This is a genomic window from Streptomyces galbus (assembly GCF_005280195.1).
GTDB lineage: Bacteria > Actinomycetota > Actinomycetes > Streptomycetales > Streptomycetaceae > Streptomyces > Streptomyces galbus.
Map to the genome: position 1 here is coordinate 216967 of NZ_SZPR01000010.1, position 57671 is coordinate 274637.

The following is a 57671-nucleotide window of genomic DNA, read 5'->3' on the forward strand; positions in this document are numbered from 1 at the left end:
CCACCCCCGTCGGCCCCGAACAACTCGCCGAACTGCGCACCCTGAACGAGATCGTGGGCTTCGTCCTGGAACTCGGCGGCACGAGCCCGGCGGACGCGGCGCAGGAGCCGGCGACCACCACCGCGCCGGCCGCCCCCACCGCCACCTCCGGGGACGTCACCGCCGCCCTCCTCGACATCGTCGCCCAGAAGACCGGCTACCCGGCCGACATGCTCGACCTCGCCATGGACGTCGAAGCCGACCTCGGCATCGACTCCATCAAGCGCGTCGAGATCATGGGCGTCCTCCAGGAACAGTTCCCCAGCCCCACCCCCGTCGGCCCCGAACAGCTCGCCGAACTGCGCACCCTCGGCGACATCGCCGACTTCGTCACCGGCCTCACCGGCACCCCGGCCCCCGCACCGAGCACCCCGAGCACCCCCGCACCGGCCGCCACGGCGACCACCACGGCCTCCCCCGCGGACGTCACCGCCGCCCTCCTCGACATCGTCGCCCAGAAGACCGGCTACCCGGCCGACATGCTCGACCTCGCCATGGACGTCGAAGCCGACCTCGGCATCGACTCCATCAAGCGCGTCGAGATCATGGGCGTCCTCCAGGAACAGTTCCCCAGCCCCACCCCCGTCGGCCCCGAACAACTCGCCGAACTGCGCACCCTCGGCGACATCGCCGACTTCGTCACCGGCCTCACCGGCACCCCGGCCCCCGCACCGAACACCCCGAGCACCCCGAGCACCCCCGCACCGGCCGCCCCCGCCGAGCCCTCCCCCGCGACCACCGCGCCGATCGGCCGCGGTCACGCCGGTCTGGTCGAGCTGCCCCTCCCCGACCGTCTCGTGGACGCCTACCCGCAGGGCGCGACCGCGCTCGTCGTGGACGACGGCAGCGAGGTCGCCGAGGCCACGGCGGCCCGCCTCGCCGCGGCCGGCTGGCAAGTGCGGGCGCTGCGGCTGCCGGGTGTCCCGCAGCGCTTCGCGGGCGCCACGGACCTGCCGCTCACCGGCTGGGGCGCGACCGAACTGTCCTCCCGGCTGGAAGAGTTGGGTGACGAGAAGGTCCACCTCGCCGTCGTGTTCGCCGCCGCGGACGGCCTGCCGTGGGCCGAGGGCGTACGCCGGCTCGCGCACACGCTGCTGGTCGCCAAGCACCTGGTCGCTCCGCTGACGTCCGCCGCGCGGGCCGGTCACCGGGCCGCGTTCGTCACGGTCACCCGGCTCGACGGCTCGTTCGGCCTGAGCGGGGTCGCCGAGGACGCCGCGCCCGCCGGTGGCGTCGGCGGTCTGGTCAAGACCCTCGCCGTGGAGGCCCCGGAGCTGTTCTGCCGCGCGGTCGACCTGGCCCCCGGGCTCGGTGCCGCCGAGGCGGCGGAGCTGGTCCTGCAGGAGGCGCAGGACGCGGCCCCGGCCCCGGTGCAGGTGGGCCGGGACGGCGGCCGCCGGGTCGCCCTCACCCCCGCCGGCGACGCGCCCGCCGCGACCGGCGCCGCCCTCACCGCCGACGACCTGCTCGTGGTGACCGGCGGCGGGCGCGGCATCACCGCCCGCTGCGCCGTCGCCCTCGCCCGGGCCCACCGCCCCGGCCTGCTGCTCCTCGGCCGTACCGCGCTGGGCGAGGAGCCCGCGTGGGCGCACGGCCTGACGGACGCGGCCGCGCTGAAGGCCGCCGCCGTGGCGCACCTGAAGGCGTCGGGCGAGAAGCCCACCCCGAAGCGCGTCGAGCAGCTCTACGGCGCGGTCGTCGGCGAGCGCGAGGTGCGCCGGACGCTGGCCGACATCCGGGCCGCCGGCAGCGAGGTCGAGTACCTGGCCGTGGACATCACGGACGCCTCCGCGACGGCCGCCGCCCTCGCCCCCTACCGGGAGCGGATCACCGGTCTGGTGCACGGCGCCGGGGTCCTCGCCGACCAGCTCATCGCCGCGAAGAAGGCCGCCGAGATCGAGCGGGTGTTCTCCGTGAAGCTGGGCGGTCTGCGCTCCGTGGTCGCCGCGCTGGAGGCCCGACGGCTGCGCCACGTGGTGCTGTTCTCCTCGGTGGCCGGGTTCTTCGGCAACCGGGGCCAGTCCGACTACGCCATGGCCAACGAGGTGCTCAACGCCTGGGCCGCGTCCTTCAAGGGCCGCCACCCCGAGGCGCACGTCTCCTCGCTCAACTGGGGCGCCTGGGACTCCGGCATGGTGTCGCCGCAGATCAAGGCGGTGTTCGAGGAGCGGGGCATCGCACTCATCCCCGAGGACACCGGAACCCGGCTGTTCGCCGAGCAGTTCGACCCGGAGCGGTCCGGCGACGTGGTGACCGTCCTCGGCCCGACCACGCCCCTGTCGGTGCGCGAGGACGCCGCGCCCGCGGCCCCGGCCGTGCTGGAGCGGGACCTGCACGCCCTGGCGGCCGATCCGCTGGTCGCCGACCACGTCATCGGCGACGCCCCGGTGCTGCCCGCCGCGGCGGCCCTGGGCTGGGCGGCTGGCGCCGTCGAGCGGCTGACCGGCCGGACCGTCGCGCGGGTGCGGGACTTCACCGTCCACAAGGGCGTCGTCTTCGACGGCGGTCTGGAGGGCGCCCGGTTCCGGCTGGCGGTCGACCCGACGCCGGACGGCGCCGAGGCCGACGTGCGGATCGTCTCCGAGGGCGCCGACGGCACCGTACGGCCGCACTACGCGGCGCGGGTGCAGTGGGGTGCCGCCGCCGGGGGGACCGTACGGGTCTCCGGGCTGCCGGCGCTCGGCGGTGGCCGTGACGCGCGGGGGCTGTACGAGGACGGCACGCTGTTCCACGGTCCGTCGCTGCGCGGGCTGCGCCGGGTGCTGGAGTCGGCCGAGGCGCGCCTGGTCGTGGAGTGCGAGCTGGCCGAACACCGGCCGCAGGGCGGGGCGCTGGCGTCCGAGCGGTACGCGCCCGGCACCGCCGACCTGCTGCTGCAGGCCGCGCTGGTGTGGATGCGCCGGCACCGGGACACGGCGAGCCTGCCGATGGGCGTGGCGGACGTCGAGCTGTTCGAGGCGCTGCCGGACGGCGAGCCGTTCCTGGTGGTGGCGGAGCCGGTGTCGGTGAACGGCACGGGCGCCACGCTCACCGTGACGGCCTGCGCGGCCGACGGGCGGGTGCTGGCCCGGTTCTCCGGCGTGTCCCTCGTGTCCACCCCGCAGCTGGCCGCGAAGTTCGCGGGCCGCTGAGACGACTCGCGAGTGAGCCGAACGGGGCTCCCCGGTGCCGGGGGCGCGGGTGCACGGGTCTGCTGGGCCCGGCACGAGCGGCCCCCGGCACCGGCCGGGGCGCCCCCGCGGGCGAACGAGCACAAGAAGCGAGGAGACAGCTCCCCATGAGCAAGTTCGCGATCGTCGGGATCTCCTGCCTGTTCCCCGGGGCGGACACTCCCGACGCGTTCTGGAGCAACCTGCGCGACGGCGTCGACAGCCGCCGGGAGGGCGGTCCGGACGTCTTCGGTCCGGCGCCCGACCCGCGGGACGCGGACCCCGCGCACACCATCACCTGCGTGCGGGGCGGTTTCGTCACCGGGTTCGACTTCGACCCCACCGGGTTCCTGCTGGACGCCGGTGACCTCGCCGGCCTGGACCGGGTCTTCCACTGGTCGCTGCACGTGGCCCGCGAGGCGCTGCGCGACAGCGGGCACGCCGGCCGCCCGTGCCTGGCGGCCCGCACCGGCCTGGTGATCGGCGACTACTCCTTCCCGACGCCCGCGTCCGCGCGGATCAGCCTGCCGCTGGTCCACGAGGCGGTCCTGGACGGCCTCAGGCGTGCCGGGCACCCGGCGCCCGCCCCGGCGCCGCTGCTCGACCCGTCGGCGGTGCACCCGGCCGACGCCCGGGTCAGCGGCGCACCGGCCCGCGTCACGGCCGCCGCCCTGGGCCTGGGCGGCCCCCGCTACGCGCTGGACGCCGCCTGCTCCTCCGCGCTGTACGCGCTGAAGCTGGCCTGCGACCACCTGGCGGCCGGTCAGGCCGACCTGATGCTGGCGGGCGGGGTGTGCGCGCCCGACCCGACCCTGATCCACCTGTCGTTCTCCGACCTGCACGCCTACCCGGACAACGACGTCAGCCAGCCCTTCGACGCCCGCTCGACCGGCATCCTCACCGGACAGGGCGCCGGCATGGTCGCGGTACGGCGGCTGGCGGACGCGCTCGCGGACGGCGACCGGATCTACGCGGTCGTGGACGGCATCGGACTGTCCAACGACGGCGCCGGCCGCCACCTGCTGGTGCCGAACCCTTCGGGACAGCTCGGCTCGTACGAACTGGCCTACGCACAGGCCGGGTTCGGGCCGGAGGAGGTCGACTACCTGGAGTGCCACGCCACCGGTACGCCGATCGGCGACGGCACCGAGGCGGAGTCGGTCGCGTCCTGGTTCGGGCCGCGCGGCGGGGTGCCGCCGCTGGGCTCGGTGAAGGGCAACCTCGGGCACCTGCTGACCGTGGCGGGCCTGAGCAGCCTGCTGAAGGTGATCCTGTCGATGGCGCACGGGCAGGTGCCACCGACGATCGGCGTCGAGGAGCCGCTCGCGGCGGACCTGCCGCTGGTGCGGGCCGCGCGTCCCTGGCCCGAGGAGCGGCCGGGGCCGCGGCGCGCCGCGGTGTCGGCCTTCGGCTTCGGCGGCACCAACGCGCACGTGGTGCTCTCCCAGCAGGCTTCTCCGCAGGCTTCTCCGCAGCCGTCCCGGCAGCCCTCTGAGCAGTCCTCCTCGCAGGGCGACGCGGCCGGGGCGGAGTCCGTCGCGCCGCCCGCGCTGGACGTGGTCGGCGTGGGCGCGCACTTCGGCACCCTCGACTCGGCCGCCGCCTTCGAACGCGCCCTGTACGACGGCTCGGACGCGTTCCGGACGCTGCCCGAGCACCGCTGGCGGGGCCTGGAGGACACGGCCGGCGGCACCCTGGAGCGGGCCGGCCTGGACCGCGCGCGGCTGCCGGAGGGCGCGTTCGTGGACCGGGTCGACGTGGACCCGGCGGACCACCGCATCCCGCCCGCCGACCTGCGCAACTACAACCTCCAGCACGCCCTGATGTCCAAGGTCGCCGACGAGGCGCTGCGCGACGCGGGCTACGACCGGAGCGTGCCGGCCGGGCAGAAGGCGCCCGAGCCGCGGCGGGTCGCGGTCGTGGTGGCCATGGAGATCGAGCCGAGCGCGCACCTGCACCTCGCCCGGCACGGCCTGGGCGACTTCCTGCGCCGCGCCTACGCCGAGGCCGGTCTCGAACTGACCGACGAGCAGCGGGCCGCGCTGGCCGCGGCCACGCGCGACGCGGTGCACGAGCCGATCGTCGCCAACGAGGTGCTCAGCTACATCGGCAACATCATGGCGAGCCGCATCTCCTCGCTGTGGAACCTGACCGGGCCGTCGTTCACGGTGTCCTCCGACGGCGCGGGCACCGCCGAGGCGCTGGAGATCGCCCGGCTGCTGCTGCTGGACGAGACGGTGGAGGCGGTGCTGGTCGGCGCCGTCGACCTGGCGGGCTCCCCCGAGCACCTGCTGCTGCGCGGCGCCGCCCCGGTCGCGGGCGCGGGCCTCAGCTTCGGCGAGGGGCAGCGGGGCCGCCGGATCGGCGAGGGCGCGGGCGCGGTCGTCGTCACCCGCGCGGGCGAGGCGAAGCGGCCGGTGTACGCGCGGATCGACTCCGTCGCCGTACGGCACTGCGCCCCCGTCGACGGCGTGCTGCCGGAGGCGGACGCGGCGACGCTCGCGGAGGCGGCCGGGCAGGCCCTGGCCGGGGCCGGGATCGGTCCGGGGCACGTCGGCTACCTGGAGGCCCACGCGGGCGGTACGGCGGCGCAGGACGCGGCCGAACTGGCCGGTCTCGCCCGGGTGTACCCGGCCGGGTCCGGGGCGGTCGCGCTGGGCAGCGCCAAGGCGCAGGTCGGCGACGCCCAGGCCGCGTCGGCGATGGCCGGGCTGCTGCGGGCGGTGCTGTGCCTGCACCACGGCTACCTGCCGGGCGTACCCGGCTGGCGGCGGCCGGACCCGGACCTGGCCGGGCACTTCGCCGACTCCGCCTTCCACGTGCCGGACGCCTCCCGGCCCTGGCTGCGCGGCGGCAACGACGAGCGGCGGTACGCGGCGGTCAGCGTGATCGGCTCCGACGGCGCCCACGGCCACGTGGTGCTGTCCGCCGAGCACACCCGCGGCGACCTCGTGGCGTCCGACTGGCGGCGGGCCGGCGCCCCGGTGCTGCTGGCGCTCGGCGCGGCGGACGTCGACGGGCTGCTCGCCGAGGTCGCCGGGCACCAGGAGCTGCTGGAGCGCGGCGCCGACCCCTACCGGCTGGCCCGGGCGGCGGCCGAGCGGCTGCCGGGCAGCGCGCTGCGGGTGGTGCTCGTCGGCCGGGACGCACGACAGCTCGGTGAGCAACTGGAGCTGGCGACCCGTCACCTGGCCGACGCGTACGCCCGGGGCGAGGAGTGGACGACCCCGGCGGGCAGTTGCTTCGCCCCGCGGCCGATCGGGCCGCAGGGGAAGGTGGCGCTCGTCTACCCGGGTGCCTTCAACTCCTACCCGGGGCTGGGGCAGGACCTGTTCCGGGCGTTCCCGTCGCTGCTCACCCGGTTCGAGGCGGAGGCCACCGACCCCGACCGGATGTTCCGCGCGGCGCAGCTCTACCCGCGCTCGCAAGAGGCGTTGGACCGACGGGCGTTGATGGCGCTGGAGGGTGAACTGGGCGAGGACGTCCCGTTCATGCTCGCCACCGGCACCACGTTCGCCATCCTCTACACCGACCTGGTGCGGGAGCTGCTGGGCGTGCCGGCGCACGGCGCGTTCGGGTACAGCCTGGGCGAGTCGAGCATGCTGTTCGCGACCGGCGGCTGGCTGCGCTCGGCGCGCCGCGACGACCGGATCAGCGCCACCGAGCTGTTCCGCGACCGGCTGACCGGCCCGCGCCGCACGGTGCGCGAGCTGTGGGACCTGCCGGAGGACACCCCGGACGCGGCGGTGTGGGGCAGCTTCGTGCTGCTGGAGTCCGCGGACCGGATCACCGGGGCGCTCGCCCGCTACGACCGGGTGTTCCTCACCCACGTCAACACGCCCACCGAGGCGGTCGTCGCCGGCGACCCGGCCCAGTGCCGGGCGCTGATCGAGGAGCTGGGCTGCCCGTCGGCCCGCTCGCCCGTCGGGTCGGTCATGCACTGCCCGGTGGTGGACGGGGAGCTGGCGGGCCTCGCCGAGCTCAACGACCACCCGACGGGTTCGACGGGCGGCCTGGAGCTGCTCAGCGCCTACGACTACGACACCGTGGGCACCCTGGACCGCGCCGAGGTGGCCCGCCGCATCGCGCACACCCTGCGCGGCACGATCGACTTCCCGCGCCTGGTGCGCACCGCCCACGACCGGGGCTTTCGCTACTTCGTCGAGGTGGGCCCGGGCGCGACCTGCACCCGCTGGGTGCGCGACACCCTCGGGGACGCCGAGCACGTCGCGGTCGCCGTGGACCGGCGCGGGGTGCCGGCCGCGCGGTCCGTGGCCCAGCTCGCGGCCCGGCTCACGGCGCACGGGCTGCCGGTCGACCTGGCCGGGCTGCTCGGCCCGGACCCGGTGGCCCGGAAGGCCCGGCCGGCCCTGCTGCGGGTGCCGGTGGGCGGGGGCGCCTCGATCCCGGCCGGGGTCGCCGCGCGGGCCGCCGCCGCGCCGGCCGCGGTGTCCGCCCCGGCCGCCCGTACGGCACCCGCGCCCGCGAGCGCCGCAGTCGACGTCAAGGACGCACGGCCCGCTCCCGGCGCGGCCGTTCCGCTGGAGGTAACCGACCCGATGCCCGCCGATCCGACCCTCGACGACGCCGAGGTCATCACCTTCGACGGTGAGCCGATCGCGTTCCTGCCCTGGACACCGGAGCCGCGGCAGCCGCAGCAGCCCGGGGGGCCGCGCGGCCCGCTGGAGCCGGGCGCGGCCGCCGGTCCGCCGTCCGCCGTCACCGCCGTGTCCCCCGCTCCGCCCGCATCCCCCGCCGTCGTCCCTCCCCGTCCCGCGGCGACCGCACCTGCCGCCGCGGCCGGGACGCCGGGCAGCGCCCGGCCGCCGCGCCCCGCGGGGTCCGGCGGCACCGCCGCCGCGGACCTGGTGCACGAGCTGCGCCGGCAGATGGTCGCCACCCACTCGGTGGTGATGGAGACCCAGCGCGTCCTGCAGGAGCACACGCTGGCCCGCACGGAAGCGCTGCTCGACCCGCGCGCGAGGGCGTCCGCGCCCGCCGTGGCGCCGGCCCCGCGCCCCCTCCCCGCCGCCGGGCCCGGGCCGCTCCCGTCCGCCGCGCCGCAGCCCGCGCTGCCCGCCGCCGCTCCCCCGGACGCGTCGGCGGCCCCGGCGGCCCCGGCGGCACCGGCCGCGCCAGCGGGCCCCGACGCCCCCACGGGTCCGGCGCCCGCCGGCCCCGCCCGCACCCCGGGTGTCATCTGGGACGAGGAGCAGCTCCTCGCCTTCGCCACCGGCCGGATCGCCGACGTCTTCGGGCCCGGGTTCGCGCCGGTCGACGGCTACGCCAAGCGCGTCCGGCTGCCCGCGCCGCCGTACCACTTCGTCACCCGCGTCACCGCCCTGGAGGCCGAGACCGGGGTGTACGAGCCGTCGTTCATCCGCACCGAGTACGACGTCCCCGAGGACGCCTGGTACGCCGTCGACGGCGGGGTGCCGCCGGCCGTCGCCATCGAGGCCGGGCAGTGCGACCTGCTGCTCATCAGCTACCTGGGCATCGACTTCCGCAACCGGGGCGAGCGGGTCTACCGGCTGCTGGACAGCAAGCTGGTCTTCCACGGCGACCTGCCGCGCACCGGCCAGACCCTGCGCTACGACATCTCCATCAACCGGTTCGTCCGCCAGGGCGACACCACCCTCTTCTTCTTCAGCTACCTCTGCTACGCCGACGGCGAGCTGATCCTCGAACTCAAGGACGCCTGCGCCGGGTTCTTCTCCGAGGCCGAACTCGCCACCCCGCTCGGGGTGGTCGTCACCGAGAAGGAGCGGCAGCGGCGGGCGGCGCTGACGAAGACCTGGTTCAAGCCGCTGGCGTACACCGACAACAACCACCTGACGGCGGCCGACCTGGAACTGCTGGCCGACGGGCGCCCCGGGGACGTCTTCGGCCCGCACCACGCGCAGGACCCCGGCCTGAACCCGGCGCTGCGGCTGCCGGACGCGCGGCTGCGGATGGTCGACGAGATCCTGATCGACCGCACCGGCGGCCCGCGCGGCATCGGCGCGATCACCGCGTACAAGCGGCTGGAGCCGGACGCCTGGTACTTCGAGTGCCACTTCCCGGACGACCCGGTGCTGGCCGGTTCGATGGTCGCCGAGGGCGCGGTGCAGACCCTCCAGGCGTACCTGCTGCACCAGGGCATGCACCTGGTGCTGCCCGACGCCCGCTTCCAGACGATCATCGGGCTGGAGACGGAGGTGCAGGTGCGCGGCCAGATCACGCCGGCGCACTCCGAGATCCGCTACGAGATCGAGGTCATGGAGCTGACGCTGCTGCCGCGTCCGTCCGTGATCGCCGACATCCTGGTGTACCTGGGTGACAAGCCGGTCATCCGGATGCGCAACTTCGGCATCCAGATCCGGGAGAAGGAGGGCACCCCCTACCGGCCGCCGCTCGGCGGTGTCCCGGAGTTCCTGGGGCGGTGCAACCGCTCCGGCGAGCCCGCGATGATCAACGAGCTGCACCTCGCGCACGCCGCCAAGGGCGACCTGGGCACCGCGATGGGCCCGGAGTTCGACGTGTACCGCGACAGCCGGGCGCCCTACATCCCCAACGGGGACTTCCAGTTCGTCGACCGCATCATGCGCCTGGACGGCACGCGCGGCGACCTGAAGCCCGGCTCCGAGATGGTCACCGAGTACGACTCGCCGGCCGACGCCTGGTACTACGCCGAGAACTCCCACCCGCACATGCCGAACTGCGTGTACATGGAGACCTCGCTCCAGGCGGCGATCCTGCTCGGCTACTACCTGGGCGCCACCCTGAAGCAGCCGGAGACCGAGTACTCCATCCGCAACCTCGACGGCCGGGCGACCCTGGTCAAGGACGTCGACCTGCGCGGCAAGACGATCCGCCACCACTCCACGCTGCTGATGACCAGCGCCGTGTCGGGGGCCGTCCTGCAGAACTTCCGCTACGAACTGTCCGCCGACGGCGAGGTGTTCTACACCGGCGAGTCCCTCTTCGGCTACTTCAGCGAGGCGGCCCTCGCCAACCAGGTCGGCCTGGACAACGGCACGTACGTGGCGCCCTGGATCGAGCAGGCGGCACCCGCCGACGTCCGCCGGATCGAGCTGCCCGCCGACGCACCCCAGTTCAGCGGCGAGCTGCGGCTGCCCGGCGGTCACTTCCACCTCGTCGACCACGTCGACCTCGTCGAGGACGGCGGCCGGCACGGCAAGGGCTACCTGCACGGCTTCCGCAGCATCCGCCCCGACGAGTGGTACTTCGACTGCCACTTCCACCGCGACCCGGTGATGCCCGGCTCGCTCGGCGTGGAGGCGATCCTGCAGGCGCTGCGCCTGTACGTGCTGGAGCGGGGCCTGGCCGAGGGCATCGAGCGGCCGCGGTTCGCGCTCGCCACGAACGTGCCGATGAGCTGGAAGTACCGCGGCCAGATCCTGCGCCACGACGGCGAACTCCGCTTCGACGTGCACGTCAAGGAGGTCCGGCGGGACGGCGAGCGGCTGGTCGTCATCGCCGACGCCGACCTGTGGAAGCCGGGCCTGCGCATCTACGAGCTGACCGACGTGGCCATCGAGGTCCGTCCCGACGACACCCGCGACCAGGCCTGATCGGGCCCGAGGAGACGACTCCCGTCATGCAGACCCAGACCACTCCCCTGCGGTGGCACGGAGAGAGCGGCCCGCACACCGACCCGGCGGGCATCTACCAGGTGCTGGCCGACCTCGACCGGCCCTGCTTCGTCGTGCGCACCCCGTCCGGCGTCGGCGCGGTGTCCGGCGGCGGGCCCACCACGGGCGCGGGCGTGCCGCTGCTCGCGGCGGCCCCGGCGCTGCCGGCCCGCACGCTCGGCTCGCCCGCCTTCCTGGCCGCGCACGGTGTCGGCCACGCCTACATGGCGGGCGCGATGGCCGGCGGCATCGCCTCCGCCGACCTGGTGATCGCGCTGGCCCGGGAGGGCTTCCTGGCCTCGTTCGGCGCGGCCGGGCTGCTGCCCGAGACCATCGAGAAGGCCCTGGTGCGCTTCGCGGCCGAGATCCCGGGGCTGCCGTACGCGGTGAACCTCATCCACAGTCCCAGCGAGGAGCGCCTGGAGCGCGAGGCCGTGGAGCTGTTCCTGCGCCACGGGGTGCGCTGCGTGGAGGCGTCGGCGTTCATGAACCTCAGCCCGCACGTGGTGCGGTACCGGCTGAGCGGGCTGCGCCGGGACCCGTCCGGCGCGGTCGTCGCCGAGCACCGGCTGATCGCCAAGGTGTCCCGGCCGGAGACCGCCGAGCGGTTCATGCGGCCGGCGCCGGCCACGCTGGTCAGCTCGCTCCTCGACCAGGGGCTGATCACCGCCGACCAGGCGGACCTCGCCAAGTACGTGCCGATGGCCGACGACATCACCGTGGAGGGCGACTCGGGCGGCCACACCGACCGCCGGCCGCTGACCGCGCTGCTGCCGACGATCCTGCGGCTGCGCGACACGGTGCAGCGCGAGCACCGCTACCCGGTGCCCATCCGGGTGGGCGCGGCGGGCGGCCTGGGCTGCCCCACGTCGGTGGCGGGCGCGTTCGCGATGGGCGCCGCGTACGTGGTGACCGGTTCGGTCAACCAGTCGTGCGTGGAGTCCGGCGCGTCGAAGGCGACGAAGGCGCTCCTCGCGGACGCCGGCATCGCCGACTGCGAGATGGCGCCGGCCGCCGACATGTTCGAGATGGGCGTGGAGCTGCAAGTTCTGAAGAAGGGCACCCTGTTCCCGATGCGCGCCAAGCGCCTGTACGAGCTGTACCAGGCGTACGACGGCCTGGAGGCGCTGCCCGACACGGAGCGGACCCGGCTGGAGAAGCAGATCCTGCGGCGCCCGCTCGAGGACGTCTGGCAGGACTGCGTGGGCTACTTCAGCCGCCGCGACCCCGAGCAGCTCGCCCGGGCCGCGGACAACCCGAAGCGGCGGATGGCGCTGGTGTTCCGTTGGTACCTGGGCATGGCCTCGCGCTGGTCCACGGTCGGCGACCCGGACCGGGTCCTGGACTACCAGGTGTGGTGCGGTCCGGCGATGGGCGCCTTCAACGACTGGGTGACCGCCAGCTACCTCAAGGCGCCGGGCAACCGCCGGGTCGCCGACGTCGCCCACCACCTGATGCGCGGGGCCGCGTTCCAGACGCGGCTGGCGCAGCTGCGGGTGGCGGGCGTGCGGTTCCCCGCGTCGGTGTCCGACTACCGTCCGGTGCCGCTGGAGGCGCCCGCCCTGGAGGGGGCCCGGTGAGCCCCGAGGAGCTGGAGCGCCTGCTGGGCGACCCGTACGACGCGACCGGTCCGCACGGTTTCGCCGCGGCGGTCGCCCGTGACGAACAGGACGCGTTCCCCGAGGAGTTGTGCGCCGTGCTGCGGAAGGCCGGCTTCCACCTCAACTACCTCCCCGAGGAGTGGGGCGGCCGCTTCACGTCGTTCGACCACAGCATGCTGCTGGTGCGCACGGCCGCCCGCCGGGACCTGAACGTGATGCCGGGCACGATGTTCGGCATCACGGCGGCCACCTGTCTGGCGCTGCACGGCTCGCCCGAGCAGCGCAAGCACGCGGCGGAGATCCTGGCGCGCGGCGGCGCGGTCGGGTTCGCCCTGTCGGAGGCCGGGCACGGCAGCGACCTGCTGGCCAACACCGCCCGGCTCGTGCCGGTGGACGGCGGCTGGGAGCTGTCGGGCGAGAAGTGGATGGTGGGCCTCGGCCGGCGCTGCGAGGCGGTGTACCTGGTGGCCCGGACCGGTGAGCGCGGGCCGGGCGCCTTCTCGGCGGTGCTGCTGGACCTGCCCGACCGGGCGGAGGGGTTCGAGCGCAGCCCGGCCGTGCCCGCGAGCGGGATGCGCGGCATCGACTTCGCGCACCTGCGCTTCGACCGCTTCCCGGTGCCGGCCGACGCCCTGGTCGGCACCGAGGGGCAGGCGCTGGAGCCGGTGATGAAGGCCCAGCAGGCGGTCCGGGTGATGTCCATGGCGGGCAGCCTGGGCTGCGCCGACACGGCCCTGCGGCTGACGCTGGACTTCGCGGCGCGGCGGCGGGTGGGCCGCACGACCGTGCTGGGCTCGCCGTACCCGCGGCGGGAGGTGGCGGTGGCCTCGGCGGCCCTGCTGGCCGCCGACGCGGTCGCGCTGGCCGCGGCGCGCGGGATCCACGTGGCGCCCGGGGTGTTCAGCGTCTGGGGCTGCGCGGCCAAGCACGTGGTCGCGGAGAGCACGGAGGACGCCCTGCGCCGCTGCGGCACGGTCCTCGCGACGCGGGCGGTGCTGCGCACCGAGGGTCCGGGCGGGGGCCTGTTCCAGAAGCTCCAGCGGGACGCGGCGATCGTGCGGGTGATCGACACGAGCACCCTGGCGAACCTGCGCGCCTACGCCGCGCAGTTGCCGTCGCTGCGGCACGTCGCCGGGGAGGACCGCGCCGGGGCGGAGCGCGCGGTGGAGGAGGTCCGCACCGCCTTCGACCTGACCGCCCCGCTCCCGCCCTACGCCCCCGACCGCCTGGACCTGACGGCCCGCGGCCACGACCCGGTCACCGCCGCCCTCCCGCACACGGCGCCGGACGTCCTCGCCCGGCTCACGCGGGACGGCGAACTCACCGCCGCGGACCTGGTCACGCGCCTGGTCACCGCGGTCGGCGGGCTGCCCGCCGAACTGGCGGGCGCCGACCGGGACACCGGCCTGGTCGACCTCGCGGAACGCTACGCCTGGCTGCACGCGGCCGCCTGCTGCGTGCACCTGGCGTGGGCCGACCCGGACCGTGCGACGTTCACCCCCGCCTGGCTGGGCGCCTGCCTGGCCTACCTCCTCGCCCGCGCCGACGGCACGGACCCGCGCCGGGAGGCCGCCGCGCTCCTGCCGGCCGCGGACCTCGCCGCCGAACTGCACGCGGCGAACCGCCTGTTCAGCGTCCTCCCCGTCCACCTCGCCTGACCGTCGGAGACCCATCGTGCCCAAGGAAGACCTCACCGAGCTCGCCCGGCGGCTGGAGAGCCACCTGGGCGACCCGCACGACCCGGCGAGCCGGATGCCCTACGCCCGCGTGCTGGAGTACGACGAACGCGAGGACTACCCCTACGAGTTCGTCAACCTGATCCAGCGCTGGGGCGCCGCCGACTACTCGCTGCCCCGCGCCCAGGGCGGCAAGGCCGGTGACGTGGAGATCGGGTTCAACCTGATGCGGCTGATCGCCCGCCGGGACCCGACCACCGCGACCGCGTTCATCATCACCAGCCTGTCCTTCATGCCCGCCTGGATCGCCGGCACCGACGAGCAGAAGCGGGCCCTGGTGCGGGCCGTGCAGCACGGCACCCGCTACGCCTGGGGGCTGTCCGAGCGCCGCCACGGCAGCGACCTGACCGCCAACGAGATGACCGCGGTGAAGACCGACGGCGGCTGGCTGCTGACCGGCGAGAAGTGGCTGATCGGCAACGGCCGGGTCGCCGACGGGCTGAGCATCCACGCCCGCACCGACCCGCGGGGCGGCCCGGGCGGCTACTCGGTGTTCGTGCTCGACAAGCGCGCCACCCCCGCGGGCAGCGTGGACGAGCTGCCGCGCGAGCGCATGCACGGGCTGCGCGGCCTCGACATGAGCGGCTTCCGGCTGAACGGCGTGTTCGTGCCGGACTCCGCGCTGCTCGGCAAGCCGGGGCAGGGGCTGGAGATCGCCCTGAAGACCTCGCAGACGGCGCGGGCGCTGATCAGCGGGATCGCCCTGTCCGCGGTGGACACCGGGCTGCGGGTGACGCTCGACTTCACCGAGCGCCGCGAGGTGTTCGGGCGGGTCGTCAGCGACATCCCCTACTCGCGGCGCCAGTTGGCCGAGGTGTTCGCGGACCTGATGGTCGCCGACGCGGTGAGCCTCGGCGCGGTGCGCGCGCTGCAGGTGGTGCCCGAGCAGACCAGCGTGTGGTCGTCGGTGGTGAAGTACTTCGTGCCGACGCTGCTGGAGCGCACCTTCGCGCAGCTCAACGTGGTGCTGGGGGCCCGGTTCTACCTGCGCGACCAGCCGCACTACGCCATCCACCAGAAGATGCTGCGCGACCTGCCGGTGGCGAACTTCGCCGACGGCAACACCGTGGTGAACCTCAAGAACATCGCGCTCCAGCTCGAGGGGCTGCTCGCCACCGTGCGGGACGCCGGAGCGGAGGTGCGCGCCGAGGCCGAGAGCAACGCCGAGGTGCTGTTCGGCATCGACCGGGAGCTGCCGCTGTACCGGCCGTGGGACCAGGAGCTGTTCTCCCGTGGCCGCGACGACGCGCTGATCGCGGCGCCGGCCGCGCTGGCCCGGCTGCGGCGGATGGCCGAGGAGGCCAAGCGTGAGGAGCGGCGGTGGCTGGAGCGGGCCGCCGAGGTGGCCGCCGGACTCCTCGCGCACGCCGACTCGGTGCGTGAGCGGGCCGGGGCGCTGAAGGCCGCGCTGGGCCGGGACTTCGGCCAGTCGGCCGAGTTGTTCGACCTGGCCAAGGAGTACTGCCTGCTGCACGCGACCGCCGCGTGCGTGCACACCTACGTCCACTCGGCGGCCGCGCTGGAGGACCCGCTGCCCAGCGGGGCGCTGCTGCTCCTGCAGCTCGAGCGGATCCGCCGGCACCTCAGGCCGCACGAGGCGGTCACCGACGCGGCGGCGGTCGACGAGGTGATGCGGGTGCTGCGGCACCTGCACCGGGAGGACCGGCTGTTCTCGTACTGGCAGTTCCCGCTGGCCGAGCGCGGCGACCTGGCCGCGGCCGGCCGCTGACATGGGCGCCGAGCGGACCGCGGGCCCGGCCCCCGGCGCCGTCGCCCCCGCGGACCTGACGGACCGTCACCTGTGGTTGCTGCCCGAGACGGCGGCGGGGGCGTTCGTCGCGCGCCTGGGCGGCACGGCCCTGCTCACCGACGATGAACGGGCGCGGTGCGAGCGGCCGCTCGCCGCGCGGGGCCGGCTGCGCCGGGTCGCCTCGCTGCTGCTGGCGCGGCACGCGCTCGGCACGGTCTCCGGACTCCCGGCGGCGGCCTGGCGCTTTCGGCCGGCCCCGGACGGCCGGCCGGAGCCGTGCGCCCCGGCCGGCACCGGGCTGCGCTTCAACCTGTCGCACACCGACGGGCTGATCGCCTGTGTGGTCACCGACGCCGGCCGGGCCTGCGGGGTGGACGCCGAGCGCTCGCCCGCGGGCCCGGACGCGGTGGCCCACCTGCCCCGGCACTTCGCCGAGCCGGAGCGCGCCGACCTCGCTGCGCTCGCCGACGAGCGGGCGCGGGCGGCGCGGGTGGCCGCGTACTGGGTGCTGAAGGAGGCCTACCTCAAGGCGCTCGGCACCGGGCTGCGCCGTGCCCTGTCCGGCTTCGCCTTCACCGGTCTGCCCGGCCCCCGCATCGAGGTCCACGAGAGCGGACGGCCCCTGGCGGGCTGGCAGTTCGACCTGATCCGACCGACCCCGCAGCACGTGGTGGCCGTCGCCACCGAGCGTTCCCGGCCCGGAGGGCTGCGCACCGTGACCCTCTCCGGCTGACCCCACCCCGTAAGGAGCCCTGATGTCCGACAAGCCCAGCATCGCCGTCGTCGGTGGCGGCGTCGCCGGTATCTCCGCCGCCTACGCCCTGCGCGAGCACGCCCACATCACCCTGTTCGAGCGCGAGGACCGCCTGGGCGGCCACGCCAACACCGTCGAGGTCGAGGACGCCGGGCGGGTCCTGGGCATCGACACCGCGTTCGTGGTGTTCAACAAGCCCGCCTACCCGAACCTGGGCGCCTTCTTCGAGGAACTGGGCGTCGCGCACCAGCAGTTGGTCAGCGGGTTCAACTTCTTCGACCTGGACGGCCGGTTCCAGTACGGCAGCGACGAGCTGGACCTGCCGGAGGAGGAGATCCGCGCCCGCTACCCGGAGTACTTCCAGACGATCTGGCACGAGGCCCGGCGCTTCCACGAGGAGGGCCGGCGCGACTTCTTCCGCAAGCGCACCAACCTGCCGATGGGCGAGTACCTGGACCGGGGCGGTTACAGCCAGGAGTTCCGGTACGGCTACTTCATCCTGCTGTGCAGCGCGGTGTGGTCGGTGCCGGCGGAGCTGATCTGGGAGATGCCGGCCACCACGGTGATCGCGTTCTTCATGGCGCACGACGAGGGCGGCCTCGGCGGCCGGCGCGTCGACTGGCGCACGGTGACCGGCGGTTCGGTGTCGTACGTGCGCAAGGCGATCGCCGCGATCGACCCCAAGACCCGGCTGTCGGAGCCGGTCACCTCGATCCGGCAGGAGGCCGACGGCGTCCTCGTGCGCACCGCCTCCGGCGAGGAGCGCTTCGACTACGCGGTGGCCGCGACGCACGGCGACATCACGCGCGGCCTGCTGGAGAACCCCACCGAGCGGCAGCGCGCCCTGCTCGCGCCGATCCGCTACAACCGCTCGTCGGTGATCCTGCACACCGACGCCTCCGTGATGCCCGGCGACCGCGACCGCTGGGAGGCGTGGAACTACGGCAAGGTGACGGTGGACGGGCAGCCGCGCACGTACGTCGCCTACTACATGAACAAGCTGCACGGGTTCACGTCCGACACCGACTACTTCGTGACGCTGGACTACCCGCTGGAGGTGCGCGAGGAGACGGTGATCCGCACCTTCCCCTACGAGCACCCGGTCATCGACATGACGCTGCGGGAGGCGCAGCGGACCATCTACCAGGTCAACGAGGGCCCGCGGGTGAAGCTGTGCGGCTCCTACTTCCACTCCAAGCAGCAGTACCACGACCAGATCGGCTCGCACGAGGCCGCGTTCTCGTCGGGCAAGGAGGCCGCGGCCCAGCTCCTGCGGGAGCTGGGCGCCTGAGCCGCGGGGCCGGCGGGGGTCACTCCGCGGCGTGCCGGCGTGCCGACTCGTTCTCCTGGGCCATGCGCCGCAGCGCCATCAGCGCGGGTTCCAGGAGGACGGTCAGCAGCAGGGCGCGCTCGGCGGCCTCCAGCGGGTCCGCCAGGCCGGTGAGCTGGTCGAGGTCGAGCACGGCGGTCCGCTCCGCGAGGCGGGCGTAGGGCAGCAGCGTGCGCGCGTCGACGGGGACGCCGAGGGAGCGCAGGGAGGCGAGGGTCTCGGCGAGGGTGGCGCGGGCGGGGGCGGCCTCGTTCACGGCCCAGCCCAGCTCCTTGACCAGGGCGTCGACCTCGGCGGTCTCCGGGGGGTGCGCGGCGGCCTCGTCGGACAGGCGGACGGCGCCGAGGGCGAGGCCCAGCACCAGGTGGGTGTCGCCGGTGTGCTCGGTGAGGGCGTCGAGCACCTCACGGGTGGTGGAGACCGACAGCCCGCGCACCCCGGTCAGTGCGCGGACCAGCCGGAGCCTGCGCAGGTGCTGGTCGTCGTACTCGGCCTGGGTGGCGGCGGTCTGGCGGCCCGGCGGGAGCAGGCCCTCGCGGAGGTAGTACTTGATCGTCGTCACGGAGACGCCACTGCGGCGGCTCAGTTCGGAGATGCGCATCGGATCGGCTCCGCCCCGCTCTGGAAACTGGATACCTCTACTGTCTAACATAGATAGTGAAGGTATCCAATGGGTCCCCTCGGGTCCCCCACCCTGCCCGACGTCCGTCGTCCCGCCCTCTCACCCGAAGAAGGCCGCAGCCATGCCCACCCTGCGCTGGACCACCGTCCACACCCCCGCCCCGGACGCCGAGGCGTTCGTCATGGCGTCCCGGCTGGAGGTCCGCTCCCTCTCCGACGTCCCGCGCTTCTTCGTGAAGTCCCTCGCCTCCTGGAAGCAGGTCTGCAGCGCCCCGGGTGCCTACGGCGCCTCGCTGATCGCCGAGCCCCTCAAGCGCACCTTCTGGACCCTGTCGGCCTGGCAGGACAAGGACGCGCTCTACACCTACGCCCGCACCGAACCCCACAAGTCGATCATGATCGGCCTGCGGCCCACGATGAAGGACTCGGTCTTCACGTTCTGGCAGGTCCCGGCCGCCGAGCTGCCCATCGACTGGTCCGACGCCAAGCGCCGCCTGGCCGAGCAGGCCGCGAGCGCCTGACCCCCGCCGACGGTTCACCCCCCCTGGAGATCCCCATGACCCTGTCCGAAGAGAGCCCGGTCCTCGACGCCGACCGGGCCCCGGCCCCGGCTCCCGAGGGCCGCCGCGTGCCGCTGTGGCTCGCGATCGTCGCGTGCAGCGTGCCGATGTTCATGGTCGCGCTCGACAACCTCGTCGTCTCCACGGCCCTGCACACCCTCGCCGTCGACCTGAAGGCGAACACGCAGGAACTGCAGTGGTTCGTCAACGCCTACGTCCTCAGCTTCGCCTGCCTGCTGATGACCGGCGCCGCACTCGGCGACCGGTTCGGCCGGCGCGCGGTCTTCGTGGCGGGCATCGCGGTGTTCACGCTGGCCTCGGTCGGCTGCGGCCTGTCCGACACCAGCGCCCAGCTCATCACCTTCCGCGCGGTCCAGGGCTTCGGCGCCGCCGCGGTGATGCCGCTGTCGCTGACCCTGCTGTCCCAGGCCGTGCCCGAGCGGCTGCGCGGCATGGCGCTGGGCGTGTGGTCCGGCGTCAGCGGCCTGGCGGTCGCCATGGGCCCGGTGGTGGGCGGCGCCGTGGTGGACGGCCTCGACTGGCAGTGGATCTTCTGGATCAACGTGCCGGTGTGCGTCGTCGCCATCCCGCTGGTGCTGTTCGCGCTGCGCGAGAGCTCGCTGCCCGGCGTGCGGCTCGACCTCGTCGGCATGCTGCTCGCGGCGGCCGGACTGTGCGCGGTGGTGTGGGCCATCGTGCACGGCGAGCCCGACGGCTGGACCTCCGGCAAGGTGCTCGGCGCGTTCGCCGCGGGCGCGGTCCTGCTGGCCGTGTTCGTCGTCTGGGAGGCCCGCACCGACGAGCCGATGCTGCCGCTGTCGTTCTACCGGGTGCGGGCCTTCACCCTCACCAACGTGGTCTCCGCGACCATGTACTTTGGTGTCTTCGGCTCGCTGTTCCTGCTCGCCCAGTACCTGCAGATCGTGCCGCCGCGCACCCCGCTGGAGGCCGGCGTGCGCACCCTCGCCTGGACGCTGATGCCGATGTTCGTCGCCCCGGTGGCGGGCATGCTCACCGACAAGGTCGGCGGCGGCCGGCTGATGGCGCTCGGCCTGTTCCTGCAGGGCGTCGGCCTCGGCTGGATCAACCTGGTCGCCGACACCGACACCGCCTACTCCTCGCTGGTCGGCCCGATGATCGTGGCCGGCATCGGCATGGGCTTCGTCTTCGCGCCGACGGCCGCGGTGGTTCTCGGCTCGGTGGCCAAGGAGCACGCGGGCAAGGCGTCCGGCGCCAACACCACCGTCCGCGAGATCGGCGGCGCGCTCGGCATCGCCGTGCTGAGCACGGTGTTCGTCGCCCACGGCTCCACCCGGGACCCGCAGCAGTTCGTGGACGGCCTGCACCCCGCGGTGTGGGTCGGCGTCGCGGTGGTCCTCGCCGGGGCGGTGTGCGCCCTCGGCATCCCGCGCCGGCCGCGGCCGGCCGACCGACGCTCCTGAGCCGCGGGGCAGCCGGCGCGAGCAGGCCCGTCCGGACCGGCTCCGGGCGGGCCTTCGCCGTACCCGCACGCCCGGTGGGACGGCCTCGCGCCAACCCCCTTTCGTCAAACCTTACTTCACCCCTTGACGTAAGTGGTCCATACCTTTAGGTTCACCGGCACCTCCTGATCCCCCACCCCCGAGGAGAGCTGGTGTCCCCCCTCTCACGTCCGCCGCGGACGGGCCGGCGCGCCACCGTCGTCACGGCGGTGCTGGCGACGACCGCCGCGGCCCTGCTGACCGCGGCCCCGGCCGAGGCCGCGCCCACCGCCCTGCCCACCGGCTGGGCGACGCTGATGAACGCCGCGAGCGGCCGGTGCCTGGACGCCCGCGCGGCCGCGACCGCCAACGGCACGGCCGTCCAGCAGTACTCCTGCAACGGCACCACCGCCCAGCAGTGGTCGCTGACGGCCACGAGCGACGGCTACGTCCGCCTCGCGAACCACAACGACAGCAACCAGGTCGCCGACGTCGCCGACGTGTCCACCGCCGACAACGCCCCGGTCCACCTGTGGAGTTACGGCGGCGGCGCCAACCAGCAGTGGCTGCCGGTCGACGAGGGCGGCGGCGCCTACCACTTCGTCAACCGCAACAGCGGCAAGTGCCTGGACGACCCGGGCGCCTCCACCGCCGACAGCGTGCAGTTCGTGCAGTACCCGTGCAACGGCACGGCCGCCCAGCGCTTCCAGGTGGTTCCGGTGACCCAGTCGGCAGGCAACCCCGACCTCGGCCCGAACGTCGTCGTGTTCGACCCGTCGATGTCCTCCTCGACGATCCAGAGCCGCCTGAACACGATCTTCCAGCAGCAGGAGACCAACCAGTTCGGCTCCCAGCGCTACGCGGTGATGTTCAAGCCGGGCGCCTACTCCGCCGACGTCAACGTGGGCTTCTACACCCAGGTGCTGGGCCTCGGCCTGTCCCCCGACGCGGTCACCGTCAACGGCGCGGTGCACGCCGAGGCCGACTGGTTCCAGGGCAACGCGACGCAGAACTTCTGGCGCGGCGCGGAGAACCTCTCCGTCAACCCGACCGGCGGCAGCGACCGCTGGGCCGTCTCGCAGGCCGCGGCGTACCGCCGGATGCACCTGCGCGGCAACCTCGCGCTCGACGACAACGGCTGGTCCAGCGGCGGCCTGCTGGCCGACAGCAAGGTCGACGGGCGAGTCGACTCCGGCAGCCAGCAGCAGTGGCTGACCCGCAACTCCCAGCTCGGCAGCTGGACGGGCTCCAACTGGAACATGGTCTTCGTCGGCAGCCAGGGCGTGCCCGGCACGAGCTTCCCCAAGCCCCCGTACACGACGGTCGCCCAGACCCCGGTCAGCCGCGAGAAGCCCTTCCTGTACGTCGACGGGGACGGCGCCTACCGGGTGTTCGTGCCGTCCGTGCGCACCAACTCCACGGCGACCAGCTGGGCCGGCGGCACGCCCGCGGGCAGCTCCCTGTCCCTGGACACCTTCTACGTCGTCAAGCCGGGCGCGACCGCGGCGCAGATCGACGCGGCGCTCGCGGCGGGCAAGAACCTGCTGGTCACCCCGGGCGTCTACCACCTCGACCAGACGCTGCAGGTCAACCGTGCCGACACCGTCGTCCTCGGTCTGGGCCTCGCCACGTTCGTCCCGGACAACGGCGTCACCGCGCTCAAGGTCGCCGACGTCGACGGCGTGAAGATCGCCGGGCTGCTCTTCGACGCGGGCACCACCAACTCCGCCACCCTCGTGGAGGTCGGACCGAACGGAGCCGCCGCCTCGCACGCGGCGAACCCGACCTCGCTGCACGACGTGTACTTCCGCGTCGGCGGCGCCGGCGTGGGCCGGGCCACCACCAGCCTCGTCGTCAACAGCGACAACGTCATCGGCGACCACATGTGGATCTGGCGGGCCGACCACGGCAGCGGCGTCGGCTGGACCAGCAACACGGCCGACACCGGACTGGTCGTCAACGGCGACGACGTCACCATGTACGGCCTGTTCGTCGAGCACTACCAGAAGTACCAGACCGTGTGGAACGGCAACGGCGGCCGCACGTACTTCTACCAGAACGAGATGCCCTACGACCCGCCGAACCAGGCGGCCTGGACCAACGGCTCCACCCAGGGCTACGCGGCCTACAAGGTGGCCGACTCGGTGACCTCCCACCAGGCGTACGGACTGGGCAGTTACTGCTACTTCAACGTCAACCCGTCCGTCGCCGCCGAGCGTGCCATCGAGGCACCGAACAACCCGAACGTGCGGTTCACCAGCATGGTGACGGTGTCCCTGGGCGGCACCGGCACCATCCGGCACGTCGTCAACGGCACGGGCGGCCCGTCCAACTCCTCGACGAACGTGGCGAACCTGACCTCCTACCCGTGAGCGCTCCGCTCACCCCGTGAGGAGCCGGCCGCCCCCTGAGCCGGGCGGCCGGCTCCCGCCGGGGTCCCGGTCAGTCCCCCGGCCGGCGGGCGAGGAAGACGAACTCCCTGCCCGGCCGGTCCGGGGCGTCGCGCACCTCGTCCAGCACGTAGCCGCACACGGTCAGCGCGGCCTCCACCTCAGCGCGCGTGCGGAAGCGCAGCGTCGAACGCGAGTGCAGCGTCTCGCCGGTGGCGTGCAGGACGTAAGTGCCGGCGAAGGAGACCAGCGGCGGGCTGACGTCGGTGACCTCCACCCAGGTCTCGACGGGGCCGGTGCCGTCGACGTGCACCGTGCGCCGCGTGGCCGCACGCGTCCACCCCTCCCACGCCCTGCGTGCCGGGTCCCGGGTCTCCAGGACGAGGTGTCCGCCGGGCCGCAGCGCCCTCCGGACGCCGCGCAGGGTGCCCTCCCAGGCCTCCGGCGCGACGATCGCCTGCGCCACGTTGCCGGTCAGCGTCGCGAGGTCGGCGCCCAGGGCGGGCAGGCCCACCGCGTCACCGTGCACCCACCGCACGCGCCCGGCACCGGCTTTGCGCCGGGCCACGTCGAGGGAGGCGAGGGCGGGATCGACACCGGTCACGTCCAGACCGCGCTCGGCGAGCAGCAGCGTGAACGTCCCCGTACCGCACCCCACGTCCACCACCCGGCGCGCGCCCAACTCCCGGGCGATGGCCGCGTAGACGTCCAGGTCCGCCCGGTCGGCCTCGAGCGGGTCGTAGAGCACGGCCAGCCTGGGATCCCCGAACGCGGCGTCGACCACGGGGCGACCCTAGCCGGGGGGCCCGCCGGGGAGAAGACCGCCGATCCCCTATCATCGACGGCAAGGCGGGGTCGTAGCACAGAGGTAGTGCGCCGCGACATCATCTCGGAGGACGCCGGTTCGAATCCGGCCGCCCCGCCCCCTTCCGCACCGCGGCAGCCGCGGAAAAGGACGGGAACGGCGGCCCCCCACCGTGCTTCCATGGCCCCATGCCCTCCACCGACCGTCTTCTCGCCTTCGCGGCGATGTCCTTCCTGCTGATCGTGGTCCCCGGGCCCAGCGTGCTCTTCGTGGTCGGCCGCGCCCTCGCCCAGGGCCGCCGCGCCGCGCTGACCACGGTGGCCGGGAACACGCTGGGCGCCTACGTCCTCGTGGTGGCCGTGGCGCTGGGCGTCGGGTCGCTCGTGGAGCGGTCCGTGCTCGTGTTCACCGCCCTGAAGCTGGCCGGCGCGGCCTACCTCGTCCACCTGGGCGTCCGGGCCTGGCGGCGGCGCGGGTCGCTGCGGGCGGCGTTCGCCGCCGAGGGGGCCGGACGGGGCCGGCTGCGGACCCTGTGGGAGGGGTTCGCGGTCGGGGTCGCCAACCCCAAGACCATCGTGTTCTTCGCGGCGGTGCTGCCGCAGTTCGTCGACCGTGAGCAGGGACACGTGGTGGCCCAGATGCTGCTGCTGGGCCTGGTCTTCAACGCCATCGCCCTGGCGTCCGACAGCGTGTGGGGCCTGACCGCGGCCACCGCCCGGACCTGGTTCGCCCGCTCCCCGCGCCGCCTGTCCCTGGTCGGCGGAGCCGGCGGTCTCACGATGATCGGCCTGGGCATCGGGGTGGCGGCGACGGGCCGCACGGACTGAACCCCGGGCCCGCGGGGGCCGATCAGCCCTGAGGTCCCCTCGCCGCACCGCTCCGGGGAGTCGTCCGGCGGGAGACACGCCACCGGATGGACCTATCCCACGGACGCCCGAAACGCGTGCATATCGTACGGATTATGCCGAACTCTCGCATCGCATATCTGGCATGCACCGCGGCGATCGTCGGAGCGGGCCTCGGTGCCGCTCCCCCCGCCGGTCATGCGCTCCACGTCGTCAAACCGGGTGAATCGATCCAGCGGGCCGTGGACGCGGCCGAGCCCGGCGACACCGTCCTCGTCTCGCTCGGCACCTACCACGAGAGCGTCACGGTGAGCACGCCCGGTCTGACCCTGCGCGGCATGGGCCGCGGCACGGTCGTCGAACCCGGCACCCGGAAGGCCGCCGCCGGCTGCGCCGCGGACGGCAACGGCATCTGCGTGACGGGGACCGCGGGCCACCCCCTGACGGACGTCACCGTGGCCTCGCTGACGGTGTCCGGGTTCAGCCACGACGGCGTGCACGCCGCGTACACCGACCGCCTCACCGTGCGCGGCGTGACCGCGGTGCGCAACGGGGTGTGGGGCATCGCCCAGGAGCAGTCGGTCCGGGGCACGTTCCGCGGCAACACCGCCCGTGACAACGGCGACGCCGGCCTCTTCCTCGCCAACAGCGTCGCCGAGGAGCAGGGCGCCACGGACACCGACGGCACCGTCGTCGAGCACAACCGGCTGGAGGGCAACCGGATCGGCGTCACGGTGCGCCGGCTGCGCGACCTGACCGTCGCCCACAACCACCTCACCGGCAACTGCGCGGGCGTGTTCGTCGTCGGCGACGAGAACAAGCCGAAGGCCGGTGCCCTCACCGTGCGCGACAACCAGGTCGTCGCCAACAACAAGTCCTGCCCGAAGACCGCGCGGCTGTTCGCCCTGCAGGGCTCGGGCATCGTCCTCACCGGCACCGAGGACACCCAGGTCACCGGCAACGAGGTCCGGGACAACGTGGGCGAGTCGCCCGCGTCCGGCGGCATCGTCCTGCTCAAGAGCCTGGTCGGCGCCACCAACGACCGGAACCGGATCACCGGCAACCACCTCGAGGGCAACTCCCCGGCCGACCTCGTCGACACGGAGACCGGCGGCGCCAACACCTTCCAGGACAACACCTGCCGGGCCTCGCGGCCCGCGGGGCTGTGCTGACCCGCCGCAGCGCCGGTATGGACCCCACCACCCCCTCCCAGGAAGGACGCGGTACATGACGACCGCACCGACTGCTCCGCCGCCGCCCATGCGGCTCAGGGAGCTCGCGTTCGGGGCGGCGTGCGCCGCCGCCCTGCGCGCCGCCGCCCGGCTGGGTGTCGCCGACGCCCTCGGCGACACCCCGATGACCGTCGAGGACCTCGCGGCCGCCGTCAAGGCCGAACCCAAGCCGCTGCGACGGCTGTTGCGGGCGCTGGCCTGCTACGACGTGTTCGCCGAGCAGCCGGACGGGACGTACGCGCACACCGCCACCTCCCGGCTGCTGCGCGAGGACGACCCGCACAGCCTGCGTGCCATCACCCTGTGGTGCACGGAGGCGTGGACGTGGGACGCCTGGCCCAAGCTGGACGAGGCGGTCCGCACCGGCCGCAACGTCGTCGAGGACCTGTACGGCAAGGAGTTCTTCACCTACCTCAACGAGGACGCCCCCGAGTCGGCGGACGTCTTCAACCGGGCCATGACGACCTCCAGCGAGCAGTCGGCGCGGGACGTCGCGGCGCTGCTGGACCTGTCGGGCAGCGCCTCGGTCGCCGACCTCGGCGGCGGCCAGGGCCATGTGGTGGCGAGCCTGCTCGACAAGTACCCGTCGATGCAGGGCAGTCTGCTCGACCTGCCGCGGGTCGTCGAGAACGCCCTGCCGCGGCTGCTTCCGGGCGGCGACCTCGCCGACCGGGCGCGGATCGTGCCGGGCGACGTCCGTACGGCCGTCCCGGTCAAGGCCGACGTCTACGTCATCAAGAACATCCTGGAGTGGGACGACGAGAGCACGGCGCGGCTGCTGCGCAACGTCGTCGAGGCCGGCGGTCCGGGCACCCGGGTCGTCGTCATCGAGAACCTCGTCGACGACACCCCGTCGATGCGGTTCAGCACCGCGATGGACCTGATGCTGCTGCTGAACGTCGGCGGGGCGAAGCACACCACCGACAGCATGATCTCCCGGCTGACGGAGGCGGGGCTGGTCGTCGACGACGTCCGGCCGGTCAACTCGTACCTGCACGCGTTCGACTGCACCGTCCCGAAGTGACCGGTGGCGGGTGACTCCCCCGGATCACCGGGGGGCACCCGGCACGACGGCCGGCCGGGTCCGCGCTTCTCGCGGGCCCGGCCGGCCGTGGTGTGTGCGGCGCGGTCAGCCCTGCGGCGAGCGGCGGTCGGTGACCGCCCTCATCCGGGCCAGCTCCACGATCCGCGGCAGGTCGCCGTCCTGGACGCCGACCGCGTCCGGGCCGTCCAGCAGCGTGGTCAGCTCCCTGACCCGCGCGGCGCCGGACAGCCCCAGGCACCGCCCGAGACCCGCGTCGTCCAGGCCGACGCGCACGTCGAGCAGCCGTACGACGACGTCGTCCCGCTGGAAGATCGTGCTGCTCAGGACCGGGCTGCTCGGGTCGTCCGCCGCCGCCTCGTCGTGCCGGGCCAGCTCCTCGGCCAGCCGCATCCCGCACTCCGGCCGGGCCGGGTAGAACAGCGCGTGCCGCCGGGCCGTCGGGTCCTCCTGCTCCACCGTGACGTGGTGCACGGCGGGCAGCGCCGCCCGGGTGAAGAAGACGCGCGCGGAGTCGGGGTCGTCGAGGTCGCGGTCCTGCTCCAGGTACGGGTTGATGGCCTCCTCGACGGCCCGCACCTCGGGCTGCCGGGCGACGTGGCGCAGGGCCGCGAGCAGGTCACCGCGCACCTCGATGGCCCGCACCACCCGGTTGCCGTGCAGGAACAGGGAGGTGCGGCACAGCCGGGTGGTGTCGTCGACGCGCGGGTCGGGCGAGGCGTAGTCGGCGAGGATCTTCGCGACGGTCTCCTCGCTGCCCGGCTTCACCGTGAAGGTGAGCGCGTGCCGGATCACCCCGTCACCGATGCGCGGGGCGGCCTGCAGGGTCCCCTTGCCGGCCTGCGTCCCGGAGCCCCCGACCTCGCGGACGACGTGGAAACGCAGCGAGCGGGTGTCCCGGACACAGCCGTGCAGCGGCTGGACCATCCGCACGTGCTCCTCGCTGTTGACCCAGGTGAGGAAGGGCAGCGCGCTCTCCCACTCGCTGGTGACGAGCCACTGGGAGGGGTTCTCGATCGACTGGCAGAGCTGCTCGCTGACGTGCCCGGGGACGGACGCGACCTGCTTGCAGAGCTGCTCGTACGCCTCCAGGAACTGCTGCTGGGCGCCGTCGTGGACGTCGACCAGGAGGATGACGCGGAGCAGGGAGCCGTCGAACACGGACTGGGACACGCGCTGCGACGCCTGTCCGGTCGGCGGCGGCGAGACGGGCGCGGACGTGGTGGTCATCCTGGGCACAACTCCTTCGCGGGGAGGGGACGGGGACGCTGGGGGCCGCCGCGGGCGGTGGGGACGCCGTGGACGGGCGGTGCGGGACCGCCGTTGAGGGGCGGTGCGTACGGGGGCGCCGGGGGCGCGACTCGATCCTGTGCCGGTCGGCCGCGGCGCGCGATCCGTGTGGACTGCGCGGGTGACCGGCGGGCGGGGTGTCCGGCCGGGGCCGCCGTGGGGGGTCAGACCAGGTGGGCGAAGACCACGAGGTTGTCCTTGTAGTCGCGGACCGTGCGGTCGTAGACGCCCGCGCAGGTGATCAGCCGCACCTGGGCGTCGGGGGTGTCGGCGTACACGCGCTCGCTGGGGAAGTCGTCCTTGGCGAAGGTCTCGGCGGTGTCGACCTCGAAGGTCGCCTTGCGCCCGTCGGCGCGCACGACCTGGAAGACGTCGCCCTTCTCCAGCTCGTTGAGGTTGGCGAAGACGGCGGCCGACGTCTTGGTGTCGACGTGCCCGGCGATGACGGCGGTGCCCAGCTCACCCGGGGAGGCGCCGTCGGCGTACCAGCCGACGAGGTTGGTGTCGTTCGCGGGCGGCGGCTGGAGCTGCCCCGTGGAGCCGAGGGCGAGCCGGGTGAACGGCGCGTCGACCCCGATCTTGGGGATGAGCAGCCGCACGGGGCGCGACCGCGGGAGTTCGCGCACGGGCGCATCGCCGGCGGGCGACGCGGGGGCGGCGGCCTGCGGGACGGCCGGGCGGCGGGACGCGGCGGCCGCCGCGCCGGGTGCGTCGACGGCGCGGTCACGGCCGCCGAGCAGGCTCATCGCCACGAGCAGCAGGGCCACGGCGCACAGCACGGTCAGGCCGCCGCGGGACCCCTGGCCGGCCGGTTCGGGCTCGTCGCCGGAGGGGGAAGCGGGAGGGACGGTCATCGAGGATCACCTCTGGGCACGGCAGGAGGGGCGGACCGGGCGCGGACGCCGGGCGGCCGCCACACGATGCACCGGTGGCGGCCGCGGCTCTATCGCGTCCGGCATGGATCAGGCCAGGCCGTGGGCCGACTTCTTGCGGCGCGCGGCGTACAGGCCGGTTCCTGCGAGGGCCAGGACGGCCAGACCGCCCGCGGTCACGGTGGGCGCGGCCAGCGCGCCGCCTCCGGTGTGCATCCCGCCGCGGGGCTTCTCGTGGTCGCCGCTCCAGCCCTCGTTGTCCTTGTCCTTGGTCCAGGAGGAGGACTCGCCGCCCTCGTCCTTGGTCCAGGACGAGCCACCGTGGTCGCTGTCCTTGTCCTTGTAGGTCTCCGGGTCGAACTTCGGGTCGCGGGCGCCGGGGTCGTCCCCCTTCGTCATGGTCAGCGCACCGCCACCCGTGTGCACACCGCCGTGCGGGCCGTCGTGGCTCCCGCCGCCGTCGTGCTCCTTGGTGGAGGATCCGTGTTCCTTGCTCTCCTTGCTGTACGAGGAGGAGTCGTGGTCCCAGTCACCTCCGGCCGCGAAGGCCGCGGGCGCGGCGACGGCGAGGGACGCCGACGCCACCGCGGTGGCGAGGATGATGCGAACAGAACGCATGTGAGGGTCCTTCCGCCACGACCGGGCAGCTGGCTCTTCGTCAGCTGTACCGACCCGGCCCTGACTGAACCACCGTCAGTCAGGGCCCGGTCCCGCACCACTCGGGATGCTCAGGCGGGTGAACGCCGCCCCGGCGTGTCGGGCCCGCAACGCGGGGCAACCGGGTGAAACCCCGGGGAGGTGCGCGCCACGCTTGACGGAGAAGCCGCTGGCGACACGGTTCTGGCTGACGTGGCGTCAGGTCCGGGGTCCCCCGGTCGGCGGAGCCGGCGCACCCGAGGACGCACCCGAGGACGGCTCCGCCGCCCGGGGAAGCCCTCAGGGCGCCCAGGGCTTGAGCATGTCCTTCATGGTGTCCGTGAGGGCGAACTGAAGCAGCGGGCCGTAGGTGACCCGGCCGACGCCGAGGCGGCGGAAGCGCTCGAGGTCGTGCTTGACGGGGTGGGCCGTGGAGTTCACCGGGATGCCGACGGCGCCGGTCACGGCGGTCAGCAGCTCGTCGTCGTCCTGGATGCCCACCGGGTAGACGCTGTCGGCGCCGGCCCGCTCCAGGGCCCGCAGCCGCTCGACCGCCTCGTCGAGGACGCCGGAGGCGTCCTGCGCGTGCAGGAAGAGGTCGGTGCGCCCGTTCACCCAGACCGGGACGCCCGCGTCGTCGGCCGCCGCGCGCAGACCGGCGACGAAGGCGGCGTGCTCCTCGGTGCTGCGCACGCGGCCGCCGTCGGAGTGGACGGTGTCCTCGATGTTGAGGCCGACACCGCCGGCCTCGATGAGCCCGGCGACGAGATCGGCGGGCTTCTGCCCGTACCCCGCCTCCAGGTCCACGGAGACGGGGACGTCGACCGCCGCGATGATCGGTGCGACGGCGGCGATGACCTCCGCGAAGGTCTGCCCCTCGTGGTCGTCGGCCCCGCGGGAGTCCGCGAGGGGGTGGCTGCCGATGGTCAGCGCGGGGAACCCGGCGGCCACGGCGGTCCGCGCGGACCAGACGTCCCAGACGGTCGGCAGGACGAGCGGCCGGTGCTGGGCGTGCAGGTCCTTGAGGCGTTGAGCGCGCTCAACGGTGGTGTGGAGATCCATACGGGGAACGCTACCCCCGGAGCGCCGACGACCGGGCGGGCCACCGCGGTTGACGACCGGCCGGCCCGGCGCGGCGGGTCACTCCCCCAGCAGTTCCGCGAACCGCGCCGCGTCCACGTTGCCGCCCGAGGCGATCACGCCGATCCTGCACGGGCGGGGGGCGACGCGGTCGGACAGGAGGGCGGCCAGGGCGCTCGCGCCGCTGGGTTCGAGGACGATCTTCAGGCGTTCGAAGGCGAACCGCATGGCGTGGACGATCTCCTCGTCCGAGACCACCACGACGTCGTCGACCAGGCGCTGGTTCAGGGCGAACGTGATCTCGCCCGGCGTCGCCACGGCCTGTCCGTCGGCGATGGTGCGCGGTACGGGGATGACCACCCGCTCGCCGCTCGCGAGGGAGCGCCGGGTGTCGTCGCCCGCCTCCGGTTCGACGCCGATGACCCGGACGCCGGGGTGCAGCGCCTTGGCCGCGGTGGCGCTGCCCGCGATCAGGCCGCCGCCGCCGACCGGCACGAGGAGCACGTCGAGGCCGCCGGTGTCCTCCAACAGCTCCAGCGCGGCGGTGCCTTGTCCCGCGATGACGTGCGGGTGGTCGTACGGCGGGATCAGCGCGAGGCCCCGGTCCCTGGCCAGGGCCTCCCCCAGCGCGGTGCGGTCCTCGGTGTAGCGGTCGTAGGTGACGATCTCCGCGCCGTATCCGGCGGTCGCCTCGCGCTTGGAGCGGGGCGCGTCCTCGGGCATCAGGATGACGGCGGTGGTGCCGAGCTCGCGGGCGGCGAGGGCGGTGGCCTGGGCGTGGTTGCCGGAGGAGTACGCGGCGACGCCCTGGGCCAGTTGTGCGGGAGTGAGCTGTGCGACGGCGTTGTAGGCGCCGCGGAACTTGAAGGCGCCGATCCGCTGGAAGTTCTCGCACTTGACGAAGACCTCGGCGCCGACCCGCTCGTCGAGGGTGCGGGAGGTGAGGACGGGGGTGCGGTGCGCGATGCCCCGCAGGCGGGCGGCGGCCCCGCGGACGTCGTCGAAGGATACGGGCGGTACGGCGGCCATGGCGTGTCCTCTTACTTCGTGTAGTTGTAGACGGTGGCCCGGGACACCCCGAGCAGGTCGGCGATGGTCTGTGCCGCGTCCCGCTGGTCGAACCAGCCGTCGTGGTGCAGCCGGCGCACCAGCGCCCGCTTGTCGGCGCGGCTCAACGAGCGTGGGGTGGCTGCGCGTTCGGCCGACAGCGCCTCGACGGCCTGGCGCAGCTCGCGGGCGTTGCGGTCGCGCAGGGTCTCCGGGGGCTGGGCGGGGTGGCCGGTGTCGGTGGCGACGAGCTGGGACAGGGCGAGGGTCACCGGGGACAGCACGGAGACGTCGAGGTTCAGGCACAGGGCGGCGACGTACCGCCCCTCGGTGTTCTTGATGCCGATGGACGTGCTCTTCACGGGGCGTCCGTCGGGGAACCGGTTGGGGTAGTTCTGCAGCACGCCGGGGTAGTCCGGGTCGGCGATGCGGGCCAGTCCCAGTTCGGTCACGGAGTCGCCGACCTGCCGGCCGGAGAGGTTGTTCTCGATCACCCGGATCGCGTGCCGCGGGTCGCGCAGATCGTGCAGCACGACCTCGCACAGGCCCGGGAACATCCGCCCCAGCGCGACGGCGATCTTCTCGGCCTCCCGCACCAGGTGCTCGTCGGCTCCGCCGCGGTCCTGCGGTGCGTCCATACGGCCGGCCCCTGTCACCTGTCACCTGTCACTGGTCACGTGTCACCGTCCGGACGTCCTCAGCGGCCGCGTCCGACGGCATTCTTGGACTACGCGTCCACTTCTGGACTGGAAGCCTAAGCCGGGCCGCGGGCCCGTGTCCAGACCCGTCGCGATTCGGTCGTCGAGGACCGTCCGGGGACGCGAGGGCGGGGCGTTGACAAGCCGTCAGGAGGGCCCGCCCCGCCCCGGCCGGGGCACAGGGCCCGGCCGTGCGGCCCCGCCGACGTGCGTGGCGCATCGTCGCGCCTCCCCGGGGTCGTGGGGCGGAGGGATCTTGCCGCGCCACTACGATGTGAGCCTCAGCAAACGATGCGACCGGCCCTCAGGCGTGGGCCGGTCGAGGTCGCCGGTGCCAGGGTCCGCTCCCCGGGTTGCGGTGATCTTCCTGTCCAGGAGGACCTTCCGCATGTTCCGACGTATTGGCAACACAGTCGTCCGACATCCCGTCTGGACGATCGTGGCCTGGCTGATCGCCGCGGTGGCGATCGTGGCCACGGCTCCCTCACTGCCGTCGAGCAGTGACGAGAGCAGCTTCCTGCCGAAGAGTTACGAGTCCATCAAGGCGGCGGACGTGCAGCAGAAGGCGTTCCCCAGCGCCTTCACCCCGTCCGCCATCGCGCTCTACCAGCGCACCGACGGCGGCAAGCTCACCGCCGCCGACCAGCAGGACGTGGCCCGGATCACGTCCGAGCTGGGCAAGAAGCACATCGACCAGGTGCAGCGGGTGATCCCCGGCCAGCCGTCCAAGGACGGCAGGTACGCCCTCACCCTGGTGCAGATGGACAGCAAGAACGCCGGTCAGCCCAAGCAGGCCGACGCGGCGAAGGAACTCCGGGACGACGTCAAGGCGCTCACCAAGGGCACCCGGCTGGAGGCCAAGCTCGGCGGTTCGGCGGCGCAGGCCCTCGACCAGCAGGACTCCTCCAAACGGGGCGAGGCACTCATCGGCATCGGCACGTTCGTGATCATCCTGGTCACCCTGCTGATCATCTTCCGGGCGCCGATCCTGGCCGTGCTGCCGCTCATCCTGATCGGCCTGGTGTCCGCCATCGCCAACGGGCTGATCGCGTACGCCACCAAGCTGTTCGACCTCCAGGCCAACAGCTCCGTGTCGTCGATCCTCATCGTCGTGCTGTTCGGCGTGGGGACGGACTACTTCCTGTTCCTGATGTTCCGTTACCGCGAACGCCTGCGGGCCGGTGACGAACCCAAGCAGGCCATGATCAACGCGGTCGCCCGGGTCGGTGAGGCCATCGCCTCCGCGGCCGGCGCCGTCATCATCGCCTTCTTCGCGCTGGTGCTGTCCACGCTCGGCTTCCTCAAGCAGATGGGACCGGCCCTGGCCATCGCGGTCTCCGTCACCCTGATCGCGGGCCTGACGCTGATCCCGGCCGTGGTCTCGCTCATCGGGCCGAAGGTCTTCTGGCCGTCCAAGTCCTGGCAGAGGGAACCGGAGAACGCCCGCTTCGCCGCGCTCGGCCGCGGGGTGCAGCGCCGCCCGGCGCTGACCACCGCGCTCTCCGGCATCGTGCTGCTGGTGCTGTCCCTCGGCACGCTCGGCTTCAACGCCACCTTCGACCTGGCGTCGGGCTCCATGCCGAAGACCAAGGAGTCCATGGTCGTCCAGGACGAGATGCAGAAGGCGTACTCGGCGGGCGCCGCCGCACCCACCGACGTCTACCTCAGCAGCACCGACGGCAAGCCGCTCGACAAGGCCGGCTTCGACGCGTACGCCCGCAAGCTGGGCTCCGTGGACGGCGTGGCCAGCGCCAGGCTGAGCCAGCTCAACAAGGGTGGCACCACGGCCGACTTCACCGTCACCCTCAAGTACGAGGCGTCCACGGACAAGGCCATCGACACCGTGGGCGAGGTGCGCGACGTCGCCCACGCCGACGCGCCCGAGGGCACCGAGGCGCTGGTGGGCGGCATGTCCTCGATCTACAAGGACATCGACGCGGCCGTCAACCACGACTACCGCACGGTCTTCCCCGTCGCCGCCCTGCTGATCATGCTCATCCTGGGCCTGCTGCTGCGCAGTGTCGTCGCCCCCTGGTACCTGATCGCCTCGGTGGGCCTCGGCTTCGGCGCGACGCTCGGCGCCACCGTGTGGATCTTCCAGAACGGCCAGGGGCACCCGGGGCTGATGTTCATGCTCCCGGTGATCATGTATCTGTTCGTGGTGGCCATCGGCACGGACTACAACATCCTGATGATCGCCCGGCTCCGCGAGGAGGCCCGCGAGGGCCGCGACCCGCGCGAGGCGGCCGGCATGGCCCTGCGGCACGCCGGTCCCACCGTCGCGGCGGCCGGCTTCATCCTGGCGGCCACCTTCGCCACGATGATGCTGGCGGGCAACTCCCTGCTCACCGAGATGGGCTTCGCGGTGTCCTTCGGCATCGCGATCGCCGCGTTCGTCATGGCGATGTTCTTCACGCCGAGCCTGACCGCGCTGATCGGCCACGCCGCCTGGTGGCCGGGCCACGCCGACCGCGCACCGGCGGGGACGCACGGCGCGGACCGGGCCGTGACCGCGGGCGAGGAGGAAGCCGCGCACGACCCGGCGGGCCGACGCGGCTAGGGGGTTCCGTCCGGATCAGTCGGTCGTCGGTCCGGGAGTGCCGTCGAGTGATGCGCAGGGGGCGCGGATCGAGCCGTCTCTCCCGGACCGGACGCCGCAGCGGGGTGGCCGCCGGCGTGACCACCGGCCGTCCGGCGTCGCCGGCCGTGATGGACAGCACCGGCGCGTCCAGGTCGCCGGGTCCGCCGGAGGCCTGGACGTGGTGTGCGGCGACCGCCTGGGGGAAGCCGACGACAACGCCGCGAGGCGCGGTGCCAGGCGCCGCCGGCCCGGCCTGATCGACGAGACACCCCCTAGCATCACCGCATGGGTGTGGACATCACGGTGCTGGTCGTGGACTGGGCGCGTTTGGCGCGGGTGCCCGCGGAGGAACGGCTGCGGGTGGTACAGGAGGCGGCGTACGGGGACGACGACGCCGACGGCGACGGCGACGGCGACGGCGACGGCGACGGCGATGTCGTCGACGGGTGGGTGTGGCCGGCCGCGGCAGAGCGGTCCTGGCTGGGGCGGTACGAGTTCCGGGGCACACTCGGCTCGTACAAGCCGCACTTCTGGGCGGCGGAGGGGTGGGAGAAGGTCCGGGGAGCCGCGGAGGGTGAGGTGCGGGCGGCGCTGGACGAGTTCCTGGAGGGGCTGATCTGGTGGGGGCCGCGGGCCGACGTCGAGGCCGAGCAGGTGGACCCCGGGGTGTTCCCCTCGCTGGAGGGGTTGTGGCGGTCCGGGCCGGTGATCGTGCGCGGCCCGGAGACGGTGGCACGGCTGCGGGACAGGTGGCGCGAGGCCGCGCCTGGGCTGGAGCGGCTGCGGGTGCCGTACGGGGAGCTGGCGGGGCGGGAGCCGGGGCAGTGGATCGCCGGGTTCGACGAGTTCGCCGAGCTGGTGCGCGGCTGGGCGGAGGTGGTCGGCGAGGCGGCGCGCAGGGGGTGGGGGGTGATCGGCCTGCCGATCTAGGTGTGGTCCCTAGACGTCGCACAGGGAAGGTCCGCCGGGCGGTGCGCCCGGCGGACCTCTCCTCTGTGCTGCCGGCCTGCCCTACGGCAGGAAGATGGCCAGCAGTACGGCGATGACCACCACCAGCACGAGCACCAGCCACACGGGCTTCGTCCGCCGACGAGGTGAGTCTTCGGGCCCACCTCCCCGGGGCCGGTCCTCCGGCAGGGTCGCGTCATCCGGGCGGTCCCGTGTGTAGAAATCACCGTCGGCCATGTCTGACTCCCTCCGTCGCGCTCCGAGTGCCCCTCCCGGGCCTGGTCACGCACGATGCGGATGATCCATGGGACGGGTCGCGGGAGCGCTCCTCATCGACCCGGGCGCGGCCCCCGCTCGTCCCCGGCCGACGCCTGCTCCGTACGGCCCGTGCTCGTCGCGCCCTCGGCTGCCGCGTCGGCGGCCTGGGACGGGGCGACGCCGCCGGGGTGGCGCAGGGCGACGAGGAAGGCGAGGGCCATGGCGGCGGCCATGCCGTAGAACACCCACTGGTTGGCCTGGGCGAAGTCCGTGCGGATCGACGCCATGGCGTCCCGCATGGTGGTGGCCACGGGTCCGTCGCCGCTCGGGGTGTGGGCGTCGGGGTTGCCGGTGACCGACTCGGCGACGTCCCGGGAGACGGCGTGGGCGGTGCCGGAGGACAGGCCGCGCGACTGCAGGGTGTCGACGACGTGGTCGGTCAGGGAATGGGTCAGCAGGGCCCCGAAGAGGGCGAGGCCGACACTCGCGGCGTAGTTGCGCACGGTCTGCGTGATGCCGGTGACCTCGCCGTAGGAGGCGTCGATGGCCCGGTTGACGGCGTCCGTGGAGGCGGGCGCCAGGACGAAGCCGATGCCCGCGCCGGCGAGCGCGGCGTACGGCCACTGGTCGTGCATGGACAGGTCGGTCAGCTTGCCGGCCCACAGGTAGAAGCCCACGGCGCCGACGGCGCACCCGATCTTCATGGCCGGGCGGGCGCCCCGCTTGTCGAGGATGCGGCCGCCCCACTGCGAGGCGAGGGCGAAGCCGGCGAAGATGTAGAGCAGGTACAGGGCCGCCTGGTTGGGCGAGGCGCTCAGTGACACCTGCGCGTACACCGAGGCGAAGAAGAACAGCGGCACGAACGCCGTCATCGAGAAGAACAGCACCAGCGTGTCCACCGTGAACGCCCGGTCGCGGAACACCGCCAGGGTGATCAACGGGTGCCGGGTGCGCAGCTCGTAGCGGCAGAAGACGACCAGCACGGCGAGGCCGCCGACGATGCACCCCCAGGTCGCGGCGCTGCCCCAGCCCCAGGCCGACGCCTGCTGGAAGCCCAGCACGCTCAGCCCCATCCCGGCCGCCACGAGCAGGGCCCCGACGCCGTCCAGCCGTTCGTCGCGGCGGCGGTCGGGGATGCGGGCGAGGGCGGTGAGGACCAGGGCGACGACGGCGACCGGGACGTTGACCCAGAAGATGGCGCGCCAGGTCCACGCGGTGAGCCAGCCGCCGAGCAGCGGCCCGATCGCGGTCAGCGCGCCGGTCAGTCCGAAGAACAGGGCGAGGGCCCGGCCGCGGCGCTCGACGGGGAACACCGCCACCACCACCGCCAGCGCGGCCGGGAAGAGCAGCGCGGCACCCAGGCCCTGGGTGGCGCGGAAGACGATCAGCCAGGTCAGCGCGTAGTCGTCGGCGGGAACGCAGCCGCACAGGACCGAGGACACGACGAACACGACGGTGCCCAGGACGACGACCCGGCGCGGGCCCCACAGGTCGGCGAGGCGGCCGCCGAGGGCGAAGAAGGCGGCCAGTGCGAGGAGGTAGGCGTTGACGACCCACTGCATCCCCGAGCCGGACAGGCCGAGTTCGGAGACGATGCTGGGGGCCGCGATCGAAACGACGGTCTGGTCGATGTACGTCATCGCCACCGCGCACATCATCGCGGCGAGCGCCAGCGGCTGCGAGGTGGCCCGGCCGGCGCTGGTGACGTTCCGACCCCGTGTCAGGTGCGTACCGGTCACCCGGCCAGTCTGCGCCGACACCCGGGCTCCCGCATCAGCAGCGGCCGCCGGCCCCCGGCCGTCGATGCTCACCCCGCGGTCCCGGCGCCACGCGGCGGACGACTTCCGTGTTCTCCCGTCGCCCGGCGCGCCTTCGGCCCGCACCGGTCCTAAAATGATGTCCCGAAGACTCGGGGCAGTCGACGGCCGACCCTTGGGCCGGCGGGAAGCGGGCACCCATGGCTGAGCGACTCAGGAGATCAGGGCTGATCGGCGAGCTGTCAGCGGAATTCGCCGGCACGATGATCCTCATTCTCTTCGGTTGTGGCGTGGTGGCTCAGGTGGTCGCGGGCGGGGCACTCACCAATCCGCCGGGCGGCCTGGGGAACCACGACAGCATCGCCTGGGCCTGGGGCCTGGGCGTCACCCTGGGCGTGTACGTGGCGGCGAGGCTGAGCGGCGCTCACCTCAATCCCGCGGTGACGGTCGCGCTGGCGACGTTCAAGGGCTTCCCGTGGAGCAAGGTGGCTCCGTACGCGCTGGCCCAGACGGCCGGCGCCTTCGTGGCGGCCCTGCTCGTCCGGTGGAACTACACCGAGGCGCTGGCGAAGGCGGACCCCACCCACACGATCAAGACGCAGGGCGTCTTCTCCACGCTCCCCGCGAACGGCAACCCGAACCTGCCGGTCAGCGACTGGGGCGCGCTCCGCGACCAGATCATCGGCACCGCGATCCTGCTGCTGCTGATCCTGGCGGTCACGGACCTGCTCAACACGCCCCCCGGTGCCAACCTGGCGCCGTTCATCGTCGGTCTGATCGTCGTGGCGATCGGCATGGCCTGGGGTACCAACGCGGGTTACGCGATCAACCCGGCACGCGACTTCGGTCCCCGGCTGGCCAGCTTCTTCACCGGGTACGGCGGGGCGTGGCGAGATCAGTACGGGCACCTCTACTTCTGGGTGCCGATCGTCGGTCCGCTGATCGGCGGTCTGCTGGGGGCGGCCCTGTACAAGTTCTTCATCGGCCGGTTCCTGCCGACCGCTGAGCCGGAGCCCCCCGGACGGGTCCCGGCCCCGGACGAGAGCTGACCGGCTCCCGGGGCCGCCGTCGATCCGGCGGCCCCGGGAGAGCCCAACGAGAGGCGGCATTCCATGGCGGACTTCGTCGGCGCGGTGGACCAAGGGACCACCAGCACCCGTTTCATGATCTTCGACCATGCCGGCAACGAGGTGGCACGGCACCAGCTGGAGCACTCACAGATCCTTCCGCGCTCGGGGTGGGTCGAACACGACCCGGTGGAGATCTGGGAGCGCACCAACTCGGTGATGCAGACCGCGCTCCGCAACGGCAACCTCTCGGCGGAGGACCTGGCGGCCATCGGCATCACCAACCAGCGGGAGACGACCGTCGTCTGGGACCCGCGCAACGGCCGCCCCTACTACAACGCCATCGTCTGGCAGGACACCCGTACCGACTCCATCGCGGCGGCGCTGGAACGCTCGGGCCAGGGCGACGTCATCCGCCGCAAGGCGGGGCTGCCGCCGGCCACGTACTTCTCCGGCGGCAAGATCCAGTGGATCCTGGAGAACGTCGACGGGGTCCGCGAGGCGGCCGAGCAGGGCCACGCCCTCTTCGGCAACACCGACGCCTGGGTGCTGTGGAACCTCACCGGCGGTCCCGACGGCGGCGTCCACGCCACCGACGTGACCAATGCCAGCCGCACCATGCTGATGGACCTGGAGACCCTCGACTGGGACGACGAGCTGCTGGGCTTCTTCGGCGTCCCTCGGGCGATGCTGCCGACCATCTGCCCGTCCTCCCACCGGGAGGCGTTCGGCCAGACCCGTACCTCCCGGCCGCTACGGGCGGCCATCCCCATCACCGGTGTGCTCGGCGACCAGCAGGCGGCCACCGTCGGGCAGGTCTGCTACGCGCCCGGCGAGGCCAAGAACACCTACGGCACCGGCAACTTCCTGGTGCTCAACACGGGCACGGAACTGGTGCGGTCCCAGCACGGCCTGCTGACCACCGTGGCCTACCAGTTCGGCGACAGCCCTGCGGTCTACGCGCTCGAAGGCTCCATCGCCGTCACCGGTTCCGCGGTGCAGTGGCTGCGCGACCAGATGAAGATCATCAGCGATGCCGCCGAGAGCGAGCGCCTGGCGCGCACCGTCGAGGACAACGGCGGGATCTACTTCGTCCCCGCCTTCTCCGGCCTGTTCGCCCCGTACTGGCGTTCCGACGCCCGCGGCGCGATCGTCGGCCTCGCCCGGTACAACGACAACGGCCACCTGGCGCGGGCCACCCTGGAGGCCATCTGCTACCAGAGCCGTGACGTGGTGGAGGCCATGGAGCAGGACTCCGGTGTCCACCTCGACGTGCTCAAGGTCGACGGCGGCGTGACGGCCAACGACCTGTGCATGCAGATCCAGGCCGATGTCCTCGGCGTCCCGGTCAGCCGCCCGGTCGTCGCCGAGACCACCGCGCTCGGCGCCGCCTACGCCGCCGGCCTGGCCACCGGTTTCTGGCAGGACACGGACGAACTGCGCACCCACTGGCAGGAGTCCAAGCGCTGGGAACCCCAGTGGTCGGAGGAACAGCGCGAGGAAGGATACGCGGGCTGGAAGAGGGCGGTGGAGCGCACGCTCGACTGGGCCAAGGTCGAATAGGTTCACGTTTCCACGAGCCGGCATGGTGGCCGGGCGCATAGCGAAGGCTCTAACTATGTTGCCCGGCCACATGTGCGCCTGACGTGCGGATTCCTACGGTGTGGCGGTACCCAACGTCCCCGTCACACTGCAGGAAGTGGTGCCGATGTCGTCGCCCGCAACCGCTCCACCGGCCCCGAACAACCTCAAGCGCATCGTCGCCGCCAGCCTCATCGGGACCACCATCGAGTGGTACGACTTCTTCCTCTACGGCTCCGCGGCCGCCCTGGTCTTCAACAAGCTGTTCTTCCCCGGCTCCGACCCGCTGGTCGGCACCCTGCTGTCGTTCCTGACCTACGCCGTGGGCTTCGCGGCCCGGCCGCTCGGCGCGCTGGTCTTCGGGCACTACGGGGACCGGCTCGGCCGCAAGAAGCTGCTGGTGCTGAGCCTGCTGCTGATGGGCGGGGCGACCTTCGCGATCGGGCTGCTGCCGACCCACGCCAGCGTGGGCACCGCGGCCCCGGTGCTGCTGACCCTGCTGCGGCTGGTGCAGGGCTTCGCACTCGGCGGCGAGTGGGGCGGCGCCGTGCTGCTGGTGTCCGAGCACGGTGACGCACGGCGACGCGGCTTCTGGGCCTCCTGGCCGCAGACCGGCGCGCCCGCGGGGCAGTTGCTCGCGACCGGCGTGCTGTCCCTGCTGACCGCGGTGCTCTCGGACGACGCGTTCACCAGCTGGGGCTGGCGCGTGCCGTTCCTGCTGTCCGGGGTGCTGGTCCTGGTCGGGCTGTGGATCCGCCTCTCGGTCGACGAGTCCCCCGTCTTCCGGCAGGCCCTCGCCGCCGCCGAGGCGCGCAGGGCCGCGCGCGGCGCGGACGCCGCCGAGAAACTGCCGCTCGTGGCCGTGCTGCGCCACCACTGGCGGGACGTGCTCGTCGCGATGGGCGCGCGGATGGCGGAGAACATCTCCTACTACGTCATCACCGCCTTCATCCTGGTGTACGCGACCACCTCCGCCGACATGTCCAAGCAGACCGCCCTGAACGCCGTCCTCATCGCCTCGGCCGTGCACTTCGCCGTCATCCCGGCCTGGGGCGCGCTCTCCGACCGCGTCGGCCGGCGTCCCGTGTACCTGTTCGGCGCGGCCGGCATCGGGCTGTGGATGTTCCCCTTCTTCCGGCTCGTCGACACCGCGAGCTTCGGCAACCTGGTCCTCGCCGTCACCGTCGGACTGGTGCTGCACGGCGCGATGTACGCACCCCAGGCCGCCTTCTTCTCCGAGATGTTCGGCACCCGGATGCGCTACTCCGGTGCCTCCATGGGCGCCCAGTTCGCCTCCGTCGCGGCCGGTGCCCCGGCGCCGCTGATCGCCACCGCCCTGCTGTCGGACTACGACTCCTCGACGCCGATCGCCCTGTACGTCATCGCCGCGGCGCTGCTCACGCTCCTCGCCGTCGGAGTGGCCAAGGAGACCAGGCACCGGGACCTGGCCGACGTCGACGCCTCGGCAGCGGAGGAGGAGGCGGAGGCGACCGGGGAGGCCCCCGCCCCGGCGGCCGACGCCCGCACCGCGGGGGCCTGACCCGGATCACCGGCACCGCTCCTCGGCCCCCGTACGCGCCCGGCGTACGGGGGCCGGTGCCGTTCGTGGGGGTTCAAGGGCCGGTGGTGCCAGGTCAGCTCGGGGCCGGGCCCGCCAACCGGTGCAGGCGCAGGGCCAGTTGTATCTCCAGGGCGCGGGCCGGGCTCTGCCAGTCGTCGCCCAGGAGACGGCCGACGCGCTCCAGGCGCTGGGCGACGGTGTTGACGTGGACGTGCAGGGCGTCCTTGGTGCGGGCCGGACTCATGCCGCAGGCGTAGTAGGCGTCGAGGGTGCGCACCAGATCGGTGCCGCGCCGCGCGTCGTAGGCGACGACCTGGCCGATGGTGCGCTCGACGAAGCCCCCGATGTCGCGGTCCCCGGCCAGCAGCAGGCCCAGGAAGCCGAAGTCCTCGGCGGCGGCGCCGTCGCCGGCCCGGCCCAGCAGCCGCAGCGCGTCCAGGCAGCGGCGGCCCTCCTCGTACGCGGCGACCAGCGCCTCCGGGTCGGCGGCGGGATGGGCCACGGGCGCGGAGGCGCCGACGGTCACCGGTTCGTGGACGGCGGTGCCCAGGTGGCGCGCGGTGCGGCGGGCGAGGTCGGTGGCGGTGTCGCCGGGGGCGAGGGGCAGCAGCAGGACGGTGCCCCCGTCGCGGGCCGCCGCGAGGCCCTGCCGGGTGGCGGCGAGGTGGGAGGCGGCGGACCACAGGCGGCGGCGGGCGTCCGCCTCGTGGTCGGCGTCGGGGGCCGCGGCGTCGAGGCGGGCGGCCAGCACCACGTGGGTGGCGTCCAGGTCGGCGCCCAGCCGTGCGGCACGGTCGCGCAGCAGGCGCGGGTCGCGGTCGCGGGCGTCGAGCAGGTCGTCGAGGAGTTCGCCGCGCACGCGCTGTTCCGCCTCGGCGGCGGACCGGCGGGCCAGCAGCAGCAGCGAGGTGACCATGGCGGCCCGCTCCAGGGTGCGCTGGTCGACCGGGTCGAGACCGGGGTGGCCGCGCAACACCAGCGCGCCGAGGAGTTCACCGCCCGCGGTGACCGCGGCGATCCAGTCGTCGCGGTGCGGCACGGCGTGGCCCTCGGCGCGGGAGGCCTTCAGCGCGTCGGCGGGCGCGGCCTCCGCCTCGGTGAACTCGACGGTGCCGTCGAGGACTTCGGAGACCGCGGCGGCCACGTCGTGGACCCCGCCGCCGCGCAGGACGAGCTCGGCGAGCCGGTCGTGGACGTCGGAGGCGCGCTCGATGACGCCGCTGCGGTCCTTGATGATCTCGTTGGCGCGCTCCAGGTCGGCGAGGGCGGAGCGCGTCTCGGTGAGCAGGTTGGCCGTGTCGATGGCGGCCGCCGCGAGCGCGGCGAAGGAGCCGAGCAGCGCGATCTGCTCGCGTTCGAAGACGCGGGCCCGCCGGTCGGCGGCGAACAGCACCCCGATCACGTGCGGCCCCAGCATCAGCGGCACGCCGAGGATCGCGACCAGGCCCTCGTCGCGCACGCCGGCGTCGATGCTGGTCGTGTGGCGGAAGCGTTCGTCGCGGAAGTAGTCGTCGGTGACGTACGGCCGGGCCGTCTGGGCGACGAGCCCGCCCAGTCCCTCGCCCATGCCGAGGCGCAGCTGCTGGAAGCGGGCGGCCACCGAGCCCTCGGTGACGCGCATGTAGGTGTCGCCGCGCGCCGGGTCGTTGAGGCTGAGGTAGGCGACGTCGGTGCCCAGGAGCGAGCGGGCGCGCTGCACGATGGCCTGCAGGACGGCGTCCACGTCGCGCAGCCCGGCGAGGTCGTGGGCGGTCTCGAACAGCGCCGACAGCTCGGCCTCGCGCCGGCGCCGGCCCTCCAGCTCGGCGCGCACGCGCAGCGCGAGCAGCTTGGCGTGCTCCAGGGCGGCGATCCGCTCGGCCGGTCGGCCCTCGGCGCGGGCGCGCAGCAGCGGCTGCTCGTAGGCGTCGGCGGTGGCGCCCCGGGCCAGCAGGTCGAGGAAGGGCGCCTCGGTGTCGCTCGGCGGCGCCGCACCGTCGTCGGTGGGGCGCTCGGCGGACTGCACGTGATCGCGGGACATGGTCACAGGATTCCCCATGGCCGTCCCGCGCCGTCAGCCCTGTGGAAAACTCCGGAGGCCATCGGACCGCGGTCAGTGCGCGGTCCAGCCGCCGTCGAGGACGAGCGACGTGCCGGTCATGAAGGACGCCTGCGGGCTGCACAGGTAGGCCACGGCCTCGGCGACCTCCTCGGGTTCGATCAGCCGCTTGACGGCGCTGTCCTGGAGCAGCACCTCGGTCAGCACGCGCTCCTCGGGGACGCCGTGGGCCTGTGCCTGGTCGGCGAGCTGCCGGGCGACCAGCGGGGTGCGGACGTAGCCGGGGTTGACGCAGTTGGAGGTGACGCCGTGCGCGGCCCCTTCGAGGGCGGCGGTCTTGGACAGGCCCTCCAGGCCGTGCTTGGCGGCGACGTACGCCCCCTTGTAGGGCGAGGCGCGCAGTCCGTGCACCGAGGAGATGTTGACGATGCGGCCCCAGCCCTGTCCGTACATGTGCGGCAGGGCGCCGCGGATGAGCCGGAAGGGGGCCTCCAGCATCACGGTGAGCACGGTGTGGAAGACGTCCGGCGGGAACTCCTGCAGCGGGCGGACCAGTTGCAGTCCGGCGTTGTTGACCAGGACGTCGGTGCCGTGGGCGGCCAGTTCCGCGGCGTCCAGGTCGGTCAGGTCCAGGGCGTGCGGCTCGACGGTGCCCGGCAGGTGGGCGGCGCTCTCGGCGAGCTCCTCCACGCCCCGCGCGTCGCGGTCGACGGCGCGTACCTTGGCCCCGGCGGCCGCGAGCCGCAGCGCGCAGGCGCGGCCGATGCCGCCGGCGGCGCCGGTGACGAGCGCGGTACGGCCGCCGAGGTCGAGCGTGGGGGCGTGGGGGCCGGGGACGGCGTGGGAGGTCATGCTTCGACCCTAGGCACCACTCCCCCGCCGCCACATGTGGGCGCCACCCATATCTCAGAGAGGGCTAGTGGGGTCGAACCATGTGGGTGCGTCGGACAGGGCCTGCTTGATCCGGGTCAGCCCGAACTCGTTCAGCTCGGGCAGCGCGTCCACGGCGAACCAGCCCACGTCCAGCGACTCGTCGTCGTTGACCCGGGCCTCGCCGCCCACGGCACGGCAGCGCAGGGTGATGTCCATGTACTGGCAGACGTCGCCGTTCGCGTACGTCACCGGGCTCAGGGCCTGCACCAGCACCACCCGCTCCACGACGCAGCGCACCGCCGTCTCCTCGTACACCTCGCGCACGGCGCAGGCGGCGGGCTGCTCGCCGGGCTCCGGGATGCCGCCGATCACCGACCACTTGCGGGTGTCGGTGCGGCGGTTCAGCAGCACGCGGCCCCGGTCGTCGAAGACGAGGGCGGTGACACCGGGCAGCCACAGCAGTTGCTGCCCGGCCGAGGCCCGCAGGGCGCGGATGAAGTCGGGAGTCGCCATGGCCCCGACCCTAACCGGCCCGCCGTCCCCGCAGGCCGGCGCCGACCGCCCAGCCGACGCCGCCCGCGGCGATCAGGACCAGGGCCATCTCCGGCAGGATGCCCAGCCGGGTCGCGGGGGTCTCGGAGGAGCGCAGCGGCACCTTCTGGACCAGGGAGTCGGCCACGAACATGCCGGTCCGCTGCGTGATCCTGCCGTCCGGCATGATGATCGCGCTCACCCCGCTGGTGACCGGCACGGTGACCGTGCGGCTGTGCTCGACGGCGCGGACCCGGGACATCGCGAGCTGCTGGTAGGTCATCTCGCTGCGGTCGAAGGTGGCGTTGTTGCTCGGCACGGAGATCATCTGTGCGCCGTGGGTGACGGTGTCGCGCACGGCCCAGTCGAAGGCGGCCTCGTAGCAGGTGGCGAGCCCGACCCTGGTGCCGCCGATGTCGAACACGCCGGGCTTGCTGCCCCGGCTGAAGTCCTGGCGGACCATCGTGGTCCAGTTCTTGTTGATCGCGCCGAGGAGGGAGCGCAGCGGGAGGTACTCGCCGAACGGCTGCACCTGGCGCTTGTCGTAGGTCTGGGTGGGGCCCTTCACCGGGTCCCACAGGATCTGCTCGTTGTAGAGCTTGCCCTCGCGCTCGACGACACCGCCGACCGAGACGGGCGCGCCGATCGCCTCGGCCGCCTTGTCGGTCACGTCGGCCGCGTCGGCGTAGGCGAAGGGATCGATGTCGGAGGAGTTCTCCGGCCAGAGCACGAAGTCGGGCCGGGGCACCTCACCCGCCGCGACCCGGGCGGCCAGCCGTTCCGTCTCGCGCGCGTGGTAGTCGAGCACGGCCCGGCGCTGGGCGTTGAACTCCAGGCCGAGGCGCGGCACGTTGCCCTGGATGACGGCGACCGTCGCGGTGCCGTCCTCCGCCCGGTCGCTCACCAGGGGCCGCGCGGCGAGGGCGCCCAGCACGGGCACGGCCACGCCGAGCAGGGCGATCGCGGCGGCCGACCGGCTCACCTCGCGCGTGCGGCGCCGGTCCAGGACGAGGCGGACGACCTCGTACAGGGCGAACCCGCACAGGACCACCGCGAAGCCGAGGACCGGTGTGCCGCCCACCGCGGCGAGCGGCAGGAACACACCGTCCGCCTGGCCGAAGGCGATCTTGCCCCAGGGGAAGCCGCCGAACGGCACCCGCGCGCGGACGGCCTCCCCGGCGGTCCACAGCGCCGCCGCCCACAGCGGCCAGGCGGGGAGCCGGGACACGGCCGCCACACCCACGCCGACGAGGGCGACGAGGACCGCCTCGACGGCGACCAGGGCGAGCCAGGGGCCGGGGCCGACCTCGACGCCGGTCCACACCAGCAGCGGCAGCAGGAAGCCCAGCCCGAAGAGGTAGCCGAGTCCGGCGGCCGCTTTCCAGCCACGGCCTCGCAGCACCCACCCGAACAGGGCGAACGCGGGCAGGGCCAGCCACCACAGGGTGCGCGGCGGGAAGCTGACGTAGAGCAGCACTCCGGAGAGCGCCGCGACGGCGGCCGGGACGAGACGCAGGAGCCGGGCGGCACCCGAAGGCCGCGTGGCCTGGGGCTCCAGCTGGTCCGACGGGCCGACGGGAGGTGCGGAGACGGTCACTCCGGGAGTGTACGGCGGTGGGCGCCGGGGCCGACAGCGCGGCCGGTCCGCCCTCCCGTCCGGTGCGGTCGCCTCAGTGCGTGGCCGTGCCCGTCGCCCCGCTGCGCAGGCGGGCGCGGATGGCGCCGACGGCGGCCTCCGCGTTGTCGACGGTGATGGTGAAGGTGTGGCCGTCCCACAGCCGCAGCACGACACCCTCGCCCCGGCGCACCACGACTGCCGTGCCCTGGTGCGGGCGCCAGCGGTAGCCCCAGCCGCCCCAGTGCCGCGGGGTGACGTGCGGGTCGAACTCGGCGCCGGCGACGTGTGTCAGCGGGATGCGCCGGCGCGGTACGCCGATGTGGCCGCAGCGCACCTCGACGCACTCCTTGTCGAGCTTGAGGTCGACGTGGACGAAGGCGAGGGTGCCGAAGATGACCAGCAGTCCGGCGGCGATGCAGCCGACGACGGACATGACGAGGGGGGCGACGCCGGACGTCCAGGCGGAGTCCACGGCGAGCTGGATGCCGAGCGCCAGGAAGGCGGCGCCGGCGAGCGCGAGCAGCCACTGGAACCGGTTGGTGGCGCGTCCGGTCCAGACGTCGGGGTGGGGGCGCTGCATGCCGTGGAGGTGGTCCCTCATGGCTATGAGGTTACTCAGGTTTCGCTCCGCCGGTAGGTCGTCGCGGAGCGTGACTGCGCCGACCGGCCGACGGCCCGCGGCGGTGACCGCCGGTCAGGAGGCGGGGCTCACCGTGCGCAGCAGGCGGCCCTCGGCGTAGGCCAGGGCCGGCTCGGGCAGGGCGCCCTCGCGGCCGCTGAGCAGGACCGTCACCGTGCCGGTGACCGGCGCGTCCGGCGCGGGGTCGGCGCCGATGCGGCGCAGCGCCTGCGCGGCGACCGCCCCGGCGGAGCCGTGCAGGACGAGCGGGGGCGTGCCGGGCTGCTGGACGGCGGCGCGGATGCGCTCGGCGACCAGTTCGTAGTGGGTGCAGCCCAGCACGACGGTCGTCACCTCGTCGGGGGTGAGCGCGGCGGCCGCGGCGACGGCCGCGTCGATCGCGGACTCGTCCGCGTGTTCGACGGCCTCGGCCAGTCCCCAGCAGGGAACCTCGGTGACGCTCACGCCGTCGGCGAAGTCCCGGATGAGGTCGCGCTGGTAGGGGCTGCCCGTGGTGGCGGGGGTGGCCCAGATCGCGACGGGGCCGCCGCCGGCCGCGGCCGGCTTGATCGCCGGGACGGTGCCGACGACGGGCACCGCGGGCTCGAGGCGGGCCCGCAGCGCGGGCAGGGCGTGCACGGTGGCGGTGTTGCAGCCGACGATCAGGGCGTCGGGCCGGTGGGCGGCCGCCGCCTCGGCGACGGCCACGGCCCGCGCGGTGAGGTCCTGCGGGGTGCGCGGCCCCCAGGGCATGCCGTCCGGGTCCAGGGAGAGCACGAGATCGGCGTCGGGTCGCAGGCGCCGTACCGCGGCGGTGGCCGCCAGCAGCCCGATTCCGGAGTCCATGAGCGCGATCTTCACCCGGCCACGATAGACGATGGGCGCCTGTCGCCCGGTCCCGTGGGGCAGACTGCGGCCGTGAGCGCCTTCGTGTGGATCGCCGTGGTGTCCCTCGCCGCCTGGCTGTGGCTGCTGCTGTGCCAGGGCTTCTTCTGGCGGACCGACGTCCGGCTGCCGCGCGCCGCGGAGCCGCAGCGCTGGCCGTCGGTGTGCGTGGTCGTCCCCGCGCGCGACGAGGCCGCCGTCCTGCCGCACAGCCTGCCGTCGCTGCTCGCCCAGGACTACCCCGGCCGGGCGGAGGTGTTCCTCGTCGACGACGGCAGTGGCGACGGCACCGGGGAGCTGGCCCGGGAGCTGGCGCGCCGGTGCGGGGGGCTGCCGTTGACCGTGAGCTCACCGGGCGAGCCGCCGGCCGGCTGGACCGGCAAGCTGTGGGCGGTGCGGCACGGCATCGGCCTGGCACGCGCGCGGGGGCCCGAGTACCTGCTGCTCACGGACGCCGACATCGCGCACGCGCCCGACAGTCTGCGCACGCTGGTGGCGGCGGCGGACGCGGGCGGTTTCGACGTGGTGTCGCTGATGGCGCGGCTGCGGGTGGAGAGCCTGTGGGAGCGGCTGGTGGTGCCGGCGTTCGTCTACTTCTTCGCCCAGCTCTACCCCTTCCGCCGAATCTCTCGGCGCGGTTCGCGCACGGCGGCCGCGGCGGGCGGCTGCGTCCTGCTGCGCGCCGGGACGGCCGAGCGGGCCCGGATCCCGGACGCGATCCGGCACGCCGTGATCGACGACGTGGCGCTGGCCCGGGCGGTGAAGGGCGGCGGCGGGCACATCTGGCTGGGGCTGGCCGACCGGGTCGACAGCGTGCGTCCGTACCCGCGGCTGCACGACCTGTGGCGGATGGTGTCGCGCAGCGCCTACGCGCAGCTGCGGCACAACCCGCTCGTGCTGCTCGGCACCGTCCTGGGCCTGGCCCTGGTGTACCTGGTGCCGCCGCTGGCGCTCCTCGCCGGGCCGGTGGCCGGTGACGCGGTGACGGCGGCGGCGGGCGGCCTGGCGTGGCTGGTGATGACGGGCACGTACGGGCCGATGCTCCGCTACTACCGGCAGCCGCTGTGGCTCGCTCCGCTGCTGCCGTTCACCGCGTTCCTGTACCTGCTGATGACGGTGGACTCGGCGGTGCAGCACTACCGCGGGCGCGGCGCGGCCTGGAAGGGCCGCACCTACGCCCGTCCGGACGCCGTCACCGAGGAGGGCTGAGCGCTACTTGCGGCCGGGCGTCCAGTTCATGCCCCAGCCGTAGGCGCGGTCGACGGTGCGCTGCGGGCTCACCCCGCGCTCGGGCACCAGGTAGCGGGCCTCGCGCTGGACGACCAGGTCGCCGCCCTGGTTGCTGATCAGGGCGAGGGCGCACACGGTCGACGGGACGGTGCACTCGTCCAGGGAGAAGTCGATCGCGGCGCCGAACTGCGGCTGCAGGGTCACCGTGGCGTGCAGGTCGGCGAAGGACCGGGCGCCCTCGTAGATGGTCACGAAGACGAGGATGCGCCGGAAGTCGGTGCGGTGGTCGAGGTTGACGGTGAGGTTCTCGCCGCTCTCCACGGCGCCGGTGCGGTCGTCGCCGTCGAGGTGGATGTACGGCGGCAGGTGCAGGGAGCCGAAGGCGTTGCCGAGGGCCTGCACCACGCCCTTGCTGCCGTCGGCGAGTTCGAACAGGGCGCACAGGTCGAGGTCGAGGTCGTTGTGCAGGGCGACGGCCCGTCCGCGCTTGGCGCCCCAGCCGGAGAACTGCTTGCGCACCTGCCAGTTGAGGTTCACGCGCAGGGAGCCGGAGGTGCCGCCCTGCTTGGTGAGCGACACCGAGGGCGCGGCCTTGGTGAGCGTGACCTTGGAGAGGCGGACCGGCGGGGCGGGCGGGGGCGGCGGGGCGTTGTGGGCGGGCGGCGGGACCGTGACGGGCGGGGCGGGCATCGGTGCGGGCGGGGGCGGGGCGACCGGCGGGCGCGGGGCCGCGGCGGGCGCCGGCGGGGGCGCCGCGTGCTGCGGCTCGTCGACCGTGATGCCGAAGTCGGTGGCCAGTCCCTCGAGCCCGCTGTCGTACCCCTGGCCGACGGCGCGGAACTTCCAGGCGCCCTGGCGGCGGTAGAACTCGCCGAGCACGAACGCCGTCTCGACGGTGGCGCCGGTGCTGTCGAAGCGGGCGACCACACCGCCCTGCGCCGCGTCGCGGACCTCGACGGCGAGGTCGGGGACCTGTCCGAAGGTGCCGCCGTCGGAGGAGGCGGCGAGCACGATGCGCTCCACCGCGGGCTCCACGCGCGCGAGGTCGACGAGGAGCGTGTCGGTCACCCGGCCGCCGACGGGCCGCTTGCCCTCGTGGCGCACGGCGCCGGAGGAGTGCGCGGGCTGGTTGTAGAAGACGAAGTCGCCGTCGGAGCGGACCTTCCCGCCGGCCAGCAGCAGGGCCGAGACGTCCGCGTCGGGGACGCCGGGCCCGGACCGCCAGCCCACCTCGACCCGCAGGGCCGCCGTCGGCACCGGCGTGTTCGACCCCTTCGACATGGACATGTGCGCCCCCTCGTCTGCATCGGCGTGCGCGTCCCCGCACCCCTCGGCTGTGTCTACCGGCCAACCTATGCGCTGCCCGGCCGAACTCCCATGCATGGGACGCGGAGGAGCGGGCACAAGCGGGCGGGGAGGACGAAGGAGGACGGCCAAGGGGGACACAGGAGACGCAGGGGACGGGGTCACGACCGCCGGTAACCGGCCGGGAACTCGGCTTTTACCGGATCCGGCCTGCGTTCGCCGCCCTTTTTCGCCGCGTTCGCTCGCATTGGGGACAGCGGGCTGTTACCGACACGGAAAACAACCCTCTTATCGGTCTCCCCAACCAGCACATCGTGGGCTTAACTTATGTGCCATGACCTCCCCCCGCTCCACCTATGGCGGCGGCTATTACTCCTCCGCCTCCTTCCCGGACACCCCGATCTACGACTCGCTCGTGGCCGAGCGGGGCACCCCGCAGATCGCCCCGATCCGGGTCCCCGCCGCGTACGACACGGGCAGCAGCCTGCCCGCGCTCCCCTCGGCGCTCCCCGCCCTCCCGGCGGCCCCGTCGTCCTACGGCAGTTCGTACGGCAACTCCTACGGTTCCTACGGCTATCCGCAGGCGCCGCAGCCCGCCCCGCTGCAGCAGGCGCCCGCGGCCTACATCCCGCAGCAGGCCACCGCGCCGCGCGGCTACCCCGGACCGCAGGTCCAGCCGCAGCAGCCGCGGCCGGCCGCGCCGGGCATGGGGTACGACGCGATGCGTCCGGCCGCCCCGCGCCCCGCGCCCTACCAGGACCCGTACAACAACCAGCAGTACCGCGGCTACTGATTCCGCTCCCCGCGGGTCGGCGCCACCTGGCACGATGACCCCATGGGGAACGCGAAGCTGCAGTCGATCCACGTCCATCCGGTCAAGGCGTTCCGGGGCCTGGCGCCCCGGGAGGCCGACGTGGAGCCCTGGGGGCTGGCCGGAGACCGACGCTGGGCACTGATCGACGACGGGGGAAAGGTCGTCACCCAGCGTCGGCACCCGCACGTCGCCCTGGCCGCCGCCGAGCTCCTGCCCGGTGGCGGCCTGCGGCTGTCCGCGCCCGGACTGCCGCCGCTGGACGTCGCGGTGCCCGAGCCGGTCGGCACGGTCACGGTGGAGATCTTCCGCGACAAGGTGGAGGGCGTCCTCGCCGACCCCGCCGCGCACGCGTGGTGCAGCGCCCACCTCGGCGAGAACGTCCGGCTGGTGCACATGGACGACCCGGCCACGCGCCGGCCCGTCGACCCCGCGTTCGCACTGCCCGGCGAGACGGTCAGCTTCGCCGACGGCTACCCGCTCCTCGTCACCACCACCGCGTCCCTCGACGCCCTCAACGCGCTGATCGCACAGGGCGATCACGCCGAGGAGGGCCCGCTGCCGATGAACCGGTTCCGGCCGAGCGTCGTCGTCGCGGGCACCGAGCCCTGGGCCGAGGACGACTGGTCCCGGCTGACCATCGGCGACGTGGCCTTCCGCGTCGCCAAGAGCTGCGGACGGTGCCTGGTGACGACCACCGACCAGGCCACGGCGGCGCGCGGCGCCGAGCCGCTGCGCACGCTGGGCCGCCACCGCCGGGTGGACGGCAAGCTCGTGTTCGGACAGAACCTGGTCCCGCTGTCCCGGGGCACCATCCGGATCGGCGACCCCGTCGAGGTCCTGGACTGACCCGCGGCGCCGCCGCTCCCCCGCTCCCCCCGCTCCTCTCCCCCCTCACCCGCTCGTGCCCGTTGGCCGGGAACCCTCCTGCTCTCCCGCGTCGTTGGGGATGTCGTGAGAAGTTCGTGAGAGGACCGGGCGGCGAGTGATGTCGCTCTCTCTTCGGCCGCCGGGCGGGCGAAGGGCTCCCCGGGGGGTTATCACGGAGCGGGAAGGGGGTGCGGAGGGTGCGAGCGATCGGCGGGCTCTGGCGCTGGCGGCACAATCCGCTGCGCCGCACGACGGACCTGGTCGAGGCGTGGGTGGCGCTGTCCGCCCTGCTGCTGATCCTCTTCGCGGCGCCCGTCGCCGGCTGCCTCCTCGGGTCCGCCGCCCAGGGCGCGTTGCAGGACGCGGTGCGCCGGCAGCAGTCGTCCCGGCACGAGGTGGCGGCCACGGTGGTGCGCGAACTGGACGACGCGACACTGGGCATCGACCCCGAGTCCGCCTCCGGGCGGGACGCCCACAGCCGGGTCCTCGCCGACTGGACCGCCCCCGACGGCACCGCGCGGCACGGCGCGGTGGTCGCCGACCTCGGCTCGCCGCACACCGGGGACCACTTCCCGCTGTGGACCGACGAGCAGGGCCGCGTCACGGCCCGTCCCCTGGATCCCGCGACGGCGACCACGCACGCGGTCCTGGCGGGCGTCGGCGGGGCGATACTCACCGCCGGCGTCGTGGAGGCCGTCAGACGCCTGGTCGTCTGGCGCCAGGTCCGGCGCCGGTACGCGCGGTGGGACCAGGCGTGGAGCAAGGCCGGGCCCGACTGGGGCCGGACCGGTACCGGCAGTTGACGGCCTTCCGCCTCCGGTCAACCCACCGTCCCCGCGCACGCTACGGTGGACCGGCCGAGGCTTTCGGCATCGACCCGCGCACCAGGGACCCGCAGGGCGCCCCGGGGGCGACGAGCCATCAGCACGACGAGGTGGGGGCGCAGCAACGCCATGGCACAGGGCACGGTCCAGGTGACGCACACCGGCACATCGCGGTGGCGCCGCCGCACGGGTGAGTACGCATCGCTCGCCGCCGCCCTGGAGGCCGCGGCGGACGGCGACGTCCTCACCATCGCCCCCGGCACCTACCGGGAGAACCTCGTGCTGCAGCGGGCGGTGACCCTGCGCGCCCCGGACGGCTCCCCCGGGTCGGTGCGCCTCGCGCCCGCGGACGGCGTGCCGTTGACGGTGCGGGCCTCGGCCGTGGTGCAGGACCTGCACATCGAGGGGCAGGACGCGGCCGCGCCCGCGCTGCTCGTCGAGGAGGGCACCCCCGAGCTCACCGACCTGCGGATCGTCACCCGGTCCGCGGCCGGCATCGAGGTGCGCGGCAGCGCCCGCCCCACCGTCCGCCGCTGCACCGTCGACAACCCGGCGGGCCTGGGGATCGCCGTGCTCGACGGCGGCGGCGGTGTGTTCGAGGAGTGCGAGGTCGTCGCGGCCGGGCAGGCCGGCGTCGCGGTGCGCGGCGGCGGACATCCGCGCCTGGACCGCTGCCGGGTGCACCACGCGTCCGGCACGGGTCTGAGCGCGACCGGCGACAACTCCGCCCTGGAGGCGGTGGGTTGCGAGATCTACGAGGTGCGCGGCAGCGGCGTCCAGGTGACCGGCCGGGCCACCGCCCACCTGACCGACTGCGACGTGCACCGCACCGACGCCGACGGGGTCACCCTGGACACCGACGCGGTGCTCACGCTGGCCGACTGCCGCATCCACGACATCCCGGAGAACGCGATCGACCTGCGCTCGCGGTCGGTGCTGACGCTCACGCGCACCACCGTGCGCCAGTTCGGGCGCAACGGACTGTCGGTGTGGGACCCGGGCACGCGCGTGGACGCCCACCAGTGCGAGATCTTCGACAGCACCGGCGACTACCCGGCCGTGTGGGTCAGCGACGGCGCCACGGCCGTACTGGACTCCTGCCGGGTGCACGACGTGCCGGACGCGCTGTTCGTGCTGGACCGCGGTTCGCGCGCGGACGTCGTCGACAGCGACCTGTCGCAGGTGCGCAACACCGCGGTGTCGGTCAGCGACGGCGCGACCGCCCAGCTCGACGACTGCCGGATCCGGGACGCGGCCACGGGCGCGTGGTTCCGCGACCACGGCAGCGGCGGCACCCTCAACAACTGCACGGTGGACGGCACGCAGACCGGCGTGATCGTCACCAAGGGCGCCGACCCCACCGTCGAGCGGTGCACGGTCGACTCCCCCGCGGAGGCCGGCTTCTACGTGTCGGCCGGCGGCCGCGGCAGTTTCCTCAACTGCCGGGTGACCAACAGCGGCGGCTACGGCTTCCACGTGATAGACGGCTGCCGTACGACGCTCAGACGGTGCCGCACGGAGCGCTGCGCGCGCGGGGGCTACGAGTTCGCGGACGCCGGAGCGGACGCGGCGCCCGGTTCGGGGCCGGTGGCCGAGGACTGCAGCAGCGACGAGAGCGCGGGGCTGCGCCCGACGCCGCCGCCGGTCGTGGAGACCGCGGTGCAGACGGCGGGCGGGTCGCCGGGCCTGCTGGGCGCCCTCCCGGAGCAGCGCGTGACTTTCGCCGAGCCCCTGGTGCCCGTGGCGGAGGCGGACGAGCCGGTCCGCACCTCCCAGGACGTGCTGGGTGAACTAGACGCGCTGGTGGGCCTGGAGAGCGTCAAGCGCGAGGTGCGGGCGCTGACCGACATGATCGAGGTGGGCCGGCGCCGGCAGCAGGCGGGCCTGAAGGCGGCCTCGGTCAAGCGGCACCTGGTCTTCACCGGCTCCCCCGGCACCGGCAAGACCACGGTCGCCCGGCTGTACGGCGAGATCCTGGCCGCCCTGGGGGTGCTGGAGAAGGGGCACCTCGTCGAGGTGTCCCGGGTGGACCTGGTCGGCGAGCACATCGGCTCCACGGCGATCCGCACCCAGGAGGCGTTCGAACGGGCGCGCGGCGGTGTGCTGTTCATCGACGAGGCGTACGCCCTGTCGCCCGAGGACGCCGGGCGTGACTTCGGCAAGGAGGCCATCGACACGCTGGTGAAGCTGATGGAGGACCACCGGGAGTCGGTCGTGGTGATCGTCGCCGGCTACACCGCCGAGATGGAGCGGTTCCTGTCGGTCAACCCCGGTGTGGCGTCGCGGTTCTCGCGCACCATCACCTTCGGCGACTACGGCCCCGAGGAGCTGCTGCGCATCGTGGAGCAGCAGGCGGAGGAGCACGAGTACCGGCTGGCGGCGGGCACCCCGGAGGCCCTGCTGAAGTACTTCACCGCGATCCCGAAGGGCCCCGCGTTCGGCAACGGCCGCACCGCGCGCCAGACGTTCGAGGCGATGGTGGAGCGCCATGCGAGCCGGGTCGCCCAGGTGGCCGAGCCCAGCACGGACGACCTGACCCTGCTGTTCGCGGAGGACCTGCCCGACCTGCCGTAGCGGGGCGGGTCGAGGAGCCCGCGGACCTCAGCTCGCGCCCGGCTGGCGGGGTTCAGGCAGCGGGAGCAGGCGGCCCAGCAGCAGGGCGCGTTCCTCCGCGAAGGCCGGGTCCGCCTGGTAGTCGGAGTGGCCCAGCAGGGGCGCGGGCAGCGGGTGGCGGGCCGTGCGGCCGTACTCCAGCGGGTCCTTCAGCGGCGCGCGGTCCACGGCGGGGCCACAGTCGCCGGGCAGCCGGACGGGGCCGCCGATGGGGTCGGTGAGCCGGTAGAGGTTGCGCCAGCAGTCGACGTCCCGGTGCAGGGCGCTGAGCGCGTCCGGGCCGAAGTGGGCGGGGAACCAGCGGCCGTAGAGGCGCTCCAGGGGCGAACCGTAGGTCAGCAGCCCGACGCGCGCCCGGTCCCGCGGCTCCAGTTGCCAGGCGGCGGCCGCCGCCAGCACGCTGCCCTGGGAGTGCCCGGAGATCACCAGGCGGCCGCCCGTCGCGCGCGTCCAGGTGGCCATCCGCCACGTCAGGTCGGGCACCGCGCGCTCCGCGTAGCAGGGCGGCGCGAAGGGGTGGGCGGCGCGCGGCCAGAAGGTGCCGACGTCCCAGAGGATGCCGATGGTGCGCCGCGCGGAGGGGTCCTTGTAGGCGCGGCGCCCCCAGGTGACGAAGAGCAGGAAGCCGAGGCCGACCAGCCACGAGCCGAGGGCCTGCGCGGTCTGGGCGGCGCCGTGCACGAAGGGGTACATCCCCTCGGTGGCCCCGCTGGGGGTCCGCCCGGTGGTCAGCGCCCCGGCGATGGCCCCGGCGCCCAGCAGCAGCGTGCTGACCGCGGTGACGCCCACGAGGAGCGGCGCGCGGTCGGTGAGGGGGGCCATGGCGCGGGCCCGGGCGATGGTGCCGGTGCGGCCGGGGTCGCCGTCGTCCGCGATGCCGTAGTCGCGGCGCACCTCGGCGCGTTCGGCGCGGGCGCGGCGCCAGGTCGCGCGGCCGAGCAGCGCGGCCAGCGCGAGGAGCACCAGCAGGACGAGCGGGATCACGGACGCCTGCCAGGTCAGCAGGGCGGGCGGGCCGTCCAGGGAGCTCTGGGTGCCGTCCAGCCAGTCGGCGACCCGCTGCGCCACCCCGCCGGACATCACGCCTCCGAGGGCGCAGGCGAGCATCGCGACGGCGGGCCCGCCCAGCC

At 73.9% G+C, this 57671-nt stretch carries 41 protein-coding genes (1 of these 41 running past the window's edge); 23 read left to right on the plus strand and 18 right to left on the minus strand.

Annotated features, from left to right (window positions below; translation table 11 throughout):
• The 7 genes from E4U92_RS09305 to E4U92_RS09335 all read left to right on the plus strand — a co-directional run.
• The coding region (locus E4U92_RS09305; protein WP_137300137.1) for an SDR family NAD(P)-dependent oxidoreductase at positions 1-3170 on the plus strand (3170 nt) is incomplete at its 5' end.
• A gap of 146 nt (positions 3171-3316) precedes the next feature.
• Entirely contained in the window at positions 3317-10762 is a 7446-nt protein-coding gene (locus E4U92_RS09310; protein ID WP_137299825.1) for a beta-ketoacyl synthase N-terminal-like domain-containing protein, read from the plus strand.
• Between the two features lie 26 nt (positions 10763-10788).
• Entirely contained in the window at positions 10789-12402 is a 1614-nt protein-coding gene (locus E4U92_RS09315) for a PfaD family polyunsaturated fatty acid/polyketide biosynthesis protein (protein WP_137299826.1), read from the plus strand.
• Positions 12399-14081 (plus strand): acyl-CoA dehydrogenase family protein, encoded by a 1683-nt coding sequence (locus E4U92_RS09320; protein WP_137299827.1) that lies wholly within the window; start codon positions 12399-12401, stop codon positions 14079-14081. The genes E4U92_RS09315 and E4U92_RS09320 overlap by 4 nt, the downstream gene beginning before the upstream one ends.
• Positions 14082-14097: 16 nt before the next feature.
• Positions 14098-15888 carry an acyl-CoA dehydrogenase family protein gene (locus E4U92_RS09325; protein WP_206666468.1) on the plus strand — a complete coding sequence of 597 codons (1791 nt, stop codon included), beginning with the start codon at positions 14098-14100 and terminating at the stop codon, positions 15886-15888.
• A 1-nt stretch (position 15889) separates the two neighbouring features.
• The gene (locus tag E4U92_RS09330) at positions 15890-16642 is read left to right on the plus strand and encodes a 4'-phosphopantetheinyl transferase family protein (protein WP_137299828.1); all 753 of its coding nucleotides are present in this window, start codon (positions 15890-15892) and stop codon (positions 16640-16642) included.
• A 22-nt stretch (positions 16643-16664) separates the two neighbouring features.
• Entirely contained in the window at positions 16665-17954 is a 1290-nt protein-coding gene (locus E4U92_RS09335) for an NAD(P)/FAD-dependent oxidoreductase (protein WP_137299829.1), read from the plus strand.
• A 19-nt stretch (positions 17955-17973) separates the two neighbouring features.
• Here E4U92_RS09335 and E4U92_RS09340 read toward each other — a convergent pair whose 3' ends face one another.
• Positions 17974-18594, minus strand: coding sequence for a MerR family transcriptional regulator (locus E4U92_RS09340; protein ID WP_137299830.1), 621 nt, complete (start codon positions 18592-18594; stop codon positions 17974-17976).
• 142 nt (positions 18595-18736) lie between these two features.
• On the opposite strand from E4U92_RS09340, the gene E4U92_RS09345 reads away from it, so the two are divergent.
• From E4U92_RS09345 to E4U92_RS09355, 3 genes are all read left to right on the plus strand, one after another.
• Entirely contained in the window at positions 18737-19135 is a 399-nt protein-coding gene (locus tag E4U92_RS09345) for a DUF3291 domain-containing protein (RefSeq protein ID WP_137299831.1), read from the plus strand.
• 35 nt (positions 19136-19170) lie between these two features.
• Positions 19171-20616 (plus strand): MFS transporter, encoded by a 1446-nt coding sequence (locus E4U92_RS09350; RefSeq protein WP_137299832.1) that lies wholly within the window; start codon positions 19171-19173, stop codon positions 20614-20616.
• 191 nt (positions 20617-20807) lie between these two features.
• A complete protein-coding gene (locus tag E4U92_RS09355) occupies positions 20808-23006 on the plus strand; it encodes an RICIN domain-containing protein (RefSeq protein WP_174863769.1) in 2199 nt (732 codons plus the stop codon).
• A gap of 70 nt (positions 23007-23076) precedes the next feature.
• Here E4U92_RS09355 and E4U92_RS09360 read toward each other — a convergent pair whose 3' ends face one another.
• Positions 23077-23808, minus strand: a complete 732-nt coding sequence (locus tag E4U92_RS09360; RefSeq protein ID WP_137299833.1) for a class I SAM-dependent methyltransferase — start codon at positions 23806-23808, stop codon at positions 23077-23079.
• 209 nt (positions 23809-24017) lie between these two features.
• On the opposite strand from E4U92_RS09360, the gene E4U92_RS09370 reads away from it, so the two are divergent.
• The 3 genes from E4U92_RS09370 (at position 24018) to E4U92_RS09380 (ending at position 26930) form a co-directional block, all read left to right on the plus strand.
• Positions 24018-24656 carry a LysE family translocator gene (locus E4U92_RS09370; RefSeq protein WP_137299834.1) on the plus strand — a complete coding sequence of 213 codons (639 nt, stop codon included), beginning with the start codon at positions 24018-24020 and terminating at the stop codon, positions 24654-24656.
• Positions 24657-24790: 134 nt separating this feature from the next.
• Positions 24791-25846, plus strand: a complete 1056-nt coding sequence (locus tag E4U92_RS09375) for a right-handed parallel beta-helix repeat-containing protein (RefSeq protein WP_137299835.1) — start codon at positions 24791-24793, stop codon at positions 25844-25846.
• A 55-nt stretch (positions 25847-25901) separates the two neighbouring features.
• Positions 25902-26930 carry a methyltransferase gene (locus tag E4U92_RS09380; protein ID WP_137299836.1) on the plus strand — a complete coding sequence of 343 codons (1029 nt, stop codon included), beginning with the start codon at positions 25902-25904 and terminating at the stop codon, positions 26928-26930.
• 105 nt (positions 26931-27035) lie between these two features.
• Here the strand turns inward: E4U92_RS09380 and E4U92_RS09385 are convergent, their stop codons facing one another.
• The 6 genes from E4U92_RS09385 to E4U92_RS09410 all read right to left on the minus strand — a co-directional run bounded on the left by E4U92_RS09385 (position 27036) and on the right by E4U92_RS09410 (position 32511).
• Positions 27036-28178 carry a SchA/CurD-like domain-containing protein gene (locus tag E4U92_RS09385; protein ID WP_137299837.1) on the minus strand — a complete coding sequence of 381 codons (1143 nt, stop codon included), beginning with the start codon at positions 28176-28178 and terminating at the stop codon, positions 27036-27038.
• Positions 28179-28402: 224 nt separating this feature from the next.
• Complete coding sequence (locus E4U92_RS09390; protein ID WP_137299838.1) at positions 28403-29092, minus strand: class F sortase; 690 nt, start codon at positions 29090-29092, stop codon at positions 28403-28405.
• 108 nt (positions 29093-29200) lie between these two features.
• Entirely contained in the window at positions 29201-29728 is a 528-nt protein-coding gene (locus tag E4U92_RS09395; protein WP_137299839.1) for a hypothetical protein, read from the minus strand.
• Between the two features lie 318 nt (positions 29729-30046).
• Positions 30047-30808 (minus strand): isocitrate lyase/PEP mutase family protein, encoded by a 762-nt coding sequence (locus E4U92_RS09400; protein ID WP_137299840.1) that lies wholly within the window; start codon positions 30806-30808, stop codon positions 30047-30049.
• Positions 30809-30886: 78 nt separating this feature from the next.
• Complete coding sequence (locus tag E4U92_RS09405; RefSeq protein ID WP_137299841.1) at positions 30887-31855, minus strand: threo-3-hydroxy-L-aspartate ammonia-lyase; 969 nt, start codon at positions 31853-31855, stop codon at positions 30887-30889.
• A gap of 11 nt (positions 31856-31866) precedes the next feature.
• Complete coding sequence (locus tag E4U92_RS09410; RefSeq protein WP_137299842.1) at positions 31867-32511, minus strand: helix-turn-helix transcriptional regulator; 645 nt, start codon at positions 32509-32511, stop codon at positions 31867-31869.
• Between the two features lie 448 nt (positions 32512-32959).
• Here E4U92_RS09410 and E4U92_RS09415 point away from each other — a divergent pair, with 448 nt between their 5' ends.
• Both E4U92_RS09415 and E4U92_RS35850 read left to right on the plus strand, forming a co-directional pair.
• Positions 32960-35131: an MMPL family transporter gene (locus E4U92_RS09415; protein WP_137299843.1), complete on the plus strand. Its 2172-nt coding sequence runs from the start codon at positions 32960-32962 to the stop codon at positions 35129-35131.
• Between the two features lie 306 nt (positions 35132-35437).
• The gene (locus E4U92_RS35850) at positions 35438-36082 is read left to right on the plus strand and encodes a hypothetical protein (protein WP_168725075.1); all 645 of its coding nucleotides are present in this window, start codon (positions 35438-35440) and stop codon (positions 36080-36082) included.
• An 81-nt stretch (positions 36083-36163) separates the two neighbouring features.
• Here the strand turns inward: E4U92_RS35850 and E4U92_RS35855 are convergent, their stop codons facing one another.
• Positions 36164-36337, minus strand: coding sequence for a hypothetical protein (locus E4U92_RS35855; RefSeq protein ID WP_168725076.1), 174 nt, complete (start codon positions 36335-36337; stop codon positions 36164-36166).
• Positions 36338-36429: 92 nt separating this feature from the next.
• On the minus strand, positions 36430-38016 hold the full coding sequence (locus E4U92_RS09425; protein ID WP_137300140.1) for an MFS transporter: 1587 nt from the start codon (positions 38014-38016) through the stop codon (positions 36430-36432).
• Between the two features lie 299 nt (positions 38017-38315).
• Between E4U92_RS09425 and E4U92_RS09430 the strand changes: the two genes are divergently transcribed.
• The 3 genes from E4U92_RS09430 (at position 38316) to E4U92_RS09440 (ending at position 42303) form a co-directional block, all read left to right on the plus strand.
• A complete protein-coding gene (locus E4U92_RS09430; RefSeq protein ID WP_137299844.1) occupies positions 38316-39164 on the plus strand; it encodes an MIP/aquaporin family protein in 849 nt (282 codons plus the stop codon).
• Positions 39165-39227: 63 nt separating this feature from the next.
• Positions 39228-40745, plus strand: coding sequence for a glycerol kinase GlpK (glpK, locus tag E4U92_RS09435; protein ID WP_137299845.1), 1518 nt, complete (start codon positions 39228-39230; stop codon positions 40743-40745).
• Positions 40746-40890: 145 nt separating this feature from the next.
• Positions 40891-42303 (plus strand): MFS transporter, encoded by a 1413-nt coding sequence (locus E4U92_RS09440; RefSeq protein ID WP_137299846.1) that lies wholly within the window; start codon positions 40891-40893, stop codon positions 42301-42303.
• Positions 42304-42397: 94 nt separating this feature from the next.
• Here E4U92_RS09440 and E4U92_RS09445 read toward each other — a convergent pair whose 3' ends face one another.
• From E4U92_RS09445 to E4U92_RS09470, 6 genes are all read right to left on the minus strand, one after another.
• Positions 42398-44344 carry a helix-turn-helix domain-containing protein gene (locus tag E4U92_RS09445; RefSeq protein ID WP_137299847.1) on the minus strand — a complete coding sequence of 649 codons (1947 nt, stop codon included), beginning with the start codon at positions 44342-44344 and terminating at the stop codon, positions 42398-42400.
• A gap of 72 nt (positions 44345-44416) precedes the next feature.
• Positions 44417-45214: a 3-hydroxybutyrate dehydrogenase gene (locus E4U92_RS09450; RefSeq protein ID WP_137299848.1), complete on the minus strand. Its 798-nt coding sequence runs from the start codon at positions 45212-45214 to the stop codon at positions 44417-44419.
• A 54-nt stretch (positions 45215-45268) separates the two neighbouring features.
• A complete protein-coding gene (locus tag E4U92_RS09455) occupies positions 45269-45748 on the minus strand; it encodes an NUDIX hydrolase (RefSeq protein ID WP_137299849.1) in 480 nt (159 codons plus the stop codon).
• Between the two features lie 10 nt (positions 45749-45758).
• Positions 45759-47363: an apolipoprotein N-acyltransferase gene (lnt, locus tag E4U92_RS09460; RefSeq protein ID WP_137299850.1), complete on the minus strand. Its 1605-nt coding sequence runs from the start codon at positions 47361-47363 to the stop codon at positions 45759-45761.
• 73 nt (positions 47364-47436) lie between these two features.
• Positions 47437-47985 (minus strand): hypothetical protein, encoded by a 549-nt coding sequence (locus tag E4U92_RS09465; protein ID WP_137299851.1) that lies wholly within the window; start codon positions 47983-47985, stop codon positions 47437-47439.
• A 93-nt stretch (positions 47986-48078) separates the two neighbouring features.
• Complete coding sequence (locus E4U92_RS09470) at positions 48079-48864, minus strand: glutamate racemase (RefSeq protein ID WP_137299852.1); 786 nt, start codon at positions 48862-48864, stop codon at positions 48079-48081.
• Between the two features lie 69 nt (positions 48865-48933).
• Here E4U92_RS09470 and E4U92_RS09475 point away from each other — a divergent pair, with 69 nt between their 5' ends.
• Entirely contained in the window at positions 48934-50097 is a 1164-nt protein-coding gene (locus E4U92_RS09475) for a glycosyltransferase (RefSeq protein WP_373311499.1), read from the plus strand.
• Positions 50098-50100: 3 nt separating this feature from the next.
• Here E4U92_RS09475 and E4U92_RS09480 read toward each other — a convergent pair whose 3' ends face one another.
• Positions 50101-51399 carry a TerD family protein gene (locus E4U92_RS09480; RefSeq protein ID WP_137300141.1) on the minus strand — a complete coding sequence of 433 codons (1299 nt, stop codon included), beginning with the start codon at positions 51397-51399 and terminating at the stop codon, positions 50101-50103.
• A gap of 358 nt (positions 51400-51757) precedes the next feature.
• Here E4U92_RS09480 and E4U92_RS09485 point away from each other — a divergent pair, with 358 nt between their 5' ends.
• From E4U92_RS09485 to E4U92_RS09500, 4 genes are all read left to right on the plus strand, one after another.
• A complete protein-coding gene (locus E4U92_RS09485) occupies positions 51758-52216 on the plus strand; it encodes a DUF6643 family protein (protein ID WP_137299854.1) in 459 nt (152 codons plus the stop codon).
• A 42-nt stretch (positions 52217-52258) separates the two neighbouring features.
• Entirely contained in the window at positions 52259-53083 is an 825-nt protein-coding gene (locus tag E4U92_RS09490; RefSeq protein WP_137299855.1) for an MOSC domain-containing protein, read from the plus strand.
• A 218-nt stretch (positions 53084-53301) separates the two neighbouring features.
• Positions 53302-53907: an Rv1733c family protein gene (locus tag E4U92_RS09495; protein WP_137299856.1), complete on the plus strand. Its 606-nt coding sequence runs from the start codon at positions 53302-53304 to the stop codon at positions 53905-53907.
• A 150-nt stretch (positions 53908-54057) separates the two neighbouring features.
• The gene (locus E4U92_RS09500; RefSeq protein ID WP_168725077.1) at positions 54058-56502 is read left to right on the plus strand and encodes a right-handed parallel beta-helix repeat-containing protein; all 2445 of its coding nucleotides are present in this window, start codon (positions 54058-54060) and stop codon (positions 56500-56502) included.
• A 27-nt stretch (positions 56503-56529) separates the two neighbouring features.
• On the opposite strand, the gene E4U92_RS09505 is transcribed toward E4U92_RS09500, so the two are convergent.
• Positions 56530-57671, minus strand: partial view of a lipase family protein gene (locus tag E4U92_RS09505; RefSeq protein WP_229862481.1) — the end only. It continues 1243 nt past the right edge of the window; only the last 1142 of its 2385 coding nucleotides appear in the window; its start codon lies beyond the right edge, outside the window; its stop codon occupies positions 56530-56532.

Excerpts from the sequence above, each read along its gene's own strand:
- E4U92_RS09310 (WP_137299825.1), top strand. The coding sequence starts at position 3,317 with ATGAGCAAGTTCGCGATCGTCGGGATCTCCTGCCTGTTCCCCGGGGCG.
- E4U92_RS09315 (WP_137299826.1), top strand. The coding sequence starts at position 10,789 with ATGCAGACCCAGACCACTCCCCTGCGGTGGCACGGAGAGAGCGGCCCG.
- E4U92_RS09330 (WP_137299828.1), top strand. The coding sequence starts at position 15,890 with ATGGGCGCCGAGCGGACCGCGGGCCCGGCCCCCGGCGCCGTCGCCCCC.
- E4U92_RS09335 (WP_137299829.1), top strand. The coding sequence starts at position 16,665 with ATGTCCGACAAGCCCAGCATCGCCGTCGTCGGTGGCGGCGTCGCCGGT.
- E4U92_RS09340 (WP_137299830.1), bottom strand. The coding sequence starts at position 18,594 with ATGCGCATCTCCGAACTGAGCCGCCGCAGTGGCGTCTCCGTGACGACG.
- E4U92_RS09345 (WP_137299831.1), top strand. The coding sequence starts at position 18,737 with ATGCCCACCCTGCGCTGGACCACCGTCCACACCCCCGCCCCGGACGCC.
- E4U92_RS09350 (WP_137299832.1), top strand. The coding sequence starts at position 19,171 with ATGACCCTGTCCGAAGAGAGCCCGGTCCTCGACGCCGACCGGGCCCCG.
- E4U92_RS09370 (WP_137299834.1), top strand. The coding sequence starts at position 24,018 with ATGCCCTCCACCGACCGTCTTCTCGCCTTCGCGGCGATGTCCTTCCTG.
- E4U92_RS09375 (WP_137299835.1), top strand. The coding sequence starts at position 24,791 with ATGCCGAACTCTCGCATCGCATATCTGGCATGCACCGCGGCGATCGTC.
- E4U92_RS09380 (WP_137299836.1), top strand. The coding sequence starts at position 25,902 with ATGACGACCGCACCGACTGCTCCGCCGCCGCCCATGCGGCTCAGGGAG.
- E4U92_RS09385 (WP_137299837.1), bottom strand. The coding sequence starts at position 28,178 with ATGACCACCACGTCCGCGCCCGTCTCGCCGCCGCCGACCGGACAGGCG.
- E4U92_RS09390 (WP_137299838.1), bottom strand. The coding sequence starts at position 29,092 with ATGACCGTCCCTCCCGCTTCCCCCTCCGGCGACGAGCCCGAACCGGCC.
- E4U92_RS09395 (WP_137299839.1), bottom strand. The coding sequence starts at position 29,728 with ATGCGTTCTGTTCGCATCATCCTCGCCACCGCGGTGGCGTCGGCGTCC.
- E4U92_RS09400 (WP_137299840.1), bottom strand. The coding sequence starts at position 30,808 with ATGGATCTCCACACCACCGTTGAGCGCGCTCAACGCCTCAAGGACCTG.
- E4U92_RS09405 (WP_137299841.1), bottom strand. The coding sequence starts at position 31,855 with ATGGCCGCCGTACCGCCCGTATCCTTCGACGACGTCCGCGGGGCCGCC.
- E4U92_RS09410 (WP_137299842.1), bottom strand. The coding sequence starts at position 32,511 with ATGGACGCACCGCAGGACCGCGGCGGAGCCGACGAGCACCTGGTGCGG.
- E4U92_RS09415 (WP_137299843.1), top strand. The coding sequence starts at position 32,960 with ATGTTCCGACGTATTGGCAACACAGTCGTCCGACATCCCGTCTGGACG.
- E4U92_RS35850 (WP_168725075.1), top strand. The coding sequence starts at position 35,438 with ATGGGTGTGGACATCACGGTGCTGGTCGTGGACTGGGCGCGTTTGGCG.
- E4U92_RS35855 (WP_168725076.1), bottom strand. The coding sequence starts at position 36,337 with ATGGCCGACGGTGATTTCTACACACGGGACCGCCCGGATGACGCGACC.
- E4U92_RS09425 (WP_137300140.1), bottom strand. The coding sequence starts at position 38,016 with ATGATGTGCGCGGTGGCGATGACGTACATCGACCAGACCGTCGTTTCG.
- E4U92_RS09430 (WP_137299844.1), top strand. The coding sequence starts at position 38,316 with ATGGCTGAGCGACTCAGGAGATCAGGGCTGATCGGCGAGCTGTCAGCG.
- glpK (WP_137299845.1), top strand. The coding sequence starts at position 39,228 with ATGGCGGACTTCGTCGGCGCGGTGGACCAAGGGACCACCAGCACCCGT.
- E4U92_RS09440 (WP_137299846.1), top strand. The coding sequence starts at position 40,891 with ATGTCGTCGCCCGCAACCGCTCCACCGGCCCCGAACAACCTCAAGCGC.
- E4U92_RS09445 (WP_137299847.1), bottom strand. The coding sequence starts at position 44,344 with ATGTCCCGCGATCACGTGCAGTCCGCCGAGCGCCCCACCGACGACGGT.
- E4U92_RS09450 (WP_137299848.1), bottom strand. The coding sequence starts at position 45,214 with ATGACCTCCCACGCCGTCCCCGGCCCCCACGCCCCCACGCTCGACCTC.
- E4U92_RS09455 (WP_137299849.1), bottom strand. The coding sequence starts at position 45,748 with ATGGCGACTCCCGACTTCATCCGCGCCCTGCGGGCCTCGGCCGGGCAG.
- E4U92_RS09465 (WP_137299851.1), bottom strand. The coding sequence starts at position 47,985 with ATGAGGGACCACCTCCACGGCATGCAGCGCCCCCACCCCGACGTCTGG.
- E4U92_RS09480 (WP_137300141.1), bottom strand. The coding sequence starts at position 51,399 with ATGTCGAAGGGGTCGAACACGCCGGTGCCGACGGCGGCCCTGCGGGTC.
- E4U92_RS09485 (WP_137299854.1), top strand. The coding sequence starts at position 51,758 with ATGACCTCCCCCCGCTCCACCTATGGCGGCGGCTATTACTCCTCCGCC.
- E4U92_RS09490 (WP_137299855.1), top strand. The coding sequence starts at position 52,259 with ATGGGGAACGCGAAGCTGCAGTCGATCCACGTCCATCCGGTCAAGGCG.
- E4U92_RS09500 (WP_168725077.1), top strand. The coding sequence starts at position 54,058 with ATGGCACAGGGCACGGTCCAGGTGACGCACACCGGCACATCGCGGTGG.